The sequence below is a fragment of the Verrucomicrobiota bacterium genome (assembly GCA_027622555.1).
GTDB lineage: Bacteria > Verrucomicrobiota > Verrucomicrobiia > Opitutales > UBA2995 > UBA2995.
Map to the genome: position 1 here is coordinate 1 of JAQBYJ010000012.1, position 57,671 is coordinate 57,671.

The window sequence follows — 57,671 nt, forward strand, 5'->3', positions numbered from 1 at the left end:
TTGGCCGACGAGATCGGGAGAGCTGCCTACCAAGGCCAGCCCGAAAAGACCTGTGAGGAGTTCTTTGAATATAGAGTTTGTTTGTTTCATTTGAGTAATCACTTGGGGTTCAGTTGATTCGATCAGCGACGGTGTTTCATCGCTGTCTAGAATTCGAATGTCTGGTTGATTACTATCTATCCTCCTAACCATTACCGCACCGGTAGCTTCGTCAGTTACATAAAACAACTGACTATCCTTCAACATATGAGCTAATGCTTCATTGATGGAGTAGGCTCCTTTTACGGCTTTGGTGTTGTACCCACGTACGCGATCAACCAAAAAGAAGATCTGTTCATCCGATTGTTCGACTAACTCCGATAAGGTTTCAGAAGCGTCTCCCGCTGGGATGTCATACTTTCTTTTGGCTGGTTCCGTTGCAAGTAGTGCTGGAAGTCCAAGGAACAGAACTCCCAGAACCACCAGCGTATGCTGATTTAAAATCACCAAAGCAATTGTAAGTAGTTCGAGAAGATAGTTCGTGTCCATTGGATAGCTAGCAATGCCAGACATCTAAGGAGACGAATCAGAATGAATTAGGGGTTACGTTAAGGTAAAATAAAGTTTAAGTTTAATGAATAGAAAGAAGAAAAATTAAATATGCAGCCAATCTTGGAACGATGTAAATCATCGGACAACGATTAATCTCCAAATCTGCTCCAAAATTCACTTCCAAGCAGAGTCATATTTCGATTCAAAAGACAATTTACTAATAAGCCGGTTTTAGAACCACTTTATCGTAGTTGCCTCTCTCGACAACAATAGAACCATCTCCGGCCAATAGCCGGATAAATGCCTCCACGTCCTCGACCAGAAAACTGCCGCCAATGGACAGATTTTTAAGGTCTTCGCTTTCGACGACGACTTTAATTACATTGTGCTCGTTAAACTGCTGCACCGCGTCCTCGAGAGGCGTGGCATCGAAGAAAAGGCGTGGGCCCTTCCAGGCAAGTAATTCTTCATATTCTTGCATTTCCACCTTGGACATAAGCGGTACGGGACGAGTGCCCTTTGTGGAGATCGTTGCCTGATCACCGGCGATCAAATCCGGGACTATCGGATGAAGGACTCCCGAACGTGGCTCGTTTTCCAAAATATCCCAGGGCTCAACCGGCACCGTATTTACGGATACGCGACCCTCGGTGACGAGGACCTGAACTTCGTCTGGATCGAACCGAACGTTAAATGCAGTTCCAACCGCCTTCACAGAAACGGAGCCCGCATCTACGAGAAACGGACGTGAAGCATCTTTCTTCACTTGGAAGTGTGCTTCTCCGTTAAGCAGCTGAATCTGCCTTAAGTTATCCGTGAAATTAATGTGCACCTCCGTGTTGGCATTCATTTCCATGACACTGCCGTCCTCCAGTACAATTTGCTTATAGTCATTCAAAGTAGTCCTGTAGGAATTCGGTGAAGGAATCTCAATCTCCGTCATTTTGTCGACCGCCACCCCTATTCCAAGAGACAGTGCGATCACGGCTGCAATGGAGCTCGCAACAGCGAACAGCTTTTTGCGCCCTCGCTGTTGAATTCGAGTGCTCTTCCCCAGAATATCGGGATCGGGACATAAGTTAGGATCATCCTTCAAATGGCGCAGTTGCTGGAGACGGCTCCAGGTAGCCTGCATGTCTTGAAGAGCAATTTCGTGGCGAATATCTTCGGCCTTCCAGGCGTTAAATTCCGCTTCCCGGCCGGGATCCCAGCCTTCCTCCCCTTCGACCAACCAATCGGAAGCAAGCTTCCTTATCTTCAATTCTCTGCGGGTTAAACTGTCTTTATTCTCGAACATTGATAATTGATAAACTTCAACTTTTTAAGGGTTCATTTGGTCTTCATACCGGGACAAATAAGCGGCACTCTTGCGCATCCCTTTGGCCAATTGAGCCTTAACGGTATTTGCAGAAATGCCCAGCTCTTCGGCAATTTCCATGCGGGAATACCCATATATCATTCGTAATGTCATGATCTGACGACAACGTTTTGGCAGTGTTTCCACAGCTCGTATAAGTAAATTAATTTCATCCCTCAAATTTACAGACTCTTCAATATCAGCCCTATCATCTATGACGGATAAGTCGGGAAATTGGGTTAGACTTTTAAATTGAACCACTTTTGTCCTGCGGAAAAGATCGTACACAATATTGCGCGCAACAGTATACAACAAGGCCCTGGGCTCCTTTATTTCTCTTTCCTCTCGAACTTTCAGTAGTCGGGCATACGCCTCCTGAATAATGTCGTCGATATCCTCAAGCGTTGGAAATTTATTTTTCAGATACGCCCGGATCTCAGGCTCATAAATCTGGATTTCCCTGGCAAACCAGTTGTCGCGTTCTGCATTGGCCATAAGTAAGTTCCTAAGTGAAAAAAATATCGGTTCGAAAAGTGGTACTCACTAAAATTTCAGAAGAACAAAATGGTCAAGCGGGAATTGAAGGACCCGGTTCGCCAAGGTGTGATTTTGAAAGATGTCAATATCCGAGCCAGCGAATCCAACGAATACCCAATGGCGAGTGGTTGATCTTTCCGTACCGAATTCTTTGGGCTGATTCACTACAGAAAAAGTCACCTCCTCCTTTTGTAGGAGACAGGCAACTTTAGTCGCGACCCGAAGGTTTTTGATTTACGAGTCGCGAATAAATTTGCTCCTACACTTCGGCCATCCATTCGTTTCTGACATCAATAGTACCGAGGTCTTGACCGACAACGAAGTGAAAAACAAAACTAGTGATGCTTTGTGCTCCATCGATATTGAATCGACCTCTGATCTGGAGGACCTCGCAAATAAGTGCCTTGGGATTATCGAAGTCTAATTAGTCTGGGGTTTGATTAGGGATTGCTGGACTACATGGTATTTGCATAGTCCAAGAAAAAAGGCGGCCAGCTTCTCCAGGTTTTATCCGATTTGAAAATGCTCTTCGAAGATTTGAAAACCAAATGCAGCCGAGCGATGAAAGTTTTCGCTCTCATACTCTGGTCTCTGGCATTGATGAGTTGTTCGGTCGAAAAGAAAGGTTTTGTTTTCAAATACAGTAACTCACAACCCGAGCAGGCACCGCGGAGCCAATCGATGATCTTCTTTGAAAAAGAGTTGGAGGCACGCTCGGGTGGTCGCATCCAGGTCGAGAACTATTTCGGAGCTGTTCTGGGAAACGAGCGTGAAATGATGGACATGGTGGCGATGGGCACACTTCAAGGAACGCGGGGCGGGCTCTTCATCGACGCCAATCCAAAATACGCGATCTTCATGCTTCCATTTCTGGTGGAGGACTGGGACCAGGCGTTGAAGCTGATCAATAGTGATTTCACGAAAAAAATAAATGAAGAGGCTAGATCGAACGGTTTCCATATCCCGGCCACAGGAATTTCCCAGGGGTTCCGCGCACACACCAACAGTGCTCATCCACTGAAGTCACCGAACGATCTGAAGAGTCTGAAAATGCGGGTGCCTCCGCAGGAAGTTTATGTTTTGACCGCTCGTGCATTCGGAACCAGCCCGCAGGAAATGCCTGCCTCAGAGATTTACCAGGCGCTCAAAACCGGCGTTCTCGACGGACAGGACAACCCACCGTCAAACATATGGGATTATAAGATTTTTGAAGTGCAGAAATACATGACCGTGGCCAACTACTCGACGGGTCCGGACCCGTTCATGGTAAATCTCGATTGGTATGAATCGCTTCCAGACGATCTCAAAACCATTTTCGACAAAGTCGCCATTGAAACGATCGCCTATTCCGACAAACTGAATCGCGAAAGTGAATCCAATTACATCCAACAACTTTCCGAAAAACTGGAGGTGCACTTTATCGAGGAAAAAGAATTGGAACAATTCCGGGCACTGGTGGAACCCGTGTATCAACACTTCATCGACAAGGGTGTTTTCACCTGGGACGATGTGAAAGAAGCACAAACCGTTGCACGAGGGAAATAGTCCGACACTGCTCCCCTGACGGCCATTTAATTAACCTTCCTTGCCCCTTTACTTATCGACCAAAGGAATAGGTCCAACTTTGTGTTGAACAGCATTTGATTATTTGCCACTCCTCTTTTGTCCTCCAACTGTTGCGTATCAGATCTGGAGAATGGCTTGGTTGACCTCATTTTTGTAGGAGCAAACTTGTTCGCGACTTTTAAATCATAGAGTCGCGATTAAAATTGCTCCTACATTTTGGAGAGAAACCATTGAAACGGTAGGCATTATCAAATTATCTCATGGGAAAAATCGTAGCATTCGAAAAGTGGCTGACACGGATCCTGGAATGGATACTCGCCGCAACTTTTTTCGGATTTTTCCTGCTGATCATTATCTTGGTCATTTTGCGTTACGTATTCAACACAACCATCATCGGCACAAATGAAGGTATCGTGATTGCATTTATCTTCACGACCGCGATTGGCGGAGCAGTGGCAATTTCCAGAAGGGAACATATTGCGATCACCTTCTTCGTCGACAAGCTACCGGACCACATCCGTACCGGCATCGACATCCTGGGCCTGGCTATGGTTGCTCTGATTAACGCCGTTATGGTGTGGCAATCGATTTACTGGATCGGACGCACGGGCGGATTCATGATGCCGGCCATGCAAATGCCCCAATGGGTTGCGCAAATAAGCATTCCCATAGGCTGTAGCCTCGCCATCGTTTATTGCCTCCTCAAAATCGCGATTCTGGCATCGGGAAAAGCCACCAGGGCATTGCAACCAATGGCTGAAAGCCAAAAGGAAATTTAAGGACGCCGGTGATCATTCTTCTAGTCAGTCTTTTGGTTCTCCTGATCCTCGGAGTGCCCATCGCCTATTCGCTCGGCTTGTCCGCCATGATGTATTTTCTCATTGAGCAGCCTGACCTGATAGCGATCCTGCCTCAGCGGCTTTTTTCGGGGATGAATAATTACGCGCTCATATCGCTGCCACTCTTCATCCTGATGGGTCAGGTCATGAATTCGAGCGGAATCACCGCGCGTTTAATTGATTTATCGCTGCTCTTGGTTGGACGGTTTAGGGGCGGCCTGGCTATGGTCAACGTGTTTGCCAGCATGATCTTCGGCGGTATCTCAGGGTCCGCCACATCAGACACCGCCTCGATCGGATCGGTGCTGATTCCGGAGATGAAGAAGCGTGGCTATCCGGTGTCCTTCGCCAGCGGAATCACCGTCGCATCCTCAACCATGGGTATGATTATTCCCCCGAGCGTCCCGATGGTTCTCTATGCCATTGTCGCCCAGGAATCGGTTGGCCGCTTGTTTCTTGGAGGGCTAATACCCGGCCTCATGATCGGCGTCTTCCAATTGTTCATCGCTTCTACCTTGGCGCGAAAGCGAGGGTATCCGCACGAGGAAGTGCAAAGGAAATGGCCCGATATAACCCGGCAGATTCGCCGCTCGGTCTTTGTGGTTATCATGCCACTCTTCGTCGTTGGATCTGTGGTGCTCGGAATCGCAACCGCCACGGAAGCCGCCGGCCTGGGTGTGCTCTACGCATTGATAGCCGGTTTCTTTATCATCGGCAGGAGATCGATAAAAGACCTCCCGGAATCGCTTCGGTCGGGAATCATAACCAGCGCCAAGATCATGATGATAATTGCGTTTTCCCAACTCTATGTGTGGGTGCTGGCGTTGGAGCGAATTCCCGACCAGCTCGCCCTCTTTGTCTCCAGTCTCGATCTCGGGCCGGTGGCGATACTTCTTCTAGTAAGTCTTATTGTTTTAGTGGTCGGTACTTTCATTGATGTGAGCCCCGCCATACTTTTGTTGACGCCAGTACTACTGCCTGCCGCCCAGGCTGCTGGCGTTTCGGGAGTGCAGTTTGGTGTGGTTCTGGTATCCGGTCTGGCGGTTGGGGCCTGCTCGCCTCCAGTAGGAAACTGCTTGAATGTGTGCGCCGCGATTTCCCGCATTGGTATCGGATCCATCTTTTATAGCGCGGCTCCATTCCTGTTTGCGAATGTCTTGACGCTATTTCTTATCAGCGTCATTCCCGATCTTGTCCTTTGGCTACCTTCGTTACTAATGGAATGAAAAAAAACACTATTATGAAAAGAGTTGGATTCATTGGTTTGGGCGACATGGGAAGTGCCATGGCGGGCAATGTCATTAAATGCGGTTTCCCCGCAGCGGGTTTCGATCCCGATGAAAAGCGTCTCGCGACCTTTGCAGATGTCGGCGGGAAACCAGCGGCAAATGCGAGAGAAGTGGGTGAAAACGCCGACGCGGTTTTCGTTATGGTGCTGAACGGGAATCAGGCCAAATCAGCCATCTTCGGTGAGGATGGGTTGGTTAAAGGGCTGAAGCCAGGCAGTGTAATCATCTTGTCTGCCACGATCAAGCCGAGGGAAGCCCGTGAGATTGCCCGGGACCTGGAAGGAACGGGTATCGACATGATAGATACGCCGGTAAGCGGCGGTCACGCGGGAGCCTTAGCCGGAACTTTGACGATGATGTCCGCGGCCCCGAAGGAAGTTTTTGACGCCCATCAGGATGTACTAAACGCAGTCGGCGGGAAAATCTTTCACGTCGGGGAAGAGCCGGGCATGGGGCAAACGGTTAAGGCCGCGTTGCAGGCGCTGATAGGTTCCATCTTCGCGGCAACTTTCGAGTCAGCGGTGCTGGCCGCCAAATCAGGGGTACCCGGAAAAGTTTTGTATGACGTGTTTACCGCCAGTGGTGCAGGTTGTCAGATCGTAAACAATTCACTGCAAAATATCCTTGATCGGGCGTTTGTAGGAACCGGCAGCCACATCGGAACAATGTATAAAGATCTGACCATTTCCATGGAACAGGCTCTTGAGCAAGGGGTACCTCTTTTCACCTCCGCAGCAGCTATGCAATTGTTTCAGGCCGGGAAGTCACGTTTCCCCAATGAAGACAATTGGGCGGTAACAAAGGTGCTGGAAGAAATAGCCGGAACAAAGGTGGTCTGGTAATAATTTAAGAAAATCCCAATGGCAAAACTAAGTGTTATAACAGATGGTATCAGTCGTGATTTTGAGCATGCACTCCGGGTTCTGACAGAGTTCGGACTCGAATATGCCGAGCTTCAATTCCTATGGGACAAGGAGGTAGGCGATCTGGACGCCGGGGAGCGTCAGCGGGCGCTCGCTCTGCTGAAAGACCACGGGCTGAAAGTGTCCTGCATTTCCCGCCATATTTTTGGAGGTATGCCAGTGATGCCGACCCAAGTTGGTGACGCGCTTCACACCAAACATATGGATTCGTTCAAACGATGTATCGAGATGGCGCACCAGTTTGGCTGTGGCGTCGTTCGAACCATGAGCGGCAGCAAAGAAATGATTCTGTTTGGCACCAACGGCGCTGAAAAGTGGAACGTTTCGAACGGAGCATGGGAAAAGATTTTAGAGTTGCTTGAACCGGCGGTTCGGCTTGCTGAAGCCGAAGGCATAACGATGGTGGTTGAAACCGGAAACAACGCCATGATCACATCGGCCTGGCTCGGTCGCCGAATGATCGAAGAGTTGGGAAGCAAGCACTTGAAAATTCTCTGGGATCCGGCAAACAGCCTTTATTGCAACGAGCAAGCATGGCCGGATGGTTATGAGGCGCTTAAGGGCGGTTACCTCGGACACCTGCATATTAAAGATGTCATCGTAGATATACCTAAAGCGACAGTTCAAGTGTGTGAACTGGGCACCGGCCAACTGGGACCACAATTGGAACCGATAGCAAAGGCGTTAAAGGCTGACGCTTATGACGGAGTCATTTCTCTTGAGAGTGTTTATCATCCGGACGGTGGCACCTATGAGGACGGCTTCAGAGCTTCGATCGCCCGTTTCAAGGAGTTGTTCGGTTAGATAATCGACACTCATGGACCCATCACGAACAGTTTTGGAAATGCGTGATATCCGGAAAACCTTTCCGGGCGTCGTGGCCCTGGACCGCATGCACTTTGACCTGCGTGAAGGGGAGGTCCATGTACTTCTCGGAGAGAATGGCGCAGGTAAATCGACGCTCATGAAAATTATCAGTGGTGCTTACCGCAAGGAAAGCGGGCAGATATTTCTGCACGGTGAGGAAGTTGAAATAAAAGGACCCAGGCATGCGCAGGAATTGGGCATCGGTATCATTTATCAGGAGCTCAACCTGGTTCCTCACCTCACGGCGGGGGAGAATATTTTCCTCGGCCGCGAACCGTGCAAAATTCCAGGCGTGATAGACCAGAACACAGTCTTCGCATCCGCCCAGCAAATTCTTAATAACCTGGGTGTTTCGATCGACGCGCGGTCGGTTGTCAAAAATCTGGGAGTGGCCGAGCAACAAATGGTAGAAGTCGCAAAAGCTCTATCCCTCGATGCCAATATTCTAATTATGGATGAACCGACGTCCTCATTGACGGAGCAGGAGATCGAGGAGCTGTTTAAGGCTATCCGCCGATTGCAAGAAAAGGGAGTCTCTGTCATCTATATTTCTCACCGGATGGAGGAGGTTTTCGAAATCGGTGATCGCGTAACGGTGTTTCGTGATGGTCTTTATATCGGCACCAAACAAATTGGCGACGTGGACCGCGGAGAGCTGATTCGGATGATGGTGGGCCGCTCACTAAAAGACCAGTACCCCAAACGAAAAACGAATCCGGGTCAGGAGATTCTACGGGTGGAGGGGCTGACTCGCGACGGAGTGCTGAAGGATATCAGCTTTTCTCTAAAGCGTGGTGAAGTGCTGGGGATTTCCGGCCTTATGGGATCAGGACGCACCGAACTGGCGCGAGCCATTTTTGGTGTGGATGCATTTCAAGCAGGTAAAATCGAAGTGCATGGAAAAGAGGAAAGATTCAAATCGCCCCGGCAAGCCATCGGTCGCGGTCTTGGATTTTTAACTGAAGACCGCAAGTCGCAGGGACTGGTTTTGGTGCTCTCGGTAAAAGACAATATTTGTCTGCCCAGCCTGGACCGGTTTTCGCGGTTCGGAGTGGTGAACGAAGCCCTCGAAAATGAAGTAGCGGACAAGTATCGCCGTGATCTCCGAATTAAAACGCCAACCCTCAGCCAACAGGTGGTTCATCTCAGCGGTGGAAATCAACAGAAAGTCGTCCTGAGCAAATTGCTGTGTACGGAATCGGATATTCTGATCTTTGATGAGCCGACGCGGGGGATTGACGTGGGTTCCAAGGTGGAAATTTACGAACTGATGAATGAGCTGACGGCCCGAGGGGCAGGCATAATCATGATATCATCCGAGCTACCGGAAATCCTCGGGATGAGTGATCGGATTCTGGTCATGAGTGAAGGGAAACTAGCCGGGGAATTTACCGCAGAAGAGGCGACTCAGGAAGCGATACTACATTGTGCGATAGGAGGCGATTGAAACACTTGGGTAAATGAAAGCCAAAGAGTACATTTCGCATCACGCCCGACAATTGGGAACTTTGCTTGGTCTCCTGGGACTGTGCCTCATCCTCTGGATAATGACGCCTCATTTTCTAACGGTGTCCAACCTGTTGAATGTGGCCCAGCAGACTTCCATCAATGCGATTATCGCGGTGGGGCTAACCTTTGTCATCATTACCGCGGGGATTGATTTGTCGGTTGGTTCCATTCTGGCGTTTGCCGGTGTGGTGTTAGCGTGGGCACTCGAAGCCGGTGCTCCCCTACCCCTTGCACTTTTCCTTGGTCTTGGGGTTGGCACCTTGAATGGATTGGTAAATGGAGTCTTGATTTCTTACGGGCGACTGCCGCCTTTCATTTCCACTTTGGGCATGATGAGTGTGGCGCGCGGATGTGCCCTGCTCTTCTCGGACGGGCGGCCGATTTCCGGTTTCTCAGAAAGCTTTCGCTTTTTGGCAACCGGCGAAATTTTATATATTCCCGTTCCCGTTATTATTACCGGATTGGTTTATATCGCGGCGCACTTTGTTTTAACCCGAACAAAATTCGGACGCTACGCCTACGCCATCGGAGGCAACGAGGAGGCCGCCCTTTTATCGGGGGTGAATGTGAAGCTTCAGAAAGCAATGGTCTACGGATTATCCGGATTGCTCAGTGGCCTGGCGGCTATCATTTTAACAGCGCGTTTAAATTCGGCACAACCCATCGCCGGCATCATGTATGAGCTCGATGCGATTGCCGCAACCGTTATTGGTGGCACCAGTCTGATGGGCGGCCGGGGAACGATCATTGGAACGCTTATCGGGGCACTGATTATAGGGGTGTTGCGCAACGGTCTGAACCTCCTCGACGTTTCTCCTTATATCCAGCAGGTTGTTATTGGCTCGGTAATTATAATAGCGGTTTTGGTGGACACCGCTTTGAAAAAGAAAAGTAACTAGAAGGAAAAAAATGAAAAAATATTTGCAGATTTTAATGGCGATTGGACTGGTCGGTCTGGTGGTTTCGTGTAACCGAGGGAAACAGGACGATGACGGAAAACCGACAGTCGCGTTGGTCCTGAAAACATTAAACAACCCCTATTTCATCGATATGGAAAAGGGCGCACAAGAAGCGGCTGACCGTCTGGGCATTAACCTGATTGTGCAGGCTGCCGATCGGGAGCTGGATGTGGAACGTCAGATGCAGATTTGTGAAAACCTGATTCAGCGCAAAGTCGATGCACTCTGCGTAACACCCAGCGGTACGCGTGAGATCATCCCGGCCATCGTCAAAGCGAACGCGAGCGGAATTCCGGTTATAATAGTCGATACCCAGGCGGACCTGGAAGCGCTGGCACAAGCAGGCGGGAAGACGGCCAGTTTTATAGGTTCGGATAATTACGAAGGAGGCAAAATCGCCGGTGTATTTCTTGCAGGTCAACTAAAAGGAAAAGGTAAAGTGGCCATTCTTGAAGGCATCCCCGGACACGAAACAGCGGACTCACGAAGAAAAGGATTTCTGGAAGCAATCGCAGCGAGCCCGGGAATCGAAGTGGTCACCTCGCAACCTGCGAATTGGGAAAGAGATCAGGGCTTTAACGTTTTCCAAAATATGCTACAGGCCCATTCAGACATCACGGGTCTTTTTGCCGCCAGCGACCTAATGGCCTTAGGAGCCATGGAGGCCATCGCAGCCGCAGGAAAAACCGGACAAATTACGATTGTTGGATTTGATGCGCTGGACGAAGCGAAAGAAGCCATTGAAAAAGGAACTATGGCAGGAACCATCGCTCAGCATCCCGATGAGATGGGAAAAGCAGCCATTGAGAATGCATACAAAATTCTGCAGGGAGAAAGTATCGAAAAGCATATCGCGGTGAGCATCGAATTGGTCACAAAATTAAAATAAGAGGGACGCCTTTCAAAAAGGATACCTGGCTATTTCCAAGCCCATTTTATTTCGTTTACCGGCTCAAACAACGAACCATCATTTCTCGCATGGCCTCGGGTTGCTCAGTCGGGCGATTGAGGATTTCTTTGAAACCACGCAGAAACTCTTTCTGAAAATCAACCAGGTTCTTGAGCGTAAGTTTTCCTAGGGGTGCTGCGAGACGTCCCAGATACCACGGATTTTGGGTGAAGACATTGAACGATGATTTGCCGACCTCGCCTGCAAAGGCGTTTGCGTGAATGATGGCAGCTTGATCGAGGCTATTCTTGTCGAGCCCACGGGGGCCCACCCGTATTTGGCCACTTAAGAGCAATGCTTTCATCTGGATCATGAGACGGTTGCGATTTTGTAAATTTGAAAGCAATGGTCGGGAATCCTTGGAAATGAAGAAGTAGCGGCGCAGTGAATCGAGCGTCCACTCGAGATTCATGGAGTAGAAGGCCTCCACGGTTTCGAAGAAATCACCTTCTCCGAAGTTCGGCACCAAGGAATTGAGCAGTTCTTCCGAAACGGGTTCTCCGGTGTCGCCAATGTAGGTGGCCAGCTTACGTACCTCGGTCATGGCCAATCGGGCGTTTCCATTGATTTTGCCCAAAAGAATAGTGACCAGATTAAAGGGAAATTCGATACCCATCGATTGGGCTTCCTTCTGAACAAGCTCACGCAAGTGCGCCTCCTGCTCGGCGGGTTTGCCGGAATCGGCCAATATGTATTTCGAGTTTTTCTCGCACCATTTCAGAAATGCGCGACGACGATCAACCGGGGATGCGGACAGAAGAACGGTTACCGAGTTTGGATCGAGGGAGCTTAATAGCTCTTTCAAGCGCTCAACTTGTTTGAGCGTGCCATCGGCACGACCCGTGACCGAATCTGCGAAAAAGGTGATATCTTTAAACCAGACCACCTTCTTGTCTCCGAAGAGGGAAAGCGTCTGCACGGCCGAGCTGAAACGATTCAACGCATCTTCCACTTCCCCTACATTGCCAGCAGCACCATTTATGACTTCCAAACCAAACTCGGGATCGGCCACGTCTTTACTCAAATCATCAAAGGTCGCCTTCGCCTCCCGGGAAACCCAGAAATCGTCAGTACCGCAGATAAAAGTGAAATTGCTCATAGTTGAAATAATAAGCGCCTACTTGATCGCCTTTTTCAACAACTGTCTCCGCAAAAAATCCTGCGCAACACCGACGGTGCGTTCACGGACGATGTTTCGGTTTCCCCGCAGATCGAGTTGTCGAGCGATAGAGCCATCCGGACCAGCTAGACCCACAAAGACCATGCCAACCGGCTTCTCGGGTGTGCCGCCGCCGGGGCCAGCGATTCCGGTAGTCGAAAGCGCCCAAGTGCTATGAAATTTCTGTCGAGCGCCTTCAGCCATTGCACAAGCAACTTGTTCGCTAACGGCTCCAAACTCGTCGAGATCGTTTTGGGATACCCCGAGCATTTCGTGCTTGGCCAAATTGGTATAAGTAATCGATCCCCCTTGAAACACATCTGAACTGCCTGGAACTGCCGTGATGGCAGCCCCGAGTAATCCGCCGGTACAAGACTCGGCAACCGCGAGCGTTTCATTTCTTTCACGCAGTAGATCCAGGATAACGGGTGTAATGCCACGAATTCCGTGGGTTAAAAAATGACTGCCTAATTTTTCTATGCACACCCCGGCGAGGCCTTGCACGAGGTCCAGGGAAGTACCTCCGGAAATAGATGAGAGACGAACGTCGACCGTACCGTAATGTGCGCAAAACGCTACATTGATATCCGAGTGTTGATTGAGGATGGGATCCAACTCCAGCTCCAGAGACGATTCGCCGATACCCGAAGTTTGAAAACTGATGATACGCGCCGCATCAGCCAGCCTCCCTTCTTTACCAAGTCGGGGAAGAACCTGATTCTCAAACATGGGATTCAACTCCCGCGGTGGCCCAGGTAACATAATAAGCAGTTTCCCGTCTTTCTCGAGCCAGAGACCGGGAGCAGTTCCCTGAGCATTCATGATGATGTCTGCACCAGCGGGGTAATAGGCCTGCTTCTTGTTGTTGACCCCCATCACACCTTTGAAAGATTTGAAGCGTTCGCGAATGGCCTCTTCGACTTCCTCGCTGTAAAGCAGCTCAAGGCCAAGCACCTCTGCGATAATGTCGCGAGTGCGGTCGTCAGAAGTGGGGCCCAGCCCGCCTGTGGTGATAACGATGTTCGACTCCTTCCAGCACAGTTCAAAATTGCGGCGGATTTCCCCTGCCTCATCGCGACAGACAATATTGCGATTGGGAGGCGCACCCCGAAAAGCCAATTGCTCGCCGAGATAGGTAAGATGTCCGTTGCGGGTAAGCCCCAATAGCAGTTCGTCCCCAATGGTTATGAGGTCAATAATAGGTGAAGTGTTCAAAAGGTGGTCTTTACTTGTAAACTTTGGATATTGAGAAAGGTTAACTAAAACTGGAAACTATTCCTTCATGGCCGCACCCGACCAGTCAAAGTTAAAGGAGATGGTACGAAAACTACCTCATTCTCCAGGTGTGTACCTGATGAAGGACCAGTTGGGTAGCGTGATCTATGTTGGAAAAGCGAAGGACCTGAAGAAACGCGTTTCCACCTACTTTCAAGCATCAAGAAAACAAATCTCCCATCCAAAGATTCGAAGCCTGGTCACCATGATTCACGACTTCGATATCATTGAAGTGAAATCGGAAACGGAGGCGCTTCTTCTCGAGGGCAAGCTGATCAAACAATGGAAACCCAAGTACAATACGGACTTTGTTGATGATAAACGCTTCCTCCTCATCCGCCTGGACGTTCAGGGAAAATTTCCGAAGTTCCAGCTAGTTCGCAACCAGCGCGACGATACGGCCCGGTATTTTGGCCCCTTCGCCTTTTCGGGCTTGCTGAGGAAAACCTTGTCGGAGATGCGCTTGAAATTTGGTATTCTCTTAAACGACACCACGCCCAAGGAACAAGAGGATGGTCGCTTTCGCCTCTATGACGATGCCCGCGGCGATATTTACGGACACTCGAATTTTGTAACGCCGGAAGATTATGCGAATAGGGTCGAAGAAGCCTGTGAGTTCCTCGAAGGAAAGGCCAAGGTCTGGTTAAGCGATTTAAAAGAGGCAATGCAACGGGCTGCAGACGGCCAGAACTATGAGCGAGCAGCTGAGCTGAGAGATGTGGTGGCTGCTCTTGAAAAAACGATCACCAAGGATAGGCGGTTCAAGCGAGCTCCACACATGGTATCTGATAGTGGATACGGGATGAAACAGCTTAAGAAAATTCTGGAGCTCCCCAACCTTCCAAGACTCATGGAGTGTTTTGATATTTCACATATTTCTGGAACCTTCGTAGTCGCTTCCATGGTACACTTTGCCGATGGGAAACCGGCTACCAACCAATACCGACGATTCAAAATAAAGAGTTTTGTGGGTAATGATGATTTCCGTGCAATGGAAGAAGTGGTAGGCAGGCGTTATCGTCGATTACATGAAGAGAAGAAGCCGTTTCCAGATTTGGTGGTGATCGATGGCGGAGCCGGACAGGTCGGTGCGGCAATGAAGGCATTTATGATTCTGGGAATCGAGCCACCGGCATTAATCGGACTGGCGAAGAAACGAGAGATAATCATTTTTCCAGACGACAGGAAGCCTTTGAGCTTAATGCCTCAGTCCCCTGCCCTAAAACTCTTACAAAGGATTCGCGACGAGGCACATCGGTTTGCAAATTCGTTTAATGCCGAACTAAGATCAAAGAAAATTCGTGAGTCGATACTCGATGATTTTCAAGGTCTGGGGAAAGTAAGGCGTGCAGAACTGATGAAGCACTTTCGATCACTTGAACGACTGAAAAAGGCGAGCGTGGAAGAGATACAATCGGTTGAAGGTTTCGGGCCGAAAATGTCCACGAAGCTTTGGGAGTTTTTGCAAGAGTCATTTAGCGAAGCAAAAATGAGTAGTCGAAGTGAGTAAGCTAAGAAATAAATAATCCCCGGGGCAAGCCCTCGACCTTGCGGTCGCCAGCCGCTTCGCAGCTGCGGGGTATTTGAGATTTGATATTGGAAATTTTAGAACGCCGCTAGCGGCAGGGTATTAGACCCGTGCCGAACAAAAACGTCAGAAAATAGGGTTAAATATTTTCCGCGCCTAGAAGATTGCTCTCGCAGAATTATGCGTGCACCGTGGTTTGCTTTTAAGCGAATTCTGCCAACCTACCAACTAAGTCACCGGCGGAGCTTTTGAGGAATGCAAAATCGAAAAAGAGGAAAACTGGCCCGGAGGGTTCGCGTTGCTGGCAATGCGGTAAGAGAAGGTTTCAAGCGGAATGCATTGGAATTGTTCCCCATTAAAAAGGAATTGCAGCGATACAATGCTCAAAAAGGGTTAGGTGATCTGCGGGCCGGTTTCAATGTTGCGCTGTTGGCGTTCCCCCAAGGGATGGCATACGCACTGATCGGTGGGTTACCAGTTCAATACGGGATCTACTGCGCGGCGCTCGCAAGCATATTTGGGCCGCTGTTTTCGGGCAGCCGTTTTATTGCTCTAGGTCCAACCAATGCAACTTCGGTGATGCTCATGAGCACTATCGGAGGCATGGTTTTGATATCGGACAAATTGGAGGCGATGCCTACGCTACTCTTACTGGTTGCGATGTTCCTTATTCTCGGTGCTCTCCTTGGGGTCGCCAATCTGATTCAATATATTTCCAGAAGTGTGGTGACCGGCTACATAACAGCAGCGGCAGTCCTCATTATCGCCAATCAGTTGGATAGCGTCATGGGTTTTGAGATTCAGGGCGAGAGCACTTTTATCAGTGTATTGGAGAAGACATTTAAATCGGTTGATCTGGTCAATTGGCCCTCAGTGGCCTTGGGAGTAATCACTTTGGCATTGTTTTTATTCCTGGTTAAGAAACAGCCGTTGCTGCCGAATGTGGCGATCACTTTGGCAACCATGTCACTGGTCGGTGTCTTGTTTAATAACAACGGATACGGGTTGGTCCTGCTTGATCAGGTGCCAATGGGTGTGCTCCCCGTCAGTTTGCCAATTCCAAGATTCGACCTCATCGACCAGCTCGCACCAGGGGCACTGGCAATTGCATTTCTGGCAATTTTGGAAGGATCCTCCATAGGAAAGTCATTGGCCGCACGGGCAGGCGGACGCATTAACAGTAATCAGGAAATGCTCGGGATGGGTGCAGCAAATTTAGCAAGCGCTTTTGTTTCCGGGATGCCCGCATCTGGATCGTTAACAAGGTCCGTGTTGAATTACACGAGTGGAAGTAAGACCGCGCTATCGCATATCCTAAGCGGATTTCTTTGTTTGGCAGGGGTCCTATCGCTGGGACCATTGATTGGCTATATCCCAAGAGCAGCTCTTGCAGTAGTCGTTATCGGAGTCGGTATTTCATTAATCAACAAACACCAGATCAGGATCGTAACAAAATCGACGAAAACCGATGCGCTTGTGTTTTTCGTGACTCTGGTCTCAGGACTCCTATTTAAGTTGGATTTTGCGATTTATTTAGGGACCGGCACCTCGATTGTTTTATTTTTACGGAAGGTGAGCATGCCGGAGTTAATAGAATATACATTTAACGATGAAGGCAATCTGACCGAGCTAACCCATAAGAACAACCGAGCCGAAGAACATATTTCGATCGTACATGTGGAGGGAGAATTGTTTTTCGGTGCAGCGGAATTATTCCGAGATCAGATTCGCATAGTGAGCGAAGAACCGAATCTGAAAGTGATCATTCTAAAAATGCGGAACGCGCATCATTTAGACGCCACAACCATGATGGCCTTGGAAGAATTAATTCTCTATATTCGGGAACGAGGTCGACGACTGATTGTGAGCGGTGCCAGGAGAGATGTTTATAAAGTTTTTCGGGATTCGGGGATTCTGTCGGTGGTTGGTCGTAAAAATTTTTTCATGGACCATGTTTCCAATCCAAACTTATCCACCGCGAATGCGCTGAGGCGGGCCCAGGAAATCATCGGCAAAAAATCGGCAGAAATTAGAATCTACACAGATCCGAACAAAAGCAAAGACCGCAACTAAAGTTCAGTGTATTTGTCCGCCCTACCCTTTGCTTTTTCAACAGGGTATTTTCGGGCATTAATCTTCATCTTATTCTGGATGATCGTCGCAACATCCATCTCGACCATGTTAGCGAATTCTAGAGAAAAAATAAGAATGTCCGCCAACTCCTCAGCGATCTGTTGGCGCTTAGTAGCGTCCTTCAGTAAATCAAAGGAATCGGAACCATCTTTCCATAAAAAGGGTTCCATCAGCTCAGCAGCCTCGGCAGCAATAGCCATAGAAAGGTTTTTGGGTGTGTGGAATTGTTCCCAATCGCGCTCAACAGCAAAATCCTTGATTGCCGTCTTGAGTTTTTGAATCGTGATTTCCGAGTCTTGATTGGACTGCATTAAAAATATCTCCTTTACTCAAAAATAATTGTGGACATGGAGTGAAACTATGTTCACTAATCGATAATTCCTCGAAATTGAAGCATATCCTAGAAAAGACGGAGTAATTCCCGTTTAAGACAACTCTTTTTCTCACATTTCATTATGGCAAAAGTAGCAAAACCTAAAACAGCCTACGGAGACGACCGCAGGGCGAATCTGGATCTGGCAATATCCGCAATCAACAAACAATTCGGCGATAACGCCATTATGCGCCTGGGAGAATCACCCAAGCTCAACGTGTCCTCCATTTCAACGGGATCAGTCGCGATCGATTTGGCATTGGGCATCGGCGGACTTCCCCGGGGTCGCATTTGTGAAATCTATGGCTCGGAGTCTTCCGGTAAGACCACTATGTGTCTTAGCCTCATAGCAGAAGCTCAGAAAAACGGTGGAACAGCAGCCTTCATCGACGTAGAACATGCACTCGATCCAAAATATGCCCGTATCTTAGGGGTAGATTTGAGTGAACTAATGATTTCGCAGCCAGAAAGTGGTGAAGATGCCCTCAATATAACTGAAACTCTCATTCGATCAGCCGCTGTGGACGTTATCGTCCTAGATTCTGTTGCAGCATTGGTTTCACGGGTAGAACTCGACGGACAAATGGGCGACACAACTGTCGGACTTCAGGCAAGAATGATGAGCCAGGCCATGCGCCGATTAGCGGGCGCCATCAACAAAAGTAATTGTATTTGCCTTTTCACAAACCAAATACGGGAAAAAATTGGTATTATGTTTGGAAGTCCTGAAACAACACCAGGTGGCCGCGCATTAAAATTTTTCGCGTCTGTCAGGATGGATATTCGCCGTATAGGTCAAATAAAGGATCCTACAGGAGTAGTGATAGGTAACCGAACCCGACTTAAAGTTGTAAAAAATAAAGTGGCCGCTCCCTTCACGGAATGTGAATTTGACATCATGTATGCCGAGGGAATTTCGAAGACCGGTTCTTTGGTTGATTTAGGCGTTGAACATGGGATACTGGAGAAAAAGGGTGCATGGATATCATATAAGGGCGATCTCATTGGACAAGGTCGTGAGGCAGCGAAACAGCACTTGATGGATAATCCAGACCAACAGGATGAAATTAAGAGCGCCATATTGGAGAAAGTTAATATCCCTGTTGGAAATGTTATTGCGTCCAAGGAAGAGGAAAAGGATGAAGGTGAAGATTAGACTATCTTCATCGGATGGAAATACAGGATACTTTTGTAGCATTATCGACACCTCACGGCGAATCCGCGCTAGGCGTTATACGTTGTAGTGGCCCGTTGTGCCCAAATCTTGTCAAAGATATTTTTGGAAACAAATCCCCTACTCCACGCAGAACTTATGTATCGGACTATCACAGCGAAACAGGCGAATTTCTAGACAATGTAGTCTATACCTTCTATGAAAATGAAAAGTCATATACTGGTGATTCAATGTTGGAGCTTTCGTGTCATGGTAATCCATTTATTCTCCAACACATTCTAGAAGATCTAGTTACGCGCGGATGCAGGCACGCCCAACCAGGTGAATTTACTCAATCTGCATTCCTGAATGGCAAAATGGATCTCAGTCAGGCTGAAGCAGTAATTGATCTCATTAAGGCTAGAACGGATTTATCTTTTAAGGCAGCATCAAATCAACTTCAGGGAAGTCTTAGCCGGCGAATAAATGGAATAGTAGAAAATCTCCTCCAAATCATCGCCGAAATTGAAGCATATATAGATTTTCCGGAAGAAGATCTGCCAACTGACGGTGAATCCTCACCGATCAGTAGATTAAAAAACCTTTCTGATGAGATTTCAGAACTTTCAGAAACAGCGCGGACAGGCATTTTTTTACGCGAAGGAGTAAAGACAATTATCATCGGTGCCCCCAACGCTGGAAAGAGTAGTCTATTGAATCAATTATTAGGTGAATCCCGTGCAATAGTGAGCAATCAACCGGGTACAACGCGCGATTATATTGAAGCTTCATTTTATGTAGATCCATATCGTATTAATATACTGGATACCGCTGGCGTCCATTCTACTGAAAACGAAATCGAGAAAGCGGGGATTGCTAAAACGTTGGAACAAATAGAGTTAAGTGATCTCATTCTTCTTACTATTGACGCGTCTGAATCCCCTCCCCTTTTCCCCGATTCTGTATTGTCACTACTAAAACTGGATAATACAATTTTGGTCCACAATAAATCTGACCTGGAATTCTGTCCGAAATCTAAAGCTTATCTTCCAGAGTTTCAACGTATAGAAATTTCTGCCCTTACAGGAGCTGGCATAAGCGACCTCAAGGTTAAAATTAAAGATTTACTTGGTAATCCTATTGTATCTGAACAAGGAGATGTTGTCGCGGTTAGCGCAAGACATCACACCGCTCTTCTGGAGGGATCAAAGGAGCTGATGAGTTCAATCGATTTACTGAATCTGGATGAACCGGCTGAGTTAGTAGCAAGCCATTTGAGAGATGCAATGGGTAGCCTCGAAAGAATTGTTGGCAGAATTGATAATGAGCGTATGCTAGATAAACTTTTTTCTAGTTTTTGCATTGGTAAGTGAATGCGTATCAGTAATAAAGAACCTTTTGATGTGATTGTTTGTGGGGCCGGTCATGCTGGCGTAGAAGCCAGTCTTGCCGCAGCTAGAATGGGTGCGAGGACCCTACTCCTTTCTGGGAATATTGATACAATTGGTGCAATGAGCTGCAATCCTGCTATTGGGGGACAAGCTAAAGGCCATATTGTTCGCGAGATCGATGCACTCGGCGGTGAAATGGGTATTAATGCGGATACCACTGGAATTCAGTTTAGACTTCTCAATGCTTCCAAAGGAGCTGCCGTTCAAGCACCTAGGGTCCAGTCCGATAAGAAAGCCTATCAATTTAGGCTTAAACACACCATTGAACATCAAAAGAATTTAACTCTTTTTCAGGCAACGGTTACTGAATTGATTTTTAAGGGAAATATGGTCGTTGGTTGTAAAACCAACCTAGACCTTGATTTATTTGGTCATTCAATTGTAGTTACAACCGGTACGTTTCTTCGCGGATTGATGCACGTTGGAAAAAAGAAGAATAAAGGTGGTCGCATGGGCGATTTTAGCGCCGAATCTTTGTCCAATAGCTTTACAGAAGCTGGAATTCAACTTGAGCGTCTAAAAACAGGAACGCCGCCTAGAATACTGGGAAGAAGCATAGATTATTCTTCTCTTGAAGAACAACCAGGAGATGAAAACCCTACGCTGTTTGGATTTTATGACACTCGAAGCGAAACAGACATGTTCCACGTGGAACATCCGGGAGAAAGAAAACTTGGATGGGAACCAGGTAAAAACCAAGTTTCTTGTTGGATTACGTATACCTCTGAGGATACACACAATATAATACGTGAAAACTTACACCTTTCGGCGATGTATTCTGGGGCAATTGAAGGCATTGGCCCACGTTATTGCCCAAGCATTGAGGATAAAATCGTAAGATTTTGCGACAAAGATAGGCATCGCTTGTTTTTAGAGCCTGAAGGCCGAAATACTAATGAATACTATATTAATGGACTTTCGACTAGTTTGCCGTTCAATGTGCAAGAAGACATCCTTGAGACAATTCCAGGACTGGAACATGCCCAACTCATGCGGCCTGCGTATGCAGTTGAATATGATTTTGCTCCTCCAACTCAATTGTATCCATCACTCGAATCCAAATTTGTCGAAAATCTGTTCTTTGCTGGACAAATAAATGGAACTTCCGGATATGAAGAAGCCGCAGGTCAAGGCATAATGGCTGGAATCAATGCAGTTAAAAAGGGAAGGGGAGAAGAACCCCTGATTCTGCAACGGCACGAGTCTTATATCGGTGTGTTAATAGATGATTTGGTAACCAAAGGAACATCTGAGCCCTATCGAATGTTTACAAGCAGAGCGGAGCACAGATTATTACTAAACCACAGCAGTGCCGAGCTTAGGCTCTCAGAGCATGCAATAAATTCTTGCCTTATTGACGCTTCTCGTTGGAGTAAAATATCTTACAAAATATCTTCTATTGCCAAATGGGAGAAGAATTTCGAAGTGCTAAAGACAAAAGGGGGCACTTTTGCAGAAGCAATTCGAAGAGATGAAAAAGTTATCGATTACCCAAATGGATTCAAATCAGAAACTGCTGAAATACAGAATGAGGTTATTTATAGACTTAAGTATAAAGGTTATCTTTCAAGAGAATTGAAACTTGTTCAGCGAATGGCATCTGTAGATCGAATCAAGCTCCCAACTCCCTTCGAATATTCGAAAGTGCGAGGGTTACGTAAAGAGAGCGCTGTCAAACTGAATTCGATACAACCAATCAATCTTGGTCAGGCGAAACGAATTAGCGGAGTCAATCCTTCGGATATAAGTATTTTGATGGTTCTCTTAGAAGCAGGGAAACTGAGGTAGAAACCCGATCATTGCCCGGAAAAAATGCAGTGGACTAGATTAATTATACATTCTTAAAAGGATAAATAGGAATTCCTGCAACCCGGAGCTGGCCCGCTCGCCCAACCTTACACCGATTTAATTTCCCTATCTTTATGAAATGGAACTGTTTATATTATCCTATATAAGGATTAAGCATCCAATTCACGGCTTAACAAATGAAAGAGTGGGGGATTTCCGCCCAAAATAATTCGAAACAGCCGCCGCGCTGAGCACAAACTAACCTAAGACACAACGCGTTCGACCTCAGTAAAATAAAAAATTGTATTTCGTAATTGAATCTCCATGAAAACCAGGATCGCGTGGACATTTCGTCTGCACTAGTTATGCCACTGCTCGTAAATGACTAGACTATATATACATTCTACTGACCCTGCGCTTGCGGCTCGAATGAAACCAGAAGTTTATGAAAAAATCATAGCCCAACGAATTGAAATCCGTAGGTTTATAGATGGAACTCTGGCCGACGTAGTTGAGATCACACTCGAAATTGGATGTGGGCACGGACATTTCCTGGTTGCCTACGGAAAAGAAAATCCAAGTGAGATTTGTCTGGGAATCGACGTTAACCGCGGCCGCATATTTAAAGGTCGAAAAAAAGTAGAAACCGCAGGCCTAATGAATGTTCATTTCATCGAATGCGACAGCATGGAGTTTTTGGCGCTACTTCCAAAAAGAATCAAAGTTAGAAATACTTGGATTTTATTTCCTGACCCTTGGCCAAAAAAACGCCACTTGAAGAATAGAATCATACAAGAAGCCTTTCTTGAGTCCCTCGCGCTGAAGACACAAGAGGGCGGAAGACTATTTATTCGCTCGGATTACAAACCCTACCTAGACTGGTCACAGGAACTCATTGAGTTATCGGATAAATGGAAGATTTGCGAAAATTTCGTTTGGCCTGAAGTTACTACTACCGTTTTCCAAGAGCTCACCGATAACAAACACTTTTCGTTAGCCGCACAACTAAAGCCAATTGAATAGGCTCAATAGGAAAAATTGACCAAGGACAGCGATGGCAACAATGAGTCCCACTGAAAAAGTGAAGGTGCTGAATTTAAGGTTACGCATACGCAAACGACCATCCTCCTCTGGAAGCATTTTTTGATCGATCGCTCTGGGCTTCAACTTTTTGCTCTTATAAATTGAGCCGGTTAAATCTCTAGGCTGTGGCATATATGTAGTTAATCTAATAAGACGTATCAAATTAATCGTCCGAATGACCCTCTACAGTCAAGGAACTCTAATTAATAAATGCCTATCCGCATTTTTTTTAAATGGGGGTTGACCCAACTAGACAGATTCTTCAATTCAAGTTGCTTTTTAAGATGTCCGTGTAGGCACTTATGAGAATTTATCCGCATTTTTCCATAAAACAAGTCCTGAAAATAGCAACCGTCGCAGCCGGAAGTACGCTTCTAATGCCGACGGCTCATGCTGAAATGAGCGCTAAGGCGACGGAACTAACCAATATTGCTGGTATTCCAATTACCAACTCAATGGTTACCAGTTGGGTTCTATCAGCCTTGATAATTTTTCTCATCCGGTTCCTGGTTAAAAAGCCACAACTGATTCCCACAAAAGGTCAGTACGTTGTTGAGACACTGGTGCAGGGCGTTCAAGGTCTCATTGAACCCATCGTGGGTAAGAAGCTTCTGAAACCTACCTTTCCTCTACTGGTAGGGTTTTTCACCTTTATTCTTTTACAGAACTGGAGCGGTCTTTTTCCAGGCGTCGGAACCATTGGGTTTTTAGATGACCATGATCATTTTCAATCCTACATCCGTCCGGCGAACGCTGACCTGAATATGACCTTGGCTTTGGCGATCGTCCACTTCGGCGCATGGCTTTATTTTGTAATGAGGTATGCGGGGCCAAAAATTCTTTTATTTGATCTCTTTGGAAACAAAGCCGACAAAAAGGAGACACCGACATTTATGTTTATCCTTCTAACGGTGATCTTTTTCTTTGTAGGCGTCATTGAGATCGTCTCCATACTGTTCCGGAATGTCTCATTACCTTTCCGACTGTATGGAAATGTTTTTGGTGGCGAAAACTTGCTCCACAGTATGACAGGCCTGGTGGGATGGATAGTTCCGGTTCCATTTTATTTTCTAGAGGTATTGGTCGGATTTGTCCAAGCCCTGGTTTTCACGGTGCTCGTCGCAGTCTATATCGGCCTCATATGTAACCATGATTCGGAGGAACATGCCCACTGAGCACTTTAAATTTTCCTGATCCGGACCGGCCACGATGCCCGGGGGATCTTGAACAACGTTAACAAAAAAATCACAAAATAAAATGATCGAAGTAATCGCACAAGTTACAGGAAGTATTCAAGGTGGACTAGGATGTCTAGGTGCTGCAATCGGGGTAGGCCTCGTTGGTGCCAAGGCTGCTGAAAGCGTTGGACGCAATCCCGGCGCATCCGGCAAAGTTTTAGTCCAAGCCATTATTGGTATGGCATTGGCGGAAGGGGTAGCCTTCTTCGCCATCTTCCTATAAGATTGAAATCAAAAAAATAAACCTTTTGAGGTGTAGCCACTACGGCTACACCTCACCATAATACGATGGTTGAAAATTTACTATTTATAGCTGCTACCGAGGCCCATGCTGGTGGAGGGAATCCTATCGTAGAACTAGCCGCCAATTTTGGAGTAGATCTACGAATTCTGCTCTTCCAAATCCTGAACTTTGGAATCGTGGCCTTCTTACTTTACCGATTCGCGTTCAAGCCAATCTTGGCGACCATCGAAGAACGTAAGACCGAAATCGCGAACGGACTCAATTTTGCTGAGGATGCAAAAGCCAAGTTTGCCGATTCCGAGAAGCAGCACGCGGCGACACTTTTAAAAGCCCAGCAGGAGGCTCAAGCAATAGCAGCAACTGCTCGCGATAATGCAAAAGCTTTCCTGGATCGACAAACGCTGGAAGCTTCCTCCAAGGCAGAGGACATGATTACCAAAGCCAAAGAAGCGATTGAGCTGGAACGCAAAAAGATGCTAACCGAAGTACGGGAAGAAGTCACCCGGCTGGTCGTCGAAACGGCTTCCAAGGTTTTGAGCAAAGAACTGTCTGCTGCAGATAAGTCCCTTTATAATAAAACTGCAGCCGAAGAGCTCTCAAGCGTAGGTTCCTAAAGTGAATAAAGAAACCATACTCAAGCATTTCGCCAAAAAGCTGGCCGACCTCTCTCTCGAGGACGGCTTGGTCTCATCCGAAAAAGTGGAAGCCGTTCTGGTGACCTTGAGACAACATCCTCCTCGCAAACCGAAAACGGTGTTAAAGCATTACCTCTATTATATTAAGAACGCCGTTAATCGAAGCCGCGCAATTATTGAATATGCAGGACAAATTGACCAGGCAGCAATAACCGCAATAGAGAAACACCTTACCCAGAATTACAATCGACCCATCACCACGACCACGTTGGAAAACGAATCCCTCATTGCAGGATTCCGGATTTCCATTGGTGATGATATATTTGACGCGTCCGTAGCTGGCCGCCTGAACAACCTTGCCAAATCTGTACGTTAATTTTCAAGAATTCTAATGAGCTCGATAATCGAACAAATTGAACAGGAAATCGCCAATCTCGAAACGGCGACCATCAAGAAGAACACCGGATCCATCCTAAGGGTGGGCGACGGAGTTGCCATCGTAGATGGTCTCTCTGAGGTCATGTATAATGAAATGATCGAGTTTCCCGGTGGCCTGACTGGCATCGCATTAAATCTTGAAGCGGAAGAAGTCGGCTGCGTTGTTCTGGGTGACACCAGTCGATTGAAAGAAGGCGACCAGGTAAACACCACTGGACGCCTGCTTTCAGTACCGGTTGGAAAAGCGCTTTTGGGCCGCGTCGTTGACGCGCTCGGAATTCCTGTAGATGGCAAGGGCCCCATTGAAACTACTGAGTTTAACCCGTTGGAAAAAATTGCTCCCGGCATCATTCCTCGTCAATCCGTAGATCAGCCGCTCCAAACGGGTATTATGCCTATTGATGCGATGATTCCAATCGGTCGCGGTCAACGTGAGCTCATCATTGGCGATCGCCAGACTGGGAAAACCACCATCGCCATTGATACCATCATCAACCAAGCGAAGATCAACAACCAGCACAAGCTGGAAGATGGTACCTTTCCGGAAGACTTCCGCCCTGTCTACAGCATCTACGTTGCGATCGGCCAGAAAAATTCAAACATTGCCCGGACCATTGGTGTTCTCGAACACAATGACGCAATGGAGTACACTATCATCGTGACCGCTCCAGCAGCTGACAATCCTGCCAACCAATACCTGGCTCCCTACGGCGGATGTGCGATGGGTGAGTGGTTCATGCAGAACGGTATGGATGCACTTATTGTTTACGACGATCTTTCCAAACAAGCGGTTGCTTACCGTCAGATTTCCTTGATTTTGAAACGTCCTTCGGGTCGTGAAGCGTATCCTGGTGATGTTTTCTACTTACACTCACGTCTGCTCGAACGTTCGGCGCGCTTGAACAAAGATAACGGAAACGGATCCCTGACCGCGCTTCCTATTATTGAAACGCAAGCAGGAGATGTATCAGCATATATCCCGACCAACGTGATCTCTATCACGGACGGTCAGATCTTCCTTGAAACCGATTTGTTCAACCAGGGAATTCGTCCGGCAATTTCGGTAGGACTATCCGTTTCCCGTGTGGGATCAGCGGCTCAGATTAAAGCAATTAAGCAAGTGGCAGGTTCTGTGAAGTTGGAACTGGCTCAGTTTCGTGAACTCCAGGCATTCGCCCAGTTCGGTTCCGACCTCGATGCCAAGACCAAAGCACAACTAGACCGCGGTTCACGCACCGTTGAGTTATTTAAGCAGCCGGCTTTCTCTCCCAAAACAGCTGAAGTTCAAGTAGCGTTGCTGTGGGCAGTGCAAAACGGATACCTCGATAGTATCGAAGTGAATGGAGTTTTGGACGCAGTCGAAAACTTGGTTGAGAATCTTACTTCTGCTCAAGCTGCCCTTCTGACTCGTATTCGGAACGAAAAGAAATTATCCGACGAATTGTTCGCTGAATTGAAATCAGCAATCGAATCCTGGAAATCTGGATACGCTGGCTAAATTTCGAAATGGCTAATTTACGCGACATCAGGCGCCGAATAAAATCGGTCAAAAACACCTCCCAGATCACTAGAGCGATGCAGCTGGTAGCAGCTTCGAAAATGAAGCGTGCACAGGATGCGGCCCTGGCAGGGAGACCCTATGCCCAACTTCTCGCGAGAATCATGAAGCCCGTTGCCAGTGGCATATTAGGATTTACCCACCCATTCCTGGAGGAGCGCACAGTTATCAATCGCGGTATTATTCTGGTCAGTACTGACAAAGGATTGTGCGGCGGTTTAAACGGAAATTTGTTTAGAGAACTTCCCTCGAAAGATCAGTCTGTTAAGTATATCACGGTTGGTCGCAAAGCTGCTCAATTCATCAGTCGTAGTGGCCGGCATTTAGTAGCGGACTTTTCGGTATCCGACAACACGACGTTTCCGGAAGTAAAAGCCGTAATTGCACATGCTATTTCGTGTTTCCTGGACGGAACCATTGATACGCTCGAAGTTCTTTACTCAGGCTTTGTCAATACATTGAAGCAAGAGCCCCGTCTGGTTCCTCTATTGCCGCTTACCAGTATCGAAGACGCCCTGAAATCTCTGGGAATCGTACCAGAAGAAACTGACGATCGTGAACTCAATTTCGAGCCGGATGTGGAAACAATTCTTACCGATTTGCTTCCTTTGTTCGTACGTCGGCAATTTTTCTCCATGGTTCGCGCAGCAAAAGCTTCTGAACACAGTGCACGAATGGTCGCCATGAAATCTGCAACGGATAACGCAAACAATTTGGTGGATAGCCTAACTCTCGATTACAACAAGGCACGTCAGGCAGCCATCACCCAGGAAATTCTAGAAATCGCAGCAGCAACAGCCTCGAATAGCTAATCAATTTAAAATACCACATCCATGAGTAATACAGGAAAAATAGTTCAAGTCATCGGCGCTGTCGTAGATGTCAAATTTGAGCCAGGTCAGGTCCCCGAAATCTATCAGGCTCTGCAAATCAGCTACACTGTAAGAGGTGAATCCAATAGTCTGATTCTTGAAATCCAACAGCATTTGGGCGACGGAGTTGTTCGCGCGGTTGCAATGTCTTCCACCGAGGGTCTTGTAAGAGGTATGGATGTGACCGATACGGGTGCACCCATTTCTGTTCCGGTCGGAGAAGGCGTCCTTGGACGTATCTTTGACGTGACCGGAGCGGCGGTAGATGGCAGGGGCGAAGTGAAAGCGGACAAGTATTATCCGATTCACCGTCAAGCCCCCGCACTCGTCGACCAGAGCACCGAAGCTGAAATTCTCGAAACCGGTATCAAAGTTATCGATTTGATCTGCCCATTTATCAAAGGTGGTAAAGTTGGTGCGTTCGGTGGTGCTGGAGTGGGAAAGACCGTGGTAATCATGGAGCTCATTAACAATATCGCTAAAGCGTATGGCGGATACTCGGTATTTTGCGGAGTAGGGGAGCGCTCGCGTGAAGGAAATGACCTGTATCACGAAATGTCTGATGCTGGTGTTATCGACCAGAAAAATCTGGCGAACTCAAAAGTTGCCCTGTGTTATGGTCAAATGAATGAGCCTCCTGGTGCTCGTATGCGGGTAGCTTTGTCTGGACTTTCCATGGCGGAGTATTTCCGTGACGAGAAGAACCTCGATGTGCTTCTTTTCGTGGACAATATTTTCCGTTTCTCTCAAGCGGGTTCAGAAGTATCCGCGCTTCTTGGACGGTCCCCATCTGCGGTGGGTTACCAGCCAACCCTGGCTCAGGAAATGGGTATCCTTCAGGAACGTATTACTTCCACAAAGAACGGTTCTATTACTTCCTTCCAGGCCGTATATGTTCCTGCCGATGATTTAACAGACCCTGCTCCGGCAAACACTTTTGCTCACCTGGATTCAACTATCGTTTTGGAACGTCGTATTGCTGAGCTCGGAATTTATCCTGCCGTTGAACCACTGGATTCTCAATCCACTGCCTTGAATCCCGCTGTTATTGGCGAAGAGCACTACGAAGTTGCACGCGGAGTTCAAAACGTACTTCAACGCTACAAGGACTTGCAGGACATCATTGCCATTCTCGGATTGGACGAATTGAGCCCGGAAGATAAACAAGCCGTATTCCGCGCACGTAAGATTCAAAAGTTCCTTTCACAGCCCTTCCACGTTGCTGAAGTCTTCACAGGTTTCCCCGGAAAATACGTTTCCACAGCAGATACTGTTAAAGGGTTTAAAATGATCCTTGATGGTGAGCTCGATCACATTGCTGAAAATGACTTCTACATGAAGGGATCCATTGAAGAGGTGATCGCAGCATCAGAAGCAAGCGCGTAGTTATGCCCATAAAACTCGAGATCGTAACACCCGAAAAAACCGTCTACAGCGAAACGGTAGATTCAGTAGTGTTGCCCACCACCTCTGGTGAAGTGGGAATATTGCCAGGGCACATTCCATTAATTACTGAACTAATGGCAGGTGAGCTCGCAGTAACAAAAGACGGTGCCCTCGATCTGCTCGCAGTTGATATTGGTTTTGCTGAAGTCATTGGCGATACCGTATCAGTTCTCACCGAAGCGGCTATTGATATCGAAGACATCGACCTCGCCTCGGTAGAAGAAGCAAAACGTAGAGCGGAGAAGGCATTAAAGGACGCTGAAGGTCAGGATATGGATCCAGACGAAATATTGGCCCTCGAAGCCAAAATCCGTTTTGCATTGGTGCAGCAACTCACCAAGAAAAAAGGGAAGTAAGTCCTAAACGTTGATAGGGCTATTGCGTTCTCGCGATGCTGCTTCCGTCGGAATCTGGAGTTATAGCGTTCCAACAGGCAAAAACTTTTTAATGCAGGAGCGGCTTTATGTCGCGATTCCCCCGCGTGGAACCAGGAATACCTAACAAATTAAATTCCGGAAGTCTTCGAACTCTCCGCTGAATCCATCAGGAATCCCTTTGGTAATCACTGCAACCGCATCATGCGAATGCAATGACTCCAAGTGAGCGATAGCTACTTGGAAATCAACAATCTCCTCGACCGTATCCAGTTCCTCATAAACCAAACGAGCCGCATCTTCCACGAACTTGATGTAGGCCCCGTTTAATTCGGCGAATGCCTGTTCATCTTCGCGTCGAACCATTACTTGCGTTTCGGTCTTAAGTGCATTCGCGCAATGCTCTTGCAAATCTTCCAGACTCAAGTCTGAACCTTCCGCGAGCTCTACAAGAACACGGGCTTTACTGCGCTGAGAATGCGGAATGGAATAGGTGTTACGTTCCTCACGCGCATGCTCCGACAATTTATCTGAACAAGGACAAGCGCTTGAGTATACAAAATCCATTTGGATATTACGGTGCATCCGCCCCGAAGCAGACAATCGCCCTTCACACATAATCTGGTAGTATTGGTAACCTTCCATTTTACTTCTCAGACTTTCCTGAACAATAGGATAATTAAAATGTAGCTTCACCCGGGCGTCTCGACTGTTGAGCCGTTCGAGGTAGGTTTTTAAAATTTCCTCAATAGTCGCCCAGTTAAACACCTCGTCTTTGTAATCATAAAACACACGGAGAATACGCGACATATTGATACCTTTGTTGTCCTTCTCCAAAGAAACCGTTCCGGTAACGGAAGTTTCTAGCTGCATTATTTCGCCGTTTTTAGTGCCAAACTTCAATGGAAGTTTAAAATTGGAAATCCCGACCTGGTTGATAACCACCTTGGCGCCTGAAATATGGTCAGGGTGCGCGTTTTGTATATCTGGTAGTGATTCCCGATAATCCTCGCTCGATTCGAACGAGGAGTCGAAATCGCGGCTCGGTTTCGATTGTGAGTCTGGAAATGAGTTATTCATGGGTGTTTCATCCATTGTCTGTTGACAGCTAGGTCGTAAATTAGCGGGAAACCTTGCTGGGTAAAACCGATTTGGTCAATGGATTATCGCACGAAGCCTCTCGGGGTTAATCCTGAAGTTTGATGATAAAAATTACCTCAATTTCAGCTGAGGTCGTGATTGACTAGCCCAGCGGCATCCGTTCCAATCACCGCTTCATTTTTGGGCCCATAGCTCAGTTGGTTAGAGCAAGCGACTCATAATCGCTTGGTCCTCGGTTCAAGTCCGAGTGGGCCCACCATTCCTCGCTATTGGATTTAGTGAGTAATTATTTTGCCTCTCCAACTTCAAAGTCCGCGTCGTACTGCGCTTTGAGAACTTCCCAAGTAGAAGCCAAGTTGTTGAGTATTTTAGGTTCAGCTGTCGCGAGATCATTTAATTCGGCTCGGTCCTCTGATATCTTGTAAAGCTCCCAGCGATCATTATTGTCGCGCCGCAGGACTGCCTTCCAATCTCCCCTACGCAGTGCCTGATTTCCCGAATGAGCCCAGAAGAGAGAGCGATCTTCCCAACTTTGGTCCTCTCCGAATACTGGAACCAAGCTCCGACCGGGTAGGGCGGGACCTTCAGCGGATGGGGTTACTTCAACCCCGACCAGATCCAGAATCGTTGGCACCACATCGATAAAATGAGCCGATGTGTGACGGATTTCACCTCGCGCCTGTATCCCTTGAGGCCAATGAACCACCATAGGGGACGAGATGCCGCCTTCATGATTCCAATGTTTGTGGAAGGACAAAGGGGTATTCGCGGCCGTGGACCAGCCAGGACCAAGGCAAAGATAAGATCCTGCCGAGCCGAGTGGGGCAGATGGGTCATGAATGTCTCCGCGATTCATCAGCTCGCCACTGGCTCCATTGTCAGAAACGAAGATGAATACCGTATTGTCCTCCTCGCCCATGCCTTTGATCTGGTTCATAACGCGTCCGATTTCCTGATCTACCCGATCGATCATCGCAGCATGTATAGCCATTTTGGTCGCCTGAAAGTCTTTTTGCTCCGCCGTCAATGTGTCCCACGGCAAGGCAAGGGCCACTTCACCAGGATGAATTTCCGCGACCAGCTCCTCCTGAGATTTATTCCAAGGCGGAAATACATCTTCCCGCCGCTCGGCCAAGCCACAATTGACAAGACCCATAGAGGTTAATCGGGCCCAGCGTTCTTTCCGAACTACGTCCCAGCCCTTCAAATAGACATCCTGATAATTTTCAATGTCCTCAGGCAAGGCCTGCAAGGGAAAGTGAGGTGCAAAAAAAGCAAGGTAGAGAAAAAAGGGTTGATCCGTCGTTTTGTCTGCGTGCTCCTGGAGAAATTGAATGGCGTAGTCTCCTTTCGCTACCGTGGAATAAAAACCGGTATCCCGTTCAACACGCGGTTGTGGCTGGTCGTCTAAAAAAACCTTGGTAGGGCTAAAAAACCGGTCCTGATCGCCCAAGTAGAAAGAGCGGTCAAAGCCACTCACTTCGGGATCTGCCGGCATGCCTTTCAAGTGCCATTTCCCAACATGATAACTGCGATAACCTTTTTCCTTCAACCGCAGCGGGAGCAGGCGACTCCAGCTGGGCCATTCCGTTCCGCGACGCGGATCCATACCCACTTGTTGAGCATAATAGCCGGTCATGAGGACTGCTCGTGAGGGCCAGCAACGACCGGTAGAGTACATTTGAGAGAATCGAAGCCCATTCTCCGCCAGACTATCGAGATTGGGAGTCTGGATCTCACCGCCAAAGCATCCCGCATCGGAATAGCCCATGTCATCTGTCAGGACGAGAATGATGTTGGGTGCCTTTTCAGCAGTTAACCGGGAGGAGAGTAGGCCCAGAACAAGGAAAACCGAGATAAGGGTTCGTTGCATCACAAGATCTTAAAACCATCAATGATTCGCCAAGGCTTCAAATCAATTCTTGTGTAACAGACATTGCGACGATTCCATGCTATTGGCTATTGGACCTTTCCGGTGAAACAAACAGCCGCGAAAAAACTTGATGTGGCAACAGTCCATTCTCATCTTCAGTACAGTGAATTTGAGTTTCACTCAGGTTAATTATTAAATCAAAAAATTGGACAAAAATTATGAGTAATTATATACCACTAATATCTTCAAGCTTGGCTGGGCCACTTGGCATCATGCACTTACCTCGCTTATGGCAAAAGGTTTCCCTTGAACAAACCAATCAATTACACAGCGAGTACCCAGGTATTGGTGGAGGATTTGATAGCATGGTATTAGCCACACTAAATATCAGTGCAGAAGACTTCCGAGCTTTCATAAAGGAGAATAAGCCGAGTTACATCGAGTGTGAAAAATGGGTTGCTGCAAATGGTACGCTCAACGTTTCAGAAATTTCAAAGCTCAATCGACAAATGACCCATTATCATCACGATGATGACACAAGAAACGCAATTCTCACGGGAGCTGGACTCGACGATTCAGCAGCAATTGCCGACGCCCCAAACCTTAATAATTTGGAAGACTGGACAGGCTTTCATAAGGAAGTGATTTTGGGCTGAACAAGATTTAAATGTTTGGAATACAAAAATCCCGACTGTTCTGAGCATCCGGGATTTTTTTTAGTTTAAAGCAAAGCAAACCGGTCGTGCTAATATTTTTCTTTTTTCATTACACATTCCAAATAATTTAGTTAAAGAAGCTATCCAAAATCAGAACTAAGAACCTCCATAAAAACAATGAAAGATAAGAACATAAGTTTTGTAGGATTAGGTCGCATGGGCGCCAACATGGCTCGTCGACTAAAAGACTGTGGCTATACCTTGTCCGCCGTATACGACATCAATGCTGAAGTAGCCAAGGAACTGGCTGAAGAAATTGGCGCAACTGCGTCCTCAACCTTAGCGGAGGTTACCGCTGCCTCAGATGTCGTATTTACCGTTGTGACAAACGACGTGGCAATGGAGGCAATTTTCTTCGGTGAGGATAATCTGTTTACGAATTCCGAAGGCACGCTTTTCATAAATTGCGCGACCCTCTCGCCCGACATTCACCGCAGGCTCGAGGCGGAAGCTGCGAAAGTAGGAGCCCAGACGCTTGAAGCCTGTATGGCATCCAGCATTCCGCAGGCAAGAAACGGCGAATTGTACCTCATGATCGGCGGGAGTGAGGACATTTTTAACACAATCAAGCCGATGCTTGCAGATATGAGCAAAGACTTGAGCTATGTCGGCGAGGCCGGAAAAGCAGCCGAAGTTAAAGCCTTGGTTAACATGGTAATGAATATCAACACAGCTGCCCTAGCCGAAGGATTAGGCCTCGGCCAGTCACTCGGGTTGGACCTCAAGATGTTGTGCAAGGTTTTCAGTCAGACAGGAGCAAATTCACGCGTGCTCGAAACCGACGCAGAAGACATGCTCGCGCGGGATCACGATTGTTACTTCTCCTGCGAACACGCTGCCAAAGATTCGAAGATCGCTTTGGATCTGGCCGCCCAACAATCTCTAAACTTGCCACTAGCCGCGGCTACCTACGAGCAATACAAAAAACTTATGGAACTCGGGTTAGGTGAATACGACAAATCGGGAATCGCAGAACTGACATTTCCCGGAAGAAAGGGAACGTCTTAGTCGTCCTCTAGCCTCAAACGCCTTCGAAAGGGTAAATTTTGACCAATTATGACACAGTTAGCGGCGCAGATCTCCAGGCACCTTGTAAAACTTCCAGATAGGGAATTCCGAAGGAACCCCTTTCGAACGCTAAAAACGATATGGTAACCGAAATTAGGAATCATCTAGGAGAAAAAATCGATTTCACTTATCTCGAAGGAGAGGAGAGCCTTTCCGATTGGATTGTGATCCTAGGTCACGGTGTCACCGGCAACAAAGATCGCCCAGTAGTTGCTGAAACAACTGCAGCCCTCAATGGAGCGGGATTCAGGACACTTGCATTTTCCTTTTCCGGCAACGGGGAATCAGAAGGCGATTTTCGAGACTCCTGCGTTTCAAAAGGAATCGGAGACCTTACGGCCGTCATCAAGGCAGTAGAGGATAAAAAAATCATCTACCTCGGTCACAGCATGGGGGGCGCAATTGGAGTGTTAACAGCTGCAAGGGATGACAGAATTCTTCGCCTTGTTTCCCTTGCTGGAATGGTAAATACAAAACGGTTTGCACTTACGGAGTTCGGAGAAGAAACCCCGAACGTAGGCTGTATGTGGGAGGAAGAAAGTTGTCCGCTATCCCAGGCCTTCATGGACGATCTCTGCCAAACCATTGGAACGGTTATCGAGGAAGCCGAGAACGTGAAGGTGCCGTGGCTCCTCATTCACGGAACTGAAGATGATGTGGTTTTACCACAAGACAGCATTGATATTAAAGAGCGCCTGGGTGATCGTGTGCAACATGTGATGATCGCGGGCGCGGATCACAGTTTTGGTGGCGACCACCGTAAGGCCCAGTTAGACGCCGTAGTAAATTGGCTACAGGCCGTATGTGATTAAGCATCTTAAAATAGAATAGAGGAAATAAAATGAAGAAGACCATCGGACTTATTGTAGCGGCATTGATTCTCGGAGGATCAATAAACGCGGCGCGAACAGGCAGCGGCATATTGACCTTCGATACGGTTCCAGGATGGGGACTCGATGCTAACGGCAAATCTCAGCTCGGGCCTACTCACGGTTCCATTGTCATCGACAAAGCCGGCAACATATTCACAAGCGCGAACAAGGGAGTGGTCGTCTTTAATCCAGACGGTAAAGTGGTTCGCTCATTTGTTGATGAGCAACACGCCGAAATTCACGACATGGAAATTCGCGAAGAATACGGCGTTGAATACATCTATGCAGCTCGGAACAAGGGCGGGGTTGGTATAAAATTTTTAGCTAGCAACGGTCAAATTGTCACGACCCTGGGATTTCCAAAAGAGTCCGGACTCGACCTGGATGTAATAAAGCCGACAGCCATTACCGTTGCTGACAACGGGGACATATTTTTGTCCGATGGCTACGGGAGCAGTATCATTTTCAAGTTCGATAAGAATGGAAAATACCTGAAGCACTTCGGTAAGAAAGGCGATGGTCTCAAGGAGTTCAATACTCCCCACGGAATGACAGTGGATAAACGATACAGCCCACATCGTCTATTGATATGCGATCGCAACCACCAACCCATTGGAAGACTATTGCATTACGATCTGGACGGAAACTTTATTGAAGTAGCTGCCTCGAAAATCAGCTGGCCAACGTCGGTGGCCATACAAGGCGACTATGTTTCTGTTCCAAGTTTAGAAGGCCGCGTCTCCATTCTCGATAAGAGCAACACGGTGGTATCCGTTTTGGGGTACAACGCCAACCCAGGGGCAGGCGGTAGCGAATGGTACAATGTCAGAAAGGAAGACTGGAAAGAAGGCATTTTTTCTGGCACTCACGGATCCTACTGGGACAAGGTCGGTAATCTCTACGTTCAAGATTGGAATGTGGACGGTCGCATCATGAAGCTGGTGCGCGTCAAATAATTCGAAAATAAAAGAAGGCCTGTTTCTATGATAATGAAATCTGCCGTTCCAGCCCTGCCGGTCACCAACATGGCAGAAGGAGTGGTTTTTTACCACGAGACGCTCGGCTTTGACGTATCACATCAGGATCTCGACTACGCGGTGCTCAGATGTGATAGAGTCTCGCTCCACCTATGGTTATCCTCCGACGAAAGTTGGCGCGACCGCATGGGAAAGAGACCAATCGTCTCCGGGACAGAGTCCTTCATCGCGGGAACCCATAGTTGCCGGATTGAGGTTGAGGGAATTGAGGAAATTCATCAGGACTTGCGACCAAAGGGGATTATTCATCCAAACGGCCAGCTCGCAAACAAGCCGTGGGGAACTCGCGAGTTTGCAGTCCTGGATCCTTACGGAAATTTAGTAACCTTTTTTGAAAAAATCTAAATCGAAAGAAGGGAACGACGGACGCCGGGTAGTCGTAGACTAGCCCACTTTTACCAATTTACTGACACGACCTGTCACTACCCATTCGACAACAAAGATGTCCCCCTTGCTGTCGAAACAGGCATCGTGAGGATGAACAAATTTGCCAGGCTGCCATAGGTCTGGTTTCGTACGAACTTCTAATTCTTTATCTAGCACCTGGGTTCGCCAAGCTTCGTCATCGCCGAGTTGAGCGATTGCGTTGTTGTTCTTATCCAAAATTGTGATCCGAGCATGCAAATCGGGCACGAGCATGAGATCGCCTTGCACATCGATATCTGCAGGAAAAAGAAATCCGTCCTGAGTCCTCAGGTGTTTTCCGTCCATTCCAAACCATTGAAGCCGTTTGTTGAACCGGTCAGCCACAACGAGCTTGGGTGTTCCGTCACGGTCATCAAGCCATTGACCATGCGGAGTAGTAAATTGGCCATCCGCTTCTCCTTTGCCTCCTATCGCTCGCACAAAATTATCATTTTTGTCATACTCAAAAATCCAAAAACTTCCATATCCATCACCCAGATAGTAACCTCCGTCTGGACGGAAACTAGCGTTGGTCGGCCGAAACCTAATTCCTTCCCCAAGTTTGTCGCTCGCTTCGTGTATCGCTTCCTGTCCTTTATGCCAGACCACTTCTCCATCGAGAGTTATTTTTGTGAAAAAGAGCGACGAGTCGTTGGGTGAAAGATAGGCGAATTCCCGATTACCTTCCCTGCGAATATCAATGCCATGCCCTTTGCCTCCAACGACACCCTTATCACTCGTTACCTGATGAAAGCTGCCAAGCGATTTGACAAACTTTCCATCTGGATCGAAAACGAAAATTGAATCCGGTCCCCCATGGTGAGTGATGTAAATCAGTCCGTTAGAATCAACTGATACTCCATGCGTGGCTCCTCCATAATTGTGGCCACTCGGAAGGGTGTTTGTCCCCCAATCATGATATACTTCGTAAGTGTGCTCGCCACTTCCAACACGAGGAAGATTAGAGCCGGATTTATTACACGAACTCAGAATCAGCGGACCTGTCACTGCCGCCGAAGCAATGGCGGTGGACTTGATAAAAGAACGACGGGAGAGTTTTTTGTCTGGGGTATCCATAATTTGATTGATGAAATATTGAGTGATTCGAAACCGTTTAAATACTCGAAGCTTGGCGCACGTTGAGCAAACTTATAAAAACAGCTGAACATCTACGAGTCGACTGGCCGCAAAGTTAGCAATCTGAATTCGAGTGCCTGGCTTCCGGGAATCTCTGGCGCGGTTAAGCTGATAACTCCGTCGCCTTGAGGAAGATCAATCGTTCCTATCTTCACCGGCTTAAAATCTTTTTCGTAAGATTCCTGGCGAACCACCTTGTCTTCGGCTGCCCCTATGATGGGCGGATCGTGAGGTTCGGTGATCTTGCTGCGAAGGACCGAGTCTCCCATGCGCAACTCAATGGTGGCTCCCACATCTTTCGCCGGACAAGCGTAGTAAAGGGTAACTTCATACTTCCCGGCCACGGCGACCTGCACGTCCCAAGTAATGGAATCTCCTTCATCCGTCCAGTTAAGGAAGTAAGAGCTGTTGGGAAACCTGTTGGAGCGCTTGATCGTCCCGTGCTCAATACCGTCCCTCGCGGGGAGTTGCGTCATCGGCGCATCCGGGTGACAGATGACAAAGGGACGCTCCTGCTCATACAATTGGGAAAGCACATCCACTTCCCATTCTGCAACCGCAGCCCGCAGAGTCTCGGTAATTTTTGGATGTTTATCAGATACCGGTGTTCGTTGCTCAGGATCATTTATGATGTCATAAAGCTCTCCCGTGTTATCGAGGCGGAAGCGCTGCGTTCGAACGCTCAACTTTTTACTCCAATAGGAGAAAATCATGCGATCCGGAGCCGGACTGAAATCTTCCAACAAAGTGGATTTCAAACTAAGGCCGTCGAGTGGCTTGACCGGAGTATATTCTATCCCGGCCATATCCGCCAGAGTGGGAAGCAGGTCGGTTACCGAACTAATGGAATTTACCATTTTGCCTGCTTTGATTTTCGCCGGCCATTTCACGAAAAGCGGCGAGCGGACTCCACCCTCGTCCGTGGCACCTTTTCGACCCTTCATGCCGCCATTCCAGCGGATACCGTTCGGGCCGTTGTCCGTGAAATAAATAACAATGGTGTTCTCAGCGATTCCGAGAGCATCGAGTTTTTCAACCAAACGGCCGATATTCCAGTCGATGTTCTCACACATGGCCAATGCAGCTTGGGTATGTTGCAGGTCCTCTTTTTCTGGATCCCGATTCCGCATGATCAAATCGGCGCCATCGAACTTTTTCCAGAATTCCTCCGGGACCTGCATGGGAGAGTGGGGCGTATTGTAGGCAAGGTAGGTGAGGAAAGGCTTTCCAGCTTTGGTCTGGCTCTCCATGTAGGCCATCGCCTTGTTCGTAAGATCGTCGATGATAAAACCCTCTCCGCGCACAATCTCCCCGTTGTGTTCCATCGGAGGGCTGAAGTAGTGCCCCCAATGACCAGAGCAAAATCCATAGAACTCATCGAAGCCCCGGCTGTTCGGATGATAAGGGTGCTGCATGCCGTTATGCCATTTCCCGAACATACCCGTTGAATACCCGCCGTTTTGAAAAACTTCACCTATGGTCTGTTCACCCAGGTCCATGCGCTCACCTCCTGCGCTGGTGCTAAACACACCACTTCGAGGATGGTAACGACCTGTCAAAAACTCCGCCCGTGTCGGTGAACAAACGGGGCACACATAAAAACGGTCAAATGAAGCACCCTGGGCTGACAGCCGATCTATGTTCGGTGTGCTGAGGTTCGTATTGCCATACACACTCAGATCTCCCCAGCCCTGATCATCGGTTAAAATAACCAGAATATTGGGCGGTGATTCTTTGGCGAATAAAGCGGAGCCGGCGAGGACGAGCAGACTTAGGGTGAGTACTTTCTTGAGCATAGGGGAATGAAAATAGAAATCACACCTCAGTTGGCAAGTGGGCAATGCGATTCAGCGAGCTGTAGGAGGGGGTTTATCCCCCGATTGTTCGAAAGCTTGAAATACAATCGGGGGATAAACCCCCTCCTACAGTTTTAATACTCAAACAAGATCCCACTTGAACCTTGTTCTAAACCCAGGTTCACTGCCGTATTACCCTATGAAAAAATTTAGCTTAGTTTTACTCTTCGTTTCAATTGCATCCTTTTTGTCGGCACAGAAAAACCAACGCCCGAACGTGTTGTTCATTTTAGCCGACGATATGGGTTGGCGGGATCTAAGCGTTGAGGGCAGCACCTTTTACGAAAGCCCAAATATCGATCGCATAGCCAACGAAGGTGTCCGTTTCACCAACGGCTATGCCACCTGTCAGGTTTGCAGTCCTTCACGTGCCAGCATCATGACGGGTAAGTATCCAGCGCGATTGGATATAACAGACTGGATCGGTGCGGCTATGGGTGAGCAATGGAATCGAAATACTCCTTTGTTGCCTGCAATTTATAATCACAATCTTGACCACAAAGACACCACCCTGGCCGAGGCTTTTCAGTCGGCTGGCTACACAACCTTCTTTGCAGGGAAATGGCACTTAGGGAGCGAGGGATCTCACCCCGATGACCACGGTTTCGACATCAATGTCGGGGGTCACCACAAAGGATCACCTCCGGGCGGCTACTTCTCTCCCTACGACAACCCGCGTATGGAAAGCGGACCTAAAGGAGAGTACTTGCCCTTCCGCCTCGCTGATGAAACCGAAAAGTTTATCCGCCAACACAAGGACGAACCCTTTCTGGCTTACTTGTCTTTTTATATGGTGCACGGACCTCTCCAAACAACCGAAGCACTTTGGAAGAAGTACAGGGACAAAGCATCCGCACAGCCAAAGCCAACTGAACGATTCCTAATCGATCGCACTTCGCCCGTTCGCCAGGTTCAGGATCATCCGGTTTACGGTGGAATGGTCGAAGCCATGGATACCGCTATTGGCCAAGTTTTGAATACACTGGATGAACTTGGTCTCATGGATAACACCATCGTTGTTTTTACTTCAGATAACGGTGGCGTTTCAGCTGGCGATGGAAAGGCGACTTCCAATCTTCCTTATCGCGGCGGCAAAGGACGCCAATGGGAAGGGGGCATTCGCGAACCCTATTACATCAAGTGGGCAGGAAGTCCCATCAACGGGACCAATGTTGATACTCCGGTTACCGGTACCGACTTCTTTCCGACACTCCTGGATCTGACCGGACTACCGCTTATTCCTGAACAACACATGGATGGTGTGAGTTTGAAACCATTACTCTTGGGTAAATCCATCAAGGACCGTCCGCTTTTCTGGCATTATCCGCACTACAGCAACCAAAGGGGTGATCCTTCCACTGTCATTCGCGAAGGAGACTGGAAGCTGATTTACTACCATGAAGACAAACACATCGAACTCTACAACCTGGTCACCGATCCAGGAGAGCACGTAGATTTGGCCGGAAACTATCCCGGCTTGGAAAAAGCCATGTTGGATAAACTCCTCGCTTGGACCGTGGCGGTGGATGCTAAATTTCCCACCGAGAACCCGAACTTCAGCAGCCAACTCTTTGAGGCAGAACGAAAGAAGACCCGTCTCGTTGATAAACCCGCATTGGAAAAAGAACACGCTGAAGTGCTCAACCCTGACTGGTCACCCAAAGAAGGCTGGTGGGAAATCACGGGCAACTGATCTCTATCCTGTACTAATTATGAAGAATCTTATTATATCACTGCTAGTTTGTCTTGTTGCCATCTCCTGCTCCAAGGTGGAAACCTCCACCTCAGCCGATAATGGATGGAGCGACCTTTTCAACGGGGTGAACTTTGATGGCTGGACCATACGGGGTGGCGGAGCCTCCTACAAAATTGAGGATGGCGCGATCGTTGGCTTTAACGGTCCCGAACATAACACCTTCCTCTGCACCTGGGATCTCTATGCCGACTTCGAACTCGAATTCGATGTGAAGTTGAACAATCCCATGAACTCAGGCGTTCAGATTCGCTCCAAAGCACGTTGGGAGGAGGCCGACGGAAAAACCATTGAGCGCATTTTCGGACCTCAGGTTGAAATTGAGAAATCTCCAGGCGAATCCGGCTATGTTTACGGCGAACGGGCAGGTGGATGGATGACACCCAAAGACAAGCTCATTGAACACTCGCATTTCAAAAACGATGACTGGAATCATTACCGTATCGTGGCCAATGGACCTCGAATACAAACCTGGATAAACGGAGTGCAGGTCTCGGATCTGACCGACAACAATATTTACGAAAACCACCAGGAAGGTTTTATCGGCCTACAAGTGCACCGAAAAGATGCAGCCGCTGGAACCCTTTCCGTTGCGTGGAAAAATATCCGCATCCGTGAGTTGAATACAGAGGGCAAAACGTGGAAAACTCTTTTCAATGGAAAGGATTTGAACGATTGGACCATCAAAGTCACCGGTTACGATCTCGGAGAAAATCCTGGCAACATTTTCCGCGTTGAAAACGGTTTGCTCAAAACCAGCTACGAAGCTTTCGATAAATTCAACAAACAGTTCGGACACATTTTCTACAACGGCACTTTTTCCAACTACCGCTTCCGCATGGAATACAGGTTTTATGGAGAACAGCTGGCCGGTGGCCCTGGCTGGGCGCTTCGTAACAGTGGTATTATGGCGCATGGTCAGACCCCCGAATCCATGACCAAAGACCAGGAGTTTCCAGATAGCATTGAAATGCAAATCCTCGGCGGCGATCCACCAGCGACACGCACCACTGGAAATCTATGCACCCCGGGAACACACGTAGTATTCGAAGGAAAACTCCGCGAACAACATTGCACAAGTTCCACCTCAAAAACGTATCCCTGGGATGAATGGGTGCAAATCGAGGTTCACGTCAATGGGCCCGGTGAAATCGTCCACTACATCAACGGCAACGAGGTTTTGCGCTATATCGAACCTCAACTGAATGATGGAACGATCCTGGAAAAAGGAACCATCTCTATTCAGGCCGAAAGCCACGGGGCTGAGTTTAGAAATATCGAGATAATGGAGCTGTAGGAGGGGGTTTATCCCCCGATAATTTTTTAACATCAATCGCGCAATCGCGGCATAAAGCCGCTCCTACAATTTTTTCAGCATAAAAGGTAGGTCTATTGCGTCCCCGCTACCGAGGAGCGTTAGCGACGACACCTTAACGAATGCAATGAGAATAACATGCCGAATTCGACGATGAAAAAACGGCAGAGCTGGAAGCTCTTGCCACATAAAGTAAGAGGATGAGGTTTTTACACACGGACCGCTCGGCGAGCGGTCCCTACCTGCAGGTAGGGCGCTTTCGCCGAAAGCGCCGAGATATTTATTATAATCTACAACCTCGGCATCGTCAGCGCACCATCGACCATAATGACCTGACCGGTCGAGTAGGGGAAGTCACGACGAGCTAACGAAGCAACCGCCTTGCCCACATCTTCTGGGTAGCCCCAGCGTTTGGTTACGCAGAGTCCTTCTTCGATCAATTTGTCATACTTGCCAGTCACTCCTGCCGTCATGTCGGATTTGATGACTCCAGGCCGAATTTCATAAACGGGAATATCGTATTCTCCCAATCTCGCTGCAAAGAGTTGGTTCATCATGCTCAACCCTGCTTTCGCTATGCAGTAGTCCGGGCGATTCGTTGATACCACGGTCGATGAAATCGATGTAATGTTTACGATACACCCTTCGAAAGATTCATCGGACGCTTTGGCTTTAACCATGTCATTGGCTACCGATTGACTAAGAAAAAAAGCCCCCTTCAAATTGGTCGACATTACCAAATCAAAATTTTCCTCGAGCGTATCGAGTATGTCCATTCGACCTGGTGATGTGATCCCTGCATTGTTGACAAGGAGATTAACGGACCCTCCAGCGAGTTTGCGACCCACCTCGAGAATATTGGAACGACCTTCAACTGAACCCACATCACCTTGAGCGTAAGCCACCTCAACGCCTTTTGAACGCAACGCTTCCATGGCTTCGCTTACCCCCTCTTCCGGGCGCATGCCGTTGATCACTATATTCCAGCCTTCATCAGCCAGCTTGGATGCAATTCCAAACCCGATACCCCTTGAACCTCCTGTAACTATCGCCGTTTTCATTAAACCAGATCCTCAACGTTGACCCATTTGCGCTCGTCCCAACTCTTGATACCGAGCTCGGCGAGTTGCACACCCTTGGCACCCTCAAGAAGCGTCCAGCGGAATGGTTCATCAAGGACGATGTGCTTTAAGTAGAGTTCCCACTGGACCTTGAAAGCGTTGTCGTAAACTTCTTGTTCAGGAACTTTTGACCAGTCTTCATAGAAGTCGACCGGTTGTTCGATGTCAGGATTCCAAATCGGTTTAGGCGTGTTGCTGTAGTGCTGAATATAGCAGTCACGCAAAGTAACAACAGCTGAACCTTTTTCGCCATCCACATGAAGCGTAAGCAAATCATCCCGACGAACGCGGGTCACCCAGGAAGAATTGAAGTTCACGATGACTTCTCCATCCGGACCATCAATTTCAAACATGGAGTAGGCAGCATCATCGGCAGTCGCCTTATAGGTGTTACCTGATTCGTCAACGCGCTCAGGAATATGCGTAGCTCCACGACAGTTCACAGATTTTACAGGACCAAACAAGTTGTCCAAAACGTAGCGCCAGTGGCAAAGCATATCGATAATCATGCCACCGCCATCTTCCTTGCGGTAGTTCCAGGAAGGACGTTGGGCAGGAACAGTGTCACCTTCAAATACCCAGTATCCAAATTCTCCCGTCACAGCAAATATACGACCTAAAAATCCATTTTCGATAGCTCGCTTCAACTTCACCAATCCAGGTAGCCAGAGCTTGTCTTGAACCACGCCACTCTTAACGCCTTTTTCCACACAGAAATTATGTAGTTCAACTGCAGTAGCGGTATCAACCGCAGTTGGTTTTTCGCAATATACATGCTTGCCAGCGGTGGCAGCAGCCTTAACCGCATCTGCACGGCGCAAAGTGGTTTGAGCATCAAAGTAAACCGGATAGGCTGGGTCGCTCATTATACTATCCAAGTCTGTTGTCCATTTTTCGATACCAGACTCAGCAGACAACTCCTTGAGCTTAACTTCATTACGACCAACTAAAATAGGATCGGGCATAATTCGCTCGGTGGGGCTCACATGAACGCCACCTTGCTTAATGATTTCGCAAATTGAACGCAACAAATGCTGGTTCTTTCCCATGCGTCCCGTGACGCCGTTCATGATGATTCCGACTGTGTGTGTTTTCATAGCTTTGATTCCTTTGATTAAACTGTTTCTAAGTATGCTTTTTTAATGAGCTCCAAGTATTCGTCCTGATTCATGGCCCAATATTTATTGGAAAATATTTCCACTTCTTCGTACCCGGAAAATCCTGACGCATTTACCCATGTTCGAATCTGTGGAATATCAATAACGCCTTCACCCATCAATCCGCGGTCGTTGAGCATGTCTTCCGGCTGGTCCTTCCAATCGCAAATGTGGAAAGCAAACAAGCGGTTCTTTTCGCCGGCGATCTTGGTTTGGGCCTCCAGTTGGTCATCCCACCAAACATGGAAAACATCCAACGCTATTCCGAGAAAGGGATGGTCGAGCGTGTCGCAAATGGCATTGGACTGAGCCATAGTGTTAACCGCGCTTCGGCTGTCAGCATACATGGGGTGGAGCGGCTCAATTCCAAGTTTTACTCCTGCTGCTTCAGCATGAGGAAGTACCGCGGCGATTCCATCTGTGATTTGCTGACGCGAATCAAATAAAGATTGTCCGGGAGTGGCACCTACAACCAAAACGATTAACGGAGCACCAAGCTCAGCCGCTTCGTCGATGATCTGTTTATTCTCATCAATCGCTTTCTGCCGATCTGTCGCATCAAACCCGGTGAAGAATCCTCCGCGAACGTAGGAAACGATATCGAGACCTTCATCACGAACCATTTGTCCGGCTGCGGTCATGCCGCCACTGTAAGCTTGGGCTGCATCACGCCAGATGGACATTCCCTTTACACCAGCCGCTGCATATTTACTAGCCGCGGTTTCCAAGTTCCATGACTTGGTCGTGATGGTGTGAACACAAAGATTATCGAGGCTTACAGACATCCGAAAAAGGTGTAGTAAGGTTCGTTGTTGATGATGCGCTGAAGATGTAGAGCCGCTTCACGAATATGGTAATCGCCCCACATACTGGATTCTCCACAGGCGATTTTCTGTCCTTCCGGTACGTTGTCCCAACCGTTTGGCTGGTGGTAAATGGAGTGAAGTAATAATCCCTGATGGTTTTCATCCTCGCTCAAATAAGGTGAGGATAGCAGCGATTGCATGGAAGTCAGGCCAGCCTGCCAGTAGTGTTTACCATCTTCGGTATCCCTGCCAAGGTAACGGCCTAGACGAAAGAGTCCTTGAACCCCGATAGCCGCGGCGGTGCTATCGATGGGCTCCCAATCATTATAAGGATTCGAGACTTCATTTTTGTAATCACCGAGTCGATGGAGATTGGGTGCGCCTCCATCCCAGTAAGGAATTCCATCCGTAGCGGTGTTCGCGATAAACCAGTCGCAGGTGGCTTTTGCACCTTTCAGACAGATTGCTTTGAAAGCTTCTTTTCCACCGAGCTCAGCAAATGCGGCATCATCCAGCGTATCGATATACTCAAGCTCTTCAGCGAAGCCAACCATGGCCCAACTCAATCCGCGCGTCCAAGTGGTGAATCCACTGAAGCCTTGTTGGGCATTGGGACAACGGAAGCGGCCGTCATTGGTATTGAAAACCGCTTCGTGTGCAGTGCGACCCCACTCGTCGTAGCTATCGCGTCCTTCGCCATAAAAGATATTGTACTTGGCCGTTGAGCTAATGTGTTGAACCGCGCGCTCCAACAAGCTGATCGGCGAATCATTTTCTCCCATCAAAACATGACCGAGCGAGTGAGCCACCATAAGAATCCGACAGCTGCGAATGGTATCTACAAATAAACTATGCGGGCCGTTGAACGAGTAAACGTATCCACCACCTTCATGGGTTTTCGACCAGCGAGAAGCTTGCACCGCACCACTCACCTTCAAAGCGAGTTCACAGAAATCGATATCTCCCTGAGTGCCTTCAATTTTGCCTTCGCGAATCAATCGCAACCAATTCCCATAACAGCTCAAGTTGTTGAAACCGTGATCGTGAACACCTACGTGACTCACATGACTGGCCATACGGCCGACCGTGTGCTTCTTGCCAAGTTCCAGGAATGTCTCATCGCCCGTGGCATCATATTGAAGAAAGGATGACCCATAGACAAATCCTTCGGTCCATTCGGTCCAACCCATCGCGGTATATTTTCCATCTCTGGTAAATACAGGTGCACCAGAACCGAAGTCGTATTCAGTTTCAATGGAGGCAATTTTTTGACCGGATAATTCCCAGAATCGGGAAAGGGCAGGGCTAAGATCAGAGGGTGAAAGTGTGGTGTTAATTTTCATAGTATTAAAGAAGAGCTATTTGACCTGTAGGAGGGGCTTTATGCCCCGATTGCTTTGTAGCCGTATCGAATGATCGGGGCGTAAAGCCCCTCCTACAGTTTTGATGTGAGCGAGAAGATTGAAAGAAATTCGCATACCGAAATGGACCGGCTTCACATATGACTGGAACCGTTTGTTTTATACTTAATATCATTTCTTTCAATCTGGTGAATCGTTCATTTTAGAAGCGCTTATCCTTCAGCAGATGCACGATCATAATCTGACTATCGGCCAACGCCTCGTAAGCGTGTTCCTGAATCGCATCAAACTGGATACTCTCACCCTCGGAAAGCACATGCGCTTCCTGGGGTAGGGTCAGACTAATCGATCCTTTTAGCACCCAACAGATTTCGTGATCGTCGTGATGCACTTCGGGTTTTGAAATCTTTGCACCAGACTTGGCATTGCCCAAAATACACTTGGCATTGCCATATTGGACTGCCTGAAACTGGAATCCGTCAGAATTATAAGACTGCGCCTGTTTCTTATTGGAGAGTGGTGCCTCGGCCAAGGTCAGAATATCGGTGGCACGCATGCCAAACACGCGGCCAATTTTATAAAGCGTGCTCACCTCAGCCTGAGTCTGATTGCGCTCCAGTTTGGAGATAACTCCCAAGGAGACGCCGCTCTTCTCTGACAAGTCATTCAAAGTCATACCCGAGCGCTTCCGGATCTCCCGGAGAACACTGAAATCAAACATGGGCATGGATAAAACCTCTGAACTCATGCAATCGAGACAAACTAAAATATTTTCTTTTGCAACTAAATAATGATGATTTTTAACGTCAAAAGAAAACTTCGATCTCGGTCACTAGTAGACAATAAAGTAGCATTAAATCCTACTTTATGCTACACATTGCGCAAAATACGAAAAAATGCCATCTACAGAAAAACTCAGTATCACAATCCCCTCTCACTATGCGAAGCTGATTCGGGACAAAGTGAGTTCGGGGACTTATACCTCCAACAGCGAAGTTATTCGTGAAGCATTGCGGGTTTGGGAAAGCCAAAATGAAGTAAAACAAACTCGACTTGACGTTTTGAAACAAGCCATAGGCGAATCTTTGAACGATCCTCGTCCTTCGATTTCTGCAAAGAAAGTATTTGAAGATCTGGAGAGTGGACTGACTTAGAAATGGCTGTTTCCTTCAGGCCTATTGCTCTCGCAGACCTTCGAGAGTAAGCCGACAGGGTCAATAGTCAATTGTCAAGTTCCTCAAACGTTGGACTAGAATGCAACCCGGTTTGAGGCTGAAGGTTTACGTCAAGGGGTGATAGTAAGAATATTGATAACTGACTCCTGACCCTGATAGTTCTCCCCTGACCCTGATAGTTCTCCCCTGATAGTTCTCCCCAATAATTATGGTTATTCTGCATACTGATAGAAAATAACTAACCAAGGAAGTGCTCGAAAGGGCCTACCGAGAATCAAACCCCAGTGGCTAATTATGCACTGGCACCCAGTTTAGAGGCGGATTTATTCGATATCGACCTGATCCATCTCTGTCAGTCCAACCATGATGGGTCATTGCTTCCGTTTGACGGGTTCAAAAACATCGTCAGACCACCTCGTAGCGTTCTACGTGAATATCGTCAGCACGCTGCTTCGCATGCCAAATATCGAAATTCATTTGCATGCGTAGCCAAGTCTCGGCTGTGCCGCCAAAAGCCTTTTCAAGACGGATTGCCATTTCAGGCGATATCCCCGCTTTTTCGTTAACGATATTGCTCAGTGCCTGACGAGACACACCAAGAACACTGGCCCCGTCTGTAACGTTCAGTCCCAACGCTTCAAGACACTCGTGCTTAACGAGTGAGCCGGGATGTGGTGGATTATACATATTCATATCTTTATCTTCCTTTCATAGTCTTCTCTAATGATAATCTATCAATTCGACGTCGTAAGCGTCGCCATCTTCAAAGCGAAAAATGATTCGCCAATTTCCTGAAACACTTATTGACCAAAAGCCTTTTAAATTACCTTTCAAGGAGTGTAGCCTAAACCCTGGCAAGTTAAGGGCGTTAACCTCTTCAGAAGCATCGAGGATCAAAAGAATTCTTCCAATTTTTGGAACATAATCAGCATTTAGCCCGCGCGTAGTTCCCTGTTCGTAGAACTGCTTTAAGCCGCGATGCTTGAAACTCATTATCATTTTTAGATGATTACACAGCATTCGGCGTCACGTGTCAAGTGACACTTATCACAGGAGGTTGAAAGGCAAAGGGTGGAGCCGGCAGGGTCGGAGCCGGCAGGGTCAATGATCAATTGTCAAGTTCCTCAAACGTTGTACTAGAATGCAACCCGGTTTGAGGCTGAAGGTTTACGTCAAGGGGTGATAGTAAGAATATAGATAACTGACTCCTGACCTTGTTAGCTCTCCCATGAATGAGCGATCTAGCGCAGCCACGATCATTAATGTGGCATAAAATCCTACTTTATGCTACTTACTGAGCGAAATAGGAAAAAATGCCATCTACAGAAAAACTCAGTATTACCATCCCCTCTCATTATGCGAAGCTGGTTCGGGACAAAGTGAAGACAGGAACTTATTCCTCCAACAGCGAAGTAATTCGCGAAGCACTGCGGGTTTGGGAGACCCAAAATGACGTAAAACAAACTCGCCTTGACGTATTGAAACGAGCCATTGGTGAATCTTTGAATGATCCCCGGCCGTCAATCCCTGCGGAGAAAGTATTTGAAAATCTGGAAAGTGGACTGACTTAGAAATGGCCGTTTCCTTCAGGCCTATTGCTCTCGAAGACCTGCGACAGATCCGAGATTATATCGCGGAAGACAATGTGGATGTCGCACGCCGATTCATAGCCTCCCTTCGTGATCATTGCCAAAAACTTGATCAAGCTCCGCTTATCGGTCGTGCAAGGAATGAATTGGCTGAAGGAATACGCAGCCTTCCATTCGGCCATTACCTTATTTTCTACAGAGTCTTAAACACGGGGAAACCTGAGATCGTCCGTGTGCTACATGGAGCAAGAGATCTGGAGGCGCTTTTTGACGAAACTTAAATCCGGCCAAACCAACGCGAGGATTACTCGTCTGGATGAGCGGGTCGTCCGCAAGTGAATGATAGGCCTGTCGGATCATGTCCTGGTATATCCGAAGCTGGACCGAACCTGACGGTCGCGCGCGTGGTTCAGGATTGCCTCAAGGTCGCTTTCAGCCGGAGCTGTAAGTTAAATCGTCAAGTCTTGGTGAGCTCGCTCCCGATTCGTAAATCCTTGGTAGAGGAAACTAATGGTGTCGGTATCGAGCAAATTTGAGCCATGTTTGGCGACAGGCAAAATACACGGTCGCGAGCAAGCTTGCTTACAGGCTCGATACGAACTCTTATCCTAATAATGAAGGCCTTTACAGCTCTTCGATCCAGATATTGCGGAACTGGATGCGATTGCTGTGATCCTGCAGCATAATGGGTCCAGGCTCTTGAGGTGGTAAATTCGTTCTGTTGGCTTCCAAGTGCTGAGTCGCGTGGAAAAGCTCCTGGTCGTTGTGAATGAGAACCCCGTTGTGCCGCACGGTAATGTGAGGACGTTTCACCAACTCACCATCCTTATAACGCGCTGCCTTATATTCCACATCGTAGGTTTGCCACTGGAGGGGAGGGCGTGCGGCATTTACTTTGGGTGCTACCAAGCGATACAATCCGCCGCATTCATTCCAGTAACCACCAAGGCCATAGCTGTTTAGAATCTGAACCTCGAAAGCTATGCCCGTATCACTGCCCTGAAAGAATAAGCCGCTATTGCCACGTCCCTGACCGGATTTTCCGGGTTCGACGGGATAGCGAAACTCCATGTGGTATCGCACGTCCTTGAAGGTGTCCTTGGTCATGATGGCACCACCGACAGGCGGCTTGGCGTTTTTGTGTGCCGCGCTGGGATTTATTTCCATGTAACCCTCTTCGGTTAAAGTCCAGGTCATGGGGCGGCCATCGGGGTGAACCCAAGCATCGAAGTTGGATCCATCAAAGAGCACTTTTGCTCCCTCCGGCGCCCTTTGCCCCAAGGTCGGAGATTCCAGTTCAACGCGTTTCAACAGAAACTTGGCCACCATTCCATAAACAGTGCCATGGCCGTGAAGGCCTCTTTCATCGACCTCAAAAACCCACCCGTCTTTTCCGAAGCTGATGACCTCTTCAAACAAGAGCGCACCCGTGGCTTGGTAGTAGGGATCTGCCCGTCGGTCGAGATTCTGGACGAACTTCACATCGTAGACTCCGATATCGACGTTGATAACCTGTGCTGAAAGCGTCGGATTAATTTGCTGATAAGACTTGTCCGGAGCCTCATACCATTCGCCTACATAGTTTCCCATGAGTTTGAGGTCGGCTTCGGCAATCTCTGTCCAGTCTGCGCTCGCGATAGTGGCGTTTGCTCCGGCCAAAAAGAGCCAAGCACTTAAGAGTTTGGGAATCGTGTTGTTTACCATAATAAATTGCTTGAGATTATGAGGCGGAAGCTAGCGCGACAGCCGCCGAAAACCAAGTTCTTTTGCCGAGGTTGCTAAATCTTCCTAATACTTCTGCTATTCGCTTGAAAGGATTCAAGTGAAACCTCTGATTGCTACTATGAAGGTCGCCGTTTTCAGCACCCGCAAGTATGATCAGAAGTACTTCGACCAAGCCAATGCGTCCACAGGCCACGAGCTTGTTTACTACGAAAATCTCTTGCGAGAGGAAACAGCTCAACTGGCCACCGATTGCGAATGCGTCTGCGCGTTCGTGAATGATAAACTGAACCGCAATACCCTCGCTCTGTTGGCTCGAGGGGAAACCCGACTCGTCGCCATGCGTTGCGCTGGCTACAATAATGTGGATCTTGAAGCAGCCCGCGAATTTGGAATTACACTGGTTCGAGTCCCTGCTTATTCGCCCCATGCGGTTTCAGAGCACGTCATTGCGATTCTTATGGCACTCTATCGGACAACCCATCGCTCGCACAACCGGGTTAGGGAAGGAAACTTCTCCCTCGAAGGTATGGTGGGGCATGAAGTATTCGGAAAAACCGTCGGCGTAATCGGCACCGGAAAGATCGGATCCCTTGTTGCCAAACTATTTCTCGGCTTCGGGTGCAAGGTCTACGCTTTCGACACGTATAAGAGTGATGAGTTGATCAGCTGGGGTATCCAATATGAAGACCCCGATTCTCTGTGGTCGACCTGCGATATTATTTCGCTTCACTGCCCATTGCTTCCAGCCACCAAACACCTGATCAACGATGAAACGCTTTCGAAAATGAAACAGGGAGTAACCATCATCAACACGAGCCGCGGAGCCTTAATTGATACAGCCGCCGCATTTCGCGCGCTCAAGTCTGGCAAACTCGGCTACTTCGGCATCGATGTTTATGAAGAGGAGGACAACCTGTTTTTCGAAGATCTTTCCTCCGAAATTGTCCAGGATGACCTTTTCATGCGTCTGACCACATTTCCGAATGTTTTCATAACCGGTCACCAAGCCTTTTTTACCGATACCGCACTTCGAAATATCGCAGATACGACCCTGTCGAATATAACCGAATTCGAAACAACCGGGACCTGCACCAACCTTGTTTCCTAGCTAAACGAGTGTTTTTAATAAAAATACCCCAACCAGCGTTACGCTACATGGCGTAGTTTTTAGCTTGCTAGAACGCTACTCGGCGTTACGCTAACTGGCGTAACAATGAAAAATCCATTCACATTCGGAAGAGTTGTAAACGGTGAGGACTATTGTCCCAGACCGGAACAGGAAGCCTTGCTAACCCAATCCATTCGCAGTGGGCACAATATAGCTGTGATCGGCCAGCGGCGGGTCGGTAAAACCTCGATCATTCTCAGAACAGCCAACGCGCTGCCAGGAACACACTTATTATATGTAGACCTCTTGGCGGTGAATACCGTTGCAGAGATCGGTGAGCGAATAGGACGGGCGTATATAAAACTGGGGCATGCGGAAGGATTTTTTCAACGAGCCATCCAACTCTTCGCCAAACAAAGGCCCTCCGTGAGCTTCGACCCACTTACCGGAACGCCCTCCGTGGGACTCTCTGTGGATCGGTCCCAATCCATGCAAACCCTGGAAGATGTTCTAGATCGGCTGCTGGAAGGGCACAAACGCGATCCGTTAGTCGTGGTGTTTGACGAATTCCAGGATGTCTTGCGAGTGGAGGAACCGCAAAAGGCCCTGGCACTGATGCGCGGAAAGATCCAACACCACGGAGATCTACCTTATGTTTTTTCTGGAAGTATCCGGAGTAAGATGCGCACCATTTTCAACGATCCCGACAGCGCGTTCTTTAAAAGCGCCATCACCTTGGAGCTGGAACCACTTAACCTGGAGGAGTTTGAATCCTTTCTCCGAAAACACTTCGAAAGCGGCAACCGAACAACCGACCCGAACCTGTTTCAAGACATCGCGGATCTGGGGATTCAGATTACTGGCGACGTGCAACAACTCTGTTGGGCCTTGTGGGAAGCGAGCGAACCCGGAGAGGTCGTTGACAAGAACACCATTACCAAAGCACTGGAGCGGATCTTTACCCTGGAACGAATCAGCTACGAAGATACTGTGTCCGAACTCACAGACGTTCAACGACGTTGTCTAGTCAGCCTGGTAAAAACAGGCGGGCAATCCATTCACTCCAAGTTGTTCAAGGAAACCAGCGGAGTCGCCCAATCCAGTTCGATCACCAAGGCTGTGAACCGCCTTTTGGAAAGACGCATTGTCTACAAGTATCAAAAGACCTACCAGGTCGCTAATCCGTTCTTTGCTGTTTGGCTTAGCCAGAAAGACTATATTTAGGAGACTCGGAGACTCGCTTCCCAGGCAAGCATCACTTTCTTACGAGGTAATCCCCAACGATAACCGCCCAAATTACCGCCTTTACGAATCACTCGATGGCAGGGAATCAACCAGGAAATGGGGTTGTCCCCAACGGCACTGGCTACCGCTCGGGTGGCAGTTGGTCGACCGATGGCTTCAGCCAAATCCGAATAGGTGCAAAGGGAACCGGAAGGAATTTCCAACAACGCTTTCCACACCTGAACCTGAAACGTGGTGCCTCTCACAAAGAGTGGAAGTTTCTTCTCGCCGGTTGAAGAATCTTTGAACAATTGCCTGGCAAATGGCGCAGCCCTCGCATCGTTTCTCTCGGCACGCGCTAGAGGCCAATACTCTTCGATCGCTTCTCTTGCCAACAGCTCGCTCGGCTCAGGCAAAAAGAAAGATCCGCAAAGACCACGATCACAAATCGCGAGAACCACGATTCCGAACCGAGTGGGGTACATGCCAAATTCAATGGTTAAACCTTCTCCGCCAGTTTTATACTCACCGGGCGTAATCGATTCCATGCTGACAAACAAATCATGCAAGCGCCCTGGCCCAGACAAGCCACTATCCAACGCCGAATCCAGGACAGATTGATTATCATCCAGACGTGATTTGGCATATTCGAGAGTAAGATACTTCAGAAATTGTTTAGGAGATATCCCCACCCATTTTTTAAACACTCGTTGAAAGTGCTCGGGACTCATCCCGACCCGCCGGGCCAATTCGTCCAAACCAGGTTGGTCCTGAAAATGATCTCCCAAGTGCTGGATAATAGCTTCGATCTGGTCGTAATGCATGACGGTTAAAAGATAACAAATCGAATAACACGGAATCCACCCGATTCTTGCGAATTTGTTAAGGAACTGGCTAAATAGTTTCCGTAGTTTTGAAAAGAAGACCTGTTACGCTCGATACTAAAATTCTTGGAGCCGTTAGATAAAAGAAGGTGCTCACAAGAAATCCTAGACTTCGAAGGGCCGATGTTTTGAAGTTTAAATCGCCAGAGAGCCGAAGGCATTGATTTAACTGTGAGTAATTGACTTCCGGGGATCATATCTGGTTTATAAAGCGCTCATCTAGAGCCGGGAACATGAGCCCGCTCCGCAACAGTCATTTCTTAAACCTATGATTCAAGTTTTCTCACCTTATCCAAAAGGGTTCAACTTTAGGAAGTATACCCTATCAAAGCGTATTTTCTGCTATAAAAAAGGAAGAACAATTAATTGAGTCGTAGCTGTAGACTGCATAGACAATCGCCCAATCGAAACTGTCTTAACCGCGGAAGCCTTCTAATAAAATCAGGCATTCGGCCGCCTAAATAGGCACTTATTTATGCAAGGCTTCAAAAAAAGTATTTCAAGTTCTATGCATGGTCTTGTTGCCCAGATTTTCTCACAGCCGAAGCTAAATTCTCAATAGGACACACCAGATAGCCAAAGTGGAAAAACCTTATATCATTGCAATCGTTCCGGCCTTTAACGTAGCGCCCATCCTAAAAAAAACGATTGAAGAAATACCGGCTGATAGTTTCAGAGAAATAATCGTAGTAGATGATGCAAGTACGGATGATACGGCATCCGTTGCGCGACAATTGGGAGTAATTGTTATTACACACCTTGAAAATACTGGATATGGGGGTGCCCAAAAAACCGGCTATAAAAAAGCAATCGAGCTAGGTGCCGAAGGAGTTGTTATGGTCCATGGTGATAATCAATATGATCCAACCATTGCCGACCAATTCGCTAAAAAAATCTCGCAGGAGGGATACGAATTAGTCACAGGTTCACGCATGATACTGGGAGACGTGCTTTCGGCAGGAATGCCGATGTGGAAGTTTATTCCAAACAGATTTCTCACATGGCTGGAAAACAATGTTTTCGGCACTCATATTTCAGACTATCATAACGGTTACAGGGCATACTCAGTTGAGTTTTTGAAACAGATTCCGCTAGACCTCCTCTCAAATAAATTTGATTTTGATACTGACATAATGATCCAGGGGGCAATCAGGAATAGCAAAATTGGAGAGATAGCCCATCCAACAAGATATCTCGATGAGAACTCGCAGATGTCATTTGGCAAAGGCATTATTTATGGGCTATGCATTTTAAAAACTGTATCCAAATTTTTGCTGCACAAGGCACGGATTCAACGCCAAAAGGTTTATGAGGCACATTAGGAACAACTCATGCCTATAAAAACGGAAAAGGTACTAGTTACCGGCGGAGCTGGTTTCATTGGCTCGCATGTTTCACGGTATTTGTTGAATACAGGATTTTCGGTTGTTATCCTGGATGATTTAAGCGGAGGATTCGTAGAAAACGTACCAAAAGGAGCAACCTTCGTGAAAGGTAGTATCTTGGATGTTCAGCTTCTTGAAGAGCTGTTCCAGGAAAACCAATTTGATTACGTCGTCCACTTGGCGGCTTATGCAGCGGAGGGGCTGAGCCACTTTATAAAGCGCTTCAACTACAACAATAATCTTATTGGTTCGGTCAACCTGATCAATGAATCGATTAAGCACGATATAAAGTGTTTCGCTTTTAGTTCATCCATCGCGGTGTACGGCACGAATCGACTGCCTATGACAGAAGATCTTACGCCTCAACCCGAAGATCCGTACGGGATTGCCAAGTACGCTGTAGAGCTGGAATTGAAGGTTAGCCAGGAAATGTTCGGATTGAATTATATCATTTTTAGACCTCACAACGTCTACGGTGAATTCCAGCATATTGGCGATAAATACCGCAACGTCATAGGTATTTTCATGAACCAGATCATGAAGAATGAGCCTATTACAATCTTTGGAGATGGCCTACAAACGAGAGCTTTCAGTTATGTCGGAAATATCGCCCCATTCATTGCAGAATCTGTCCAAAAGAAAGACGTGTATAATGAGATTTTTAATATCGGATCCGAAGACTTTATCTCCTTAAATGAGCTAGCGACCATGGTAATGAATGCCATGGGAAAGAAAGTTGAAATAAAAAGAGCGGAGCCGCGGAACGAAGTTAAACACGCCTATTGCAGTCACGAAAAAATCAAATCCTTTTTCGGCGATCGTCAGGAAATAAGCATGGAATGCGGGATCAAAAAAATGGCCGAATGGGCAAAAAATTTCGGCACTAGAGAAAATTCTACCTTTGAGGCCATTGAGTTGCACAAGAATAT

At 47.7% G+C, this 57,671-nt stretch carries 55 protein-coding genes and 1 tRNA gene (1 of these 56 running past the window's edge); 37 read left to right on the forward strand and 19 right to left on the reverse strand.

Annotation, left to right across the window (positions count from 1 at the left end; translation table 11 throughout):
* The 3 genes from O3C43_05045 to O3C43_05055 form a co-directional block, all read right to left on the reverse strand.
* Positions 1 to 528, reverse strand: a 528-nt coding sequence (locus O3C43_05045) for an STN domain-containing protein (protein MDA1065849.1), incomplete at its 3' end; no start/stop codon positions are given.
* 220 nt (positions 529 to 748) lie between these two features.
* The gene (locus tag O3C43_05050) at positions 749 to 1,828 is read right to left on the reverse strand and encodes a FecR domain-containing protein (GenBank protein ID MDA1065850.1); all 1,080 of its coding nucleotides are present in this window, start codon (positions 1,826 to 1,828) and stop codon (positions 749 to 751) included.
* A 24-nt stretch (positions 1,829 to 1,852) separates the two neighbouring features.
* The gene (locus O3C43_05055; protein ID MDA1065851.1) at positions 1,853 to 2,383 is read right to left on the reverse strand and encodes a sigma-70 family RNA polymerase sigma factor; all 531 of its coding nucleotides are present in this window, start codon (positions 2,381 to 2,383) and stop codon (positions 1,853 to 1,855) included.
* A gap of 564 nt (positions 2,384 to 2,947) precedes the next feature.
* Between O3C43_05055 and O3C43_05060 the strand changes: the two genes are divergently transcribed.
* The 8 genes from O3C43_05060 (at position 2,948) to O3C43_05095 (ending at position 11,266) form a co-directional block, all read left to right on the forward strand.
* Positions 2,948 to 3,970: a TRAP transporter substrate-binding protein gene (locus tag O3C43_05060; GenBank protein MDA1065852.1), complete on the forward strand. Its 1,023-nt coding sequence runs from the start codon at positions 2,948 to 2,950 to the stop codon at positions 3,968 to 3,970.
* Positions 3,971 to 4,251: 281 nt separating this feature from the next.
* A complete protein-coding gene (locus O3C43_05065; protein ID MDA1065853.1) occupies positions 4,252 to 4,770 on the forward strand; it encodes a TRAP transporter small permease in 519 nt (172 codons plus the stop codon).
* An 8-nt stretch (positions 4,771 to 4,778) separates the two neighbouring features.
* Positions 4,779 to 6,056, forward strand: a complete 1,278-nt coding sequence (locus O3C43_05070) for a TRAP transporter large permease (protein MDA1065854.1) — start codon at positions 4,779 to 4,781, stop codon at positions 6,054 to 6,056.
* Positions 6,057 to 6,070: 14 nt separating this feature from the next.
* Positions 6,071 to 6,961 carry an NAD(P)-dependent oxidoreductase gene (locus tag O3C43_05075; GenBank protein MDA1065855.1) on the forward strand — a complete coding sequence of 297 codons (891 nt, stop codon included), beginning with the start codon at positions 6,071 to 6,073 and terminating at the stop codon, positions 6,959 to 6,961.
* 18 nt (positions 6,962 to 6,979) lie between these two features.
* The gene (locus tag O3C43_05080) at positions 6,980 to 7,846 is read left to right on the forward strand and encodes a sugar phosphate isomerase/epimerase (GenBank protein MDA1065856.1); all 867 of its coding nucleotides are present in this window, start codon (positions 6,980 to 6,982) and stop codon (positions 7,844 to 7,846) included.
* Positions 7,847 to 7,859: 13 nt separating this feature from the next.
* Positions 7,860 to 9,356, forward strand: coding sequence for a sugar ABC transporter ATP-binding protein (gene gguA, locus O3C43_05085; protein ID MDA1065857.1), 1,497 nt, complete (start codon positions 7,860 to 7,862; stop codon positions 9,354 to 9,356).
* Positions 9,357 to 9,369: 13 nt separating this feature from the next.
* Entirely contained in the window at positions 9,370 to 10,317 is a 948-nt protein-coding gene (locus O3C43_05090) for a ribose ABC transporter permease (protein MDA1065858.1), read from the forward strand.
* Positions 10,318 to 10,327: 10 nt separating this feature from the next.
* Positions 10,328 to 11,266, forward strand: a complete 939-nt coding sequence (locus tag O3C43_05095) for a sugar ABC transporter substrate-binding protein (GenBank protein MDA1065859.1) — start codon at positions 10,328 to 10,330, stop codon at positions 11,264 to 11,266.
* 55 nt (positions 11,267 to 11,321) lie between these two features.
* Here O3C43_05095 and O3C43_05100 read toward each other — a convergent pair whose 3' ends face one another.
* The gene (locus tag O3C43_05100) at positions 11,322 to 12,425 is read right to left on the reverse strand and encodes a DNA polymerase III subunit delta (GenBank protein ID MDA1065860.1); all 1,104 of its coding nucleotides are present in this window, start codon (positions 12,423 to 12,425) and stop codon (positions 11,322 to 11,324) included.
* Positions 12,426 to 12,443: 18 nt separating this feature from the next.
* Complete coding sequence (locus O3C43_05105; protein MDA1065861.1) at positions 12,444 to 13,700, reverse strand: competence/damage-inducible protein A; 1,257 nt, start codon at positions 13,698 to 13,700, stop codon at positions 12,444 to 12,446.
* Positions 13,701 to 13,767: 67 nt separating this feature from the next.
* Here O3C43_05105 and O3C43_05110 point away from each other — a divergent pair, with 67 nt between their 5' ends.
* Together O3C43_05110 and O3C43_05115 are read left to right on the forward strand one after the other, a co-directional pair.
* On the forward strand, positions 13,768 to 15,270 hold the full coding sequence (locus tag O3C43_05110) for an excinuclease ABC subunit UvrC (GenBank protein MDA1065862.1): 1,503 nt from the start codon (positions 13,768 to 13,770) through the stop codon (positions 15,268 to 15,270).
* Between the two features lie 273 nt (positions 15,271 to 15,543).
* Positions 15,544 to 17,361: a SulP family inorganic anion transporter gene (locus tag O3C43_05115; protein ID MDA1065863.1), complete on the forward strand. Its 1,818-nt coding sequence runs from the start codon at positions 15,544 to 15,546 to the stop codon at positions 17,359 to 17,361.
* Here the strand turns inward: O3C43_05115 and O3C43_05120 are convergent.
* Positions 17,358 to 17,732 carry a nucleotide pyrophosphohydrolase gene (locus tag O3C43_05120; GenBank protein MDA1065864.1) on the reverse strand — a complete coding sequence of 125 codons (375 nt, stop codon included), beginning with the start codon at positions 17,730 to 17,732 and terminating at the stop codon, positions 17,358 to 17,360. The two genes, O3C43_05115 and O3C43_05120, sit on opposite strands and share 4 nt — an antisense overlap.
* 144 nt (positions 17,733 to 17,876) lie before the next feature.
* On the opposite strand from O3C43_05120, the gene recA reads away from it, so the two are divergent.
* The 12 genes from recA (at position 17,877) to atpC (ending at position 30,056) form a co-directional block, all read left to right on the forward strand.
* Positions 17,877 to 18,950, forward strand: a complete 1,074-nt coding sequence (recA, locus tag O3C43_05125; protein MDA1065865.1) for a recombinase RecA — start codon at positions 17,877 to 17,879, stop codon at positions 18,948 to 18,950.
* Positions 18,951 to 18,964: 14 nt separating this feature from the next.
* Complete coding sequence (gene mnmE, locus O3C43_05130) at positions 18,965 to 20,320, forward strand: tRNA uridine-5-carboxymethylaminomethyl(34) synthesis GTPase MnmE (GenBank protein MDA1065866.1); 1,356 nt, start codon at positions 18,965 to 18,967, stop codon at positions 20,318 to 20,320.
* Entirely contained in the window at positions 20,321 to 22,186 is a 1,866-nt protein-coding gene (mnmG, locus tag O3C43_05135; GenBank protein ID MDA1065867.1) for a tRNA uridine-5-carboxymethylaminomethyl(34) synthesis enzyme MnmG, read from the forward strand.
* A gap of 381 nt (positions 22,187 to 22,567) precedes the next feature.
* Positions 22,568 to 23,209 (forward strand): tRNA (guanosine(46)-N7)-methyltransferase TrmB, encoded by a 642-nt coding sequence (gene trmB, locus O3C43_05140; protein MDA1065868.1) that lies wholly within the window; start codon positions 22,568 to 22,570, stop codon positions 23,207 to 23,209.
* A gap of 362 nt (positions 23,210 to 23,571) precedes the next feature.
* On the forward strand, positions 23,572 to 24,444 hold the full coding sequence (locus O3C43_05145) for a F0F1 ATP synthase subunit A (protein MDA1065869.1): 873 nt from the start codon (positions 23,572 to 23,574) through the stop codon (positions 24,442 to 24,444).
* Between the two features lie 82 nt (positions 24,445 to 24,526).
* Positions 24,527 to 24,730 carry an ATP synthase F0 subunit C gene (locus O3C43_05150; protein ID MDA1065870.1) on the forward strand — a complete coding sequence of 68 codons (204 nt, stop codon included), beginning with the start codon at positions 24,527 to 24,529 and terminating at the stop codon, positions 24,728 to 24,730.
* A gap of 65 nt (positions 24,731 to 24,795) precedes the next feature.
* On the forward strand, positions 24,796 to 25,365 hold the full coding sequence (atpF, locus tag O3C43_05155) for a F0F1 ATP synthase subunit B (protein MDA1065871.1): 570 nt from the start codon (positions 24,796 to 24,798) through the stop codon (positions 25,363 to 25,365).
* Position 25,366: 1 nt separating this feature from the next.
* Positions 25,367 to 25,762 carry a F0F1 ATP synthase subunit delta gene (locus O3C43_05160; GenBank protein MDA1065872.1) on the forward strand — a complete coding sequence of 132 codons (396 nt, stop codon included), beginning with the start codon at positions 25,367 to 25,369 and terminating at the stop codon, positions 25,760 to 25,762.
* A gap of 15 nt (positions 25,763 to 25,777) precedes the next feature.
* Positions 25,778 to 27,322 (forward strand): F0F1 ATP synthase subunit alpha, encoded by a 1,545-nt coding sequence (gene atpA, locus O3C43_05165; GenBank protein ID MDA1065873.1) that lies wholly within the window; start codon positions 25,778 to 25,780, stop codon positions 27,320 to 27,322.
* Positions 27,323 to 27,330: 8 nt separating this feature from the next.
* Positions 27,331 to 28,194, forward strand: a complete 864-nt coding sequence (gene atpG / locus O3C43_05170) for an ATP synthase F1 subunit gamma (protein ID MDA1065874.1) — start codon at positions 27,331 to 27,333, stop codon at positions 28,192 to 28,194.
* Between the two features lie 21 nt (positions 28,195 to 28,215).
* The gene (atpD, locus tag O3C43_05175; GenBank protein ID MDA1065875.1) at positions 28,216 to 29,640 is read left to right on the forward strand and encodes a F0F1 ATP synthase subunit beta; all 1,425 of its coding nucleotides are present in this window, start codon (positions 28,216 to 28,218) and stop codon (positions 29,638 to 29,640) included.
* A 2-nt stretch (positions 29,641 to 29,642) separates the two neighbouring features.
* Complete coding sequence (gene atpC / locus O3C43_05180) at positions 29,643 to 30,056, forward strand: ATP synthase F1 subunit epsilon (GenBank protein ID MDA1065876.1); 414 nt, start codon at positions 29,643 to 29,645, stop codon at positions 30,054 to 30,056.
* Positions 30,057 to 30,197: 141 nt separating this feature from the next.
* Here atpC and folE2 read toward each other — a convergent pair whose 3' ends face one another.
* Positions 30,198 to 31,154 carry a GTP cyclohydrolase FolE2 gene (gene folE2 / locus O3C43_05185; protein ID MDA1065877.1) on the reverse strand — a complete coding sequence of 319 codons (957 nt, stop codon included), beginning with the start codon at positions 31,152 to 31,154 and terminating at the stop codon, positions 30,198 to 30,200.
* Between the two features lie 203 nt (positions 31,155 to 31,357).
* On the opposite strand from folE2, the gene O3C43_05190 reads away from it, so the two are divergent.
* Positions 31,358 to 31,434, forward strand: a tRNA-Ile gene (locus O3C43_05190).
* 27 nt (positions 31,435 to 31,461) lie between these two features.
* Here the strand turns inward: O3C43_05190 and O3C43_05195 are convergent.
* Positions 31,462 to 33,048, reverse strand: coding sequence for an arylsulfatase (locus O3C43_05195; protein ID MDA1065878.1), 1,587 nt, complete (start codon positions 33,046 to 33,048; stop codon positions 31,462 to 31,464).
* Positions 33,049 to 33,266: 218 nt separating this feature from the next.
* On the opposite strand from O3C43_05195, the gene O3C43_05200 reads away from it, so the two are divergent.
* From O3C43_05200 to O3C43_05220, 5 genes are all read left to right on the forward strand, one after another.
* Positions 33,267 to 33,704, forward strand: coding sequence for a DUF5069 domain-containing protein (locus tag O3C43_05200; GenBank protein ID MDA1065879.1), 438 nt, complete (start codon positions 33,267 to 33,269; stop codon positions 33,702 to 33,704).
* A gap of 168 nt (positions 33,705 to 33,872) precedes the next feature.
* Complete coding sequence (locus tag O3C43_05205) at positions 33,873 to 34,772, forward strand: NAD(P)-dependent oxidoreductase (protein MDA1065880.1); 900 nt, start codon at positions 33,873 to 33,875, stop codon at positions 34,770 to 34,772.
* Between the two features lie 140 nt (positions 34,773 to 34,912).
* Entirely contained in the window at positions 34,913 to 35,644 is a 732-nt protein-coding gene (locus O3C43_05210; protein ID MDA1065881.1) for an alpha/beta fold hydrolase, read from the forward strand.
* Between the two features lie 29 nt (positions 35,645 to 35,673).
* The gene (locus O3C43_05215; GenBank protein ID MDA1065882.1) at positions 35,674 to 36,660 is read left to right on the forward strand and encodes a 6-bladed beta-propeller; all 987 of its coding nucleotides are present in this window, start codon (positions 35,674 to 35,676) and stop codon (positions 36,658 to 36,660) included.
* 27 nt (positions 36,661 to 36,687) lie between these two features.
* Positions 36,688 to 37,086 carry a VOC family protein gene (locus tag O3C43_05220; GenBank protein ID MDA1065883.1) on the forward strand — a complete coding sequence of 133 codons (399 nt, stop codon included), beginning with the start codon at positions 36,688 to 36,690 and terminating at the stop codon, positions 37,084 to 37,086.
* A 39-nt stretch (positions 37,087 to 37,125) separates the two neighbouring features.
* Here the strand turns inward: O3C43_05220 and O3C43_05225 are convergent, their stop codons facing one another.
* Positions 37,126 to 38,223 (reverse strand): peptidase, encoded by a 1,098-nt coding sequence (locus tag O3C43_05225; protein MDA1065884.1) that lies wholly within the window; start codon positions 38,221 to 38,223, stop codon positions 37,126 to 37,128.
* A gap of 92 nt (positions 38,224 to 38,315) precedes the next feature.
* The gene (locus O3C43_05230; GenBank protein ID MDA1065885.1) at positions 38,316 to 40,079 is read right to left on the reverse strand and encodes a sulfatase-like hydrolase/transferase; all 1,764 of its coding nucleotides are present in this window, start codon (positions 40,077 to 40,079) and stop codon (positions 38,316 to 38,318) included.
* Between the two features lie 199 nt (positions 40,080 to 40,278).
* Between O3C43_05230 and O3C43_05235 the strand changes: the two genes are divergently transcribed.
* Together O3C43_05235 and O3C43_05240 are read left to right on the forward strand one after the other, a co-directional pair.
* A complete protein-coding gene (locus O3C43_05235) occupies positions 40,279 to 41,832 on the forward strand; it encodes a sulfatase (protein MDA1065886.1) in 1,554 nt (517 codons plus the stop codon).
* Between the two features lie 19 nt (positions 41,833 to 41,851).
* Entirely contained in the window at positions 41,852 to 43,189 is a 1,338-nt protein-coding gene (locus O3C43_05240; protein MDA1065887.1) for a DUF1080 domain-containing protein, read from the forward strand.
* A 308-nt stretch (positions 43,190 to 43,497) separates the two neighbouring features.
* Here the strand turns inward: O3C43_05240 and O3C43_05245 are convergent, their stop codons facing one another.
* From O3C43_05245 to O3C43_05265, 5 genes are all read right to left on the reverse strand, one after another.
* On the reverse strand, positions 43,498 to 44,268 hold the full coding sequence (locus tag O3C43_05245; protein MDA1065888.1) for a 3-ketoacyl-ACP reductase: 771 nt from the start codon (positions 44,266 to 44,268) through the stop codon (positions 43,498 to 43,500).
* On the reverse strand, positions 44,268 to 45,425 hold the full coding sequence (locus O3C43_05250; GenBank protein ID MDA1065889.1) for a Gfo/Idh/MocA family oxidoreductase: 1,158 nt from the start codon (positions 45,423 to 45,425) through the stop codon (positions 44,268 to 44,270). The genes O3C43_05245 and O3C43_05250 overlap by 1 nt, the downstream gene beginning before the upstream one ends.
* Before the next feature lie 17 nt (positions 45,426 to 45,442).
* Positions 45,443 to 46,270 carry a sugar phosphate isomerase/epimerase gene (locus O3C43_05255; protein ID MDA1065890.1) on the reverse strand — a complete coding sequence of 276 codons (828 nt, stop codon included), beginning with the start codon at positions 46,268 to 46,270 and terminating at the stop codon, positions 45,443 to 45,445.
* Positions 46,261 to 47,634 (reverse strand): glycosyl hydrolase, encoded by a 1,374-nt coding sequence (locus O3C43_05260; GenBank protein ID MDA1065891.1) that lies wholly within the window; start codon positions 47,632 to 47,634, stop codon positions 46,261 to 46,263. Before O3C43_05260 ends, O3C43_05255 begins: the two co-directional genes overlap by 10 nt.
* A gap of 220 nt (positions 47,635 to 47,854) precedes the next feature.
* Positions 47,855 to 48,400: a helix-turn-helix domain-containing protein gene (locus O3C43_05265; GenBank protein ID MDA1065892.1), complete on the reverse strand. Its 546-nt coding sequence runs from the start codon at positions 48,398 to 48,400 to the stop codon at positions 47,855 to 47,857.
* A 148-nt stretch (positions 48,401 to 48,548) separates the two neighbouring features.
* Here O3C43_05265 and O3C43_05270 point away from each other — a divergent pair, with 148 nt between their 5' ends.
* Entirely contained in the window at positions 48,549 to 48,806 is a 258-nt protein-coding gene (locus O3C43_05270; protein MDA1065893.1) for a type II toxin-antitoxin system ParD family antitoxin, read from the forward strand.
* Positions 48,807 to 49,232: 426 nt separating this feature from the next.
* On the opposite strand, the gene O3C43_05275 is transcribed toward O3C43_05270, so the two are convergent.
* Together O3C43_05275 and O3C43_05280 are read right to left on the reverse strand one after the other, a co-directional pair.
* Positions 49,233 to 49,520: a HigA family addiction module antitoxin gene (locus O3C43_05275; GenBank protein MDA1065894.1), complete on the reverse strand. Its 288-nt coding sequence runs from the start codon at positions 49,518 to 49,520 to the stop codon at positions 49,233 to 49,235.
* Positions 49,521 to 49,547: 27 nt separating this feature from the next.
* Complete coding sequence (locus tag O3C43_05280) at positions 49,548 to 49,826, reverse strand: type II toxin-antitoxin system RelE/ParE family toxin (GenBank protein ID MDA1065895.1); 279 nt, start codon at positions 49,824 to 49,826, stop codon at positions 49,548 to 49,550.
* Positions 49,827 to 50,140: 314 nt separating this feature from the next.
* On the opposite strand from O3C43_05280, the gene O3C43_05285 reads away from it, so the two are divergent.
* Positions 50,141 to 50,398 carry a type II toxin-antitoxin system ParD family antitoxin gene (locus tag O3C43_05285; GenBank protein MDA1065896.1) on the forward strand — a complete coding sequence of 86 codons (258 nt, stop codon included), beginning with the start codon at positions 50,141 to 50,143 and terminating at the stop codon, positions 50,396 to 50,398.
* Between the two features lie 2 nt (positions 50,399 to 50,400).
* Positions 50,401 to 50,697, forward strand: coding sequence for a type II toxin-antitoxin system RelE/ParE family toxin (locus tag O3C43_05290; protein ID MDA1065897.1), 297 nt, complete (start codon positions 50,401 to 50,403; stop codon positions 50,695 to 50,697).
* 343 nt (positions 50,698 to 51,040) lie between these two features.
* Here the strand turns inward: O3C43_05290 and O3C43_05295 are convergent, their stop codons facing one another.
* Positions 51,041 to 52,120, reverse strand: coding sequence for a DUF1080 domain-containing protein (locus O3C43_05295; GenBank protein MDA1065898.1), 1,080 nt, complete (start codon positions 52,118 to 52,120; stop codon positions 51,041 to 51,043).
* Between the two features lie 139 nt (positions 52,121 to 52,259).
* On the opposite strand from O3C43_05295, the gene O3C43_05300 reads away from it, so the two are divergent.
* The gene (locus O3C43_05300; GenBank protein ID MDA1065899.1) at positions 52,260 to 53,249 is read left to right on the forward strand and encodes a 2-hydroxyacid dehydrogenase; all 990 of its coding nucleotides are present in this window, start codon (positions 52,260 to 52,262) and stop codon (positions 53,247 to 53,249) included.
* Between the two features lie 105 nt (positions 53,250 to 53,354).
* A complete protein-coding gene (locus O3C43_05305; GenBank protein ID MDA1065900.1) occupies positions 53,355 to 54,473 on the forward strand; it encodes a hypothetical protein in 1,119 nt (372 codons plus the stop codon).
* On the opposite strand, the gene O3C43_05310 is transcribed toward O3C43_05305, so the two are convergent.
* Complete coding sequence (locus tag O3C43_05310; protein ID MDA1065901.1) at positions 54,470 to 55,297, reverse strand: methylated-DNA--[protein]-cysteine S-methyltransferase; 828 nt, start codon at positions 55,295 to 55,297, stop codon at positions 54,470 to 54,472. The genes O3C43_05305 and O3C43_05310 overlap by 4 nt on opposite strands.
* 641 nt (positions 55,298 to 55,938) lie before the next feature.
* Here O3C43_05310 and O3C43_05315 point away from each other — a divergent pair.
* Together O3C43_05315 and O3C43_05320 are read left to right on the forward strand one after the other, a co-directional pair.
* Positions 55,939 to 56,679 carry a glycosyltransferase family 2 protein gene (locus tag O3C43_05315; protein MDA1065902.1) on the forward strand — a complete coding sequence of 247 codons (741 nt, stop codon included), beginning with the start codon at positions 55,939 to 55,941 and terminating at the stop codon, positions 56,677 to 56,679.
* Positions 56,680 to 56,688: 9 nt separating this feature from the next.
* On the forward strand, positions 56,689 to 57,671 hold the 5' portion of the coding sequence (locus O3C43_05320; protein MDA1065903.1) for an NAD-dependent epimerase/dehydratase family protein. It continues 22 nt past the right edge of the window; only the first 983 of its 1,005 coding nucleotides appear in the window; it begins with the start codon at positions 56,689 to 56,691; the stop codon falls past the right edge of the window.

Coding starts and splice junctions, on each gene's coding strand:
- folE2 (MDA1065877.1), bottom strand. CDS start 31,154: ATGAATAACTCATTTCCAGACTCACAATCGAAACCGAGCCGCGATTTC.
- O3C43_05195 (MDA1065878.1), bottom strand. CDS start 33,048: ATGCAACGAACCCTTATCTCGGTTTTCCTTGTTCTGGGCCTACTCTCC.
- atpG (MDA1065874.1), top strand. CDS start 27,331: ATGGCTAATTTACGCGACATCAGGCGCCGAATAAAATCGGTCAAAAAC.
- O3C43_05305 (MDA1065900.1), top strand. CDS start 53,355: ATGAAAAATCCATTCACATTCGGAAGAGTTGTAAACGGTGAGGACTAT.
- O3C43_05220 (MDA1065883.1), top strand. CDS start 36,688: ATGATAATGAAATCTGCCGTTCCAGCCCTGCCGGTCACCAACATGGCA.
- O3C43_05120 (MDA1065864.1), bottom strand. CDS start 17,732: ATGCAGTCCAATCAAGACTCGGAAATCACGATTCAAAAACTCAAGACG.
- O3C43_05290 (MDA1065897.1), top strand. CDS start 50,401: ATGGCCGTTTCCTTCAGGCCTATTGCTCTCGAAGACCTGCGACAGATC.
- O3C43_05230 (MDA1065885.1), bottom strand. CDS start 40,079: ATGCTCAAGAAAGTACTCACCCTAAGTCTGCTCGTCCTCGCCGGCTCC.
- trmB (MDA1065868.1), top strand. CDS start 22,568: ATGACTAGACTATATATACATTCTACTGACCCTGCGCTTGCGGCTCGA.
- O3C43_05300 (MDA1065899.1), top strand. CDS start 52,260: ATGAAGGTCGCCGTTTTCAGCACCCGCAAGTATGATCAGAAGTACTTC.
- O3C43_05255 (MDA1065890.1), bottom strand. CDS start 46,270: ATGTCTGTAAGCCTCGATAATCTTTGTGTTCACACCATCACGACCAAG.
- O3C43_05285 (MDA1065896.1), top strand. CDS start 50,141: ATGCCATCTACAGAAAAACTCAGTATTACCATCCCCTCTCATTATGCG.
- O3C43_05270 (MDA1065893.1), top strand. CDS start 48,549: ATGCCATCTACAGAAAAACTCAGTATCACAATCCCCTCTCACTATGCG.
- O3C43_05240 (MDA1065887.1), top strand. CDS start 41,852: ATGAAGAATCTTATTATATCACTGCTAGTTTGTCTTGTTGCCATCTCC.
- O3C43_05150 (MDA1065870.1), top strand. CDS start 24,527: ATGATCGAAGTAATCGCACAAGTTACAGGAAGTATTCAAGGTGGACTA.
- O3C43_05065 (MDA1065853.1), top strand. CDS start 4,252: ATGGGAAAAATCGTAGCATTCGAAAAGTGGCTGACACGGATCCTGGAA.
- O3C43_05275 (MDA1065894.1), bottom strand. CDS start 49,520: ATGAATATGTATAATCCACCACATCCCGGCTCACTCGTTAAGCACGAG.
- O3C43_05145 (MDA1065869.1), top strand. CDS start 23,572: ATGAGAATTTATCCGCATTTTTCCATAAAACAAGTCCTGAAAATAGCA.
- O3C43_05280 (MDA1065895.1), bottom strand. CDS start 49,826: ATGATAATGAGTTTCAAGCATCGCGGCTTAAAGCAGTTCTACGAACAG.
- recA (MDA1065865.1), top strand. CDS start 17,877: ATGGCAAAAGTAGCAAAACCTAAAACAGCCTACGGAGACGACCGCAGG.
- O3C43_05075 (MDA1065855.1), top strand. CDS start 6,071: ATGAAAAGAGTTGGATTCATTGGTTTGGGCGACATGGGAAGTGCCATG.
- O3C43_05080 (MDA1065856.1), top strand. CDS start 6,980: ATGGCAAAACTAAGTGTTATAACAGATGGTATCAGTCGTGATTTTGAG.
- mnmG (MDA1065867.1), top strand. CDS start 20,321: ATGCGTATCAGTAATAAAGAACCTTTTGATGTGATTGTTTGTGGGGCC.
- O3C43_05225 (MDA1065884.1), bottom strand. CDS start 38,223: ATGGATACCCCAGACAAAAAACTCTCCCGTCGTTCTTTTATCAAGTCC.
- O3C43_05235 (MDA1065886.1), top strand. CDS start 40,279: ATGAAAAAATTTAGCTTAGTTTTACTCTTCGTTTCAATTGCATCCTTT.
- O3C43_05210 (MDA1065881.1), top strand. CDS start 34,913: ATGGTAACCGAAATTAGGAATCATCTAGGAGAAAAAATCGATTTCACT.
- O3C43_05245 (MDA1065888.1), bottom strand. CDS start 44,268: ATGAAAACGGCGATAGTTACAGGAGGTTCAAGGGGTATCGGGTTTGGA.
- atpF (MDA1065871.1), top strand. CDS start 24,796: ATGGTTGAAAATTTACTATTTATAGCTGCTACCGAGGCCCATGCTGGT.
- O3C43_05100 (MDA1065860.1), bottom strand. CDS start 12,425: ATGAGCAATTTCACTTTTATCTGCGGTACTGACGATTTCTGGGTTTCC.
- atpA (MDA1065873.1), top strand. CDS start 25,778: ATGAGCTCGATAATCGAACAAATTGAACAGGAAATCGCCAATCTCGAA.
- O3C43_05215 (MDA1065882.1), top strand. CDS start 35,674: ATGAAGAAGACCATCGGACTTATTGTAGCGGCATTGATTCTCGGAGGA.
- O3C43_05095 (MDA1065859.1), top strand. CDS start 10,328: ATGAAAAAATATTTGCAGATTTTAATGGCGATTGGACTGGTCGGTCTG.
- O3C43_05050 (MDA1065850.1), bottom strand. CDS start 1,828: ATGTTCGAGAATAAAGACAGTTTAACCCGCAGAGAATTGAAGATAAGG.
- O3C43_05260 (MDA1065891.1), bottom strand. CDS start 47,634: ATGAAAATTAACACCACACTTTCACCCTCTGATCTTAGCCCTGCCCTT.
- O3C43_05090 (MDA1065858.1), top strand. CDS start 9,370: ATGAAAGCCAAAGAGTACATTTCGCATCACGCCCGACAATTGGGAACT.
- O3C43_05055 (MDA1065851.1), bottom strand. CDS start 2,383: ATGGCCAATGCAGAACGCGACAACTGGTTTGCCAGGGAAATCCAGATT.
- O3C43_05060 (MDA1065852.1), top strand. CDS start 2,948: ATGCTCTTCGAAGATTTGAAAACCAAATGCAGCCGAGCGATGAAAGTT.
- gguA (MDA1065857.1), top strand. CDS start 7,860: ATGGACCCATCACGAACAGTTTTGGAAATGCGTGATATCCGGAAAACC.
- mnmE (MDA1065866.1), top strand. CDS start 18,965: ATGGAAATACAGGATACTTTTGTAGCATTATCGACACCTCACGGCGAA.
- O3C43_05295 (MDA1065898.1), bottom strand. CDS start 52,120: ATGGTAAACAACACGATTCCCAAACTCTTAAGTGCTTGGCTCTTTTTG.
- O3C43_05110 (MDA1065862.1), top strand. CDS start 13,768: ATGGCCGCACCCGACCAGTCAAAGTTAAAGGAGATGGTACGAAAACTA.
- O3C43_05115 (MDA1065863.1), top strand. CDS start 15,544: ATGCAAAATCGAAAAAGAGGAAAACTGGCCCGGAGGGTTCGCGTTGCT.
- O3C43_05265 (MDA1065892.1), bottom strand. CDS start 48,400: ATGAGTTCAGAGGTTTTATCCATGCCCATGTTTGATTTCAGTGTTCTC.
- O3C43_05250 (MDA1065889.1), bottom strand. CDS start 45,425: ATGAAAACACACACAGTCGGAATCATCATGAACGGCGTCACGGGACGC.
- atpD (MDA1065875.1), top strand. CDS start 28,216: ATGAGTAATACAGGAAAAATAGTTCAAGTCATCGGCGCTGTCGTAGAT.
- O3C43_05200 (MDA1065879.1), top strand. CDS start 33,267: ATGAGTAATTATATACCACTAATATCTTCAAGCTTGGCTGGGCCACTT.
- atpC (MDA1065876.1), top strand. CDS start 29,643: ATGCCCATAAAACTCGAGATCGTAACACCCGAAAAAACCGTCTACAGC.
- O3C43_05310 (MDA1065901.1), bottom strand. CDS start 55,297: ATGCATTACGACCAGATCGAAGCTATTATCCAGCACTTGGGAGATCAT.